The sequence below is a fragment of the Pseudoalteromonas sp. L1 genome, assembly GCF_021728095.1.
Taxonomy (GTDB): domain Bacteria; phylum Pseudomonadota; class Gammaproteobacteria; order Enterobacterales; family Alteromonadaceae; genus Pseudoalteromonas.
The window spans coordinates 230,686-288,356 of the sequence record NZ_JAKKCT010000005.1; the positions used below are offsets into that span (position 1 = coordinate 230,686).

56 protein-coding genes and 1 other RNA gene (2 of these 57 only partly in view) are annotated in these 57,671 nt (G+C 41.9%); 23 read left to right on the plus strand and 34 right to left on the minus strand.

What is annotated here, in order from left to right:
- On the minus strand, nt 1-159 hold the start of the coding sequence (locus tag L3V38_RS16160) for a pirin family protein (protein WP_237120020.1). The gene continues 684 nt to the left of window position 1, outside the view; the window shows 159 of its 843 coding nt (coding positions 1-159); its start codon is at nt 157-159; its stop codon lies beyond the left edge, outside the window.
- An 82-nt stretch (nt 160-241) separates the two neighbouring features.
- The gene (locus L3V38_RS16165) at nt 242-1,210 is read right to left on the minus strand and encodes a YihY/virulence factor BrkB family protein (RefSeq protein ID WP_130149387.1); all 969 of its coding nucleotides are present in this window, start codon (nt 1,208-1,210) and stop codon (nt 242-244) included.
- A gap of 124 nt (nt 1,211-1,334) precedes the next feature.
- Between L3V38_RS16165 and L3V38_RS16170 the strand changes: the two genes are divergently transcribed.
- Nucleotides 1,335-2,414, plus strand: coding sequence for a mechanosensitive ion channel family protein (locus L3V38_RS16170; protein ID WP_237120021.1), 1,080 nt, complete (start codon nt 1,335-1,337; stop codon nt 2,412-2,414).
- A gap of 12 nt (nt 2,415-2,426) precedes the next feature.
- On the opposite strand, the gene tatA is transcribed toward L3V38_RS16170, so the two are convergent.
- From tatA to agaR, 3 genes are all read right to left on the minus strand, one after another.
- A complete protein-coding gene (gene tatA, locus L3V38_RS16175) occupies nt 2,427-2,582 on the minus strand; it encodes a twin-arginine translocase TatA/TatE family subunit (RefSeq protein WP_082401550.1) in 156 nt (51 codons plus the stop codon).
- Nucleotides 2,583-2,653: 71 nt separating this feature from the next.
- Nucleotides 2,654-5,470: a TonB-dependent receptor gene (locus L3V38_RS16180; RefSeq protein ID WP_237120022.1), complete on the minus strand. Its 2,817-nt coding sequence runs from the start codon at nt 5,468-5,470 to the stop codon at nt 2,654-2,656.
- Between the two features lie 314 nt (nt 5,471-5,784).
- Complete coding sequence (agaR, locus tag L3V38_RS16185) at nt 5,785-6,549, minus strand: transcriptional repressor AgaR (RefSeq protein WP_054561067.1); 765 nt, start codon at nt 6,547-6,549, stop codon at nt 5,785-5,787.
- Between the two features lie 160 nt (nt 6,550-6,709).
- Here agaR and L3V38_RS16190 point away from each other — a divergent pair, with 160 nt between their 5' ends.
- Nucleotides 6,710-8,041, plus strand: a complete 1,332-nt coding sequence (locus tag L3V38_RS16190; protein ID WP_237120023.1) for a sugar MFS transporter — start codon at nt 6,710-6,712, stop codon at nt 8,039-8,041.
- Nucleotides 8,042-8,071: 30 nt separating this feature from the next.
- Here L3V38_RS16190 and L3V38_RS16195 read toward each other — a convergent pair whose 3' ends face one another.
- From L3V38_RS16195 to L3V38_RS16220, 6 genes are read right to left on the minus strand one after another with little or no spacing between them, the layout of a single operon-like run.
- Entirely contained in the window at nt 8,072-8,584 is a 513-nt protein-coding gene (locus L3V38_RS16195) for a hypothetical protein (protein WP_237120024.1), read from the minus strand.
- Nucleotides 8,577-10,271 carry a GMC family oxidoreductase gene (locus tag L3V38_RS16200; protein ID WP_237120025.1) on the minus strand — a complete coding sequence of 565 codons (1,695 nt, stop codon included), beginning with the start codon at nt 10,269-10,271 and terminating at the stop codon, nt 8,577-8,579. The genes L3V38_RS16195 and L3V38_RS16200 overlap by 8 nt, the downstream gene beginning before the upstream one ends.
- 13 nt (nt 10,272-10,284) lie before the next feature.
- A complete protein-coding gene (gene nagA / locus L3V38_RS16205; protein WP_237120026.1) occupies nt 10,285-11,448 on the minus strand; it encodes an N-acetylglucosamine-6-phosphate deacetylase in 1,164 nt (387 codons plus the stop codon).
- The gene (locus L3V38_RS16210; RefSeq protein WP_237120027.1) at nt 11,426-12,349 is read right to left on the minus strand and encodes an ROK family protein; all 924 of its coding nucleotides are present in this window, start codon (nt 12,347-12,349) and stop codon (nt 11,426-11,428) included. The genes nagA and L3V38_RS16210 overlap by 23 nt, the downstream gene beginning before the upstream one ends.
- A 17-nt stretch (nt 12,350-12,366) precedes the next feature.
- Nucleotides 12,367-13,485 (minus strand): SIS domain-containing protein, encoded by a 1,119-nt coding sequence (locus tag L3V38_RS16215; RefSeq protein ID WP_130149379.1) that lies wholly within the window; start codon nt 13,483-13,485, stop codon nt 12,367-12,369.
- 23 nt (nt 13,486-13,508) lie between these two features.
- Nucleotides 13,509-14,774 carry a D-tagatose-bisphosphate aldolase, class II, non-catalytic subunit gene (locus L3V38_RS16220; RefSeq protein WP_237120028.1) on the minus strand — a complete coding sequence of 422 codons (1,266 nt, stop codon included), beginning with the start codon at nt 14,772-14,774 and terminating at the stop codon, nt 13,509-13,511.
- Between the two features lie 274 nt (nt 14,775-15,048).
- Here L3V38_RS16220 and L3V38_RS16225 point away from each other — a divergent pair, with 274 nt between their 5' ends.
- Nucleotides 15,049-16,509 (plus strand): Gfo/Idh/MocA family oxidoreductase, encoded by a 1,461-nt coding sequence (locus tag L3V38_RS16225; protein WP_237120029.1) that lies wholly within the window; start codon nt 15,049-15,051, stop codon nt 16,507-16,509.
- Nucleotides 16,510-16,570: 61 nt separating this feature from the next.
- Here L3V38_RS16225 and L3V38_RS16230 read toward each other — a convergent pair whose 3' ends face one another.
- From L3V38_RS16230 to L3V38_RS16245, 4 genes are all read right to left on the minus strand, one after another.
- The gene (locus tag L3V38_RS16230) at nt 16,571-17,491 is read right to left on the minus strand and encodes an NPP1 family protein (RefSeq protein WP_237120030.1); all 921 of its coding nucleotides are present in this window, start codon (nt 17,489-17,491) and stop codon (nt 16,571-16,573) included.
- 99 nt (nt 17,492-17,590) lie between these two features.
- The gene (locus tag L3V38_RS16235) at nt 17,591-20,455 is read right to left on the minus strand and encodes a TonB-dependent receptor (protein WP_237120031.1); all 2,865 of its coding nucleotides are present in this window, start codon (nt 20,453-20,455) and stop codon (nt 17,591-17,593) included.
- A 71-nt stretch (nt 20,456-20,526) separates the two neighbouring features.
- A complete protein-coding gene (locus tag L3V38_RS16240; RefSeq protein ID WP_237120032.1) occupies nt 20,527-21,408 on the minus strand; it encodes a FecR domain-containing protein in 882 nt (293 codons plus the stop codon).
- Between the two features lie 45 nt (nt 21,409-21,453).
- Nucleotides 21,454-21,981, minus strand: coding sequence for a sigma-70 family RNA polymerase sigma factor (locus L3V38_RS16245; protein WP_237120033.1), 528 nt, complete (start codon nt 21,979-21,981; stop codon nt 21,454-21,456).
- A 245-nt stretch (nt 21,982-22,226) separates the two neighbouring features.
- Here L3V38_RS16245 and L3V38_RS16250 point away from each other — a divergent pair, with 245 nt between their 5' ends.
- Entirely contained in the window at nt 22,227-24,983 is a 2,757-nt protein-coding gene (locus L3V38_RS16250) for a TonB-dependent receptor (RefSeq protein ID WP_237120034.1), read from the plus strand.
- Between the two features lie 49 nt (nt 24,984-25,032).
- Nucleotides 25,033-26,877, plus strand: coding sequence for a metallophosphoesterase (locus L3V38_RS16255; RefSeq protein ID WP_237120035.1), 1,845 nt, complete (start codon nt 25,033-25,035; stop codon nt 26,875-26,877).
- Between the two features lie 29 nt (nt 26,878-26,906).
- On the opposite strand, the gene L3V38_RS16260 is transcribed toward L3V38_RS16255, so the two are convergent.
- From L3V38_RS16260 to rsmI, 4 genes are all read right to left on the minus strand, one after another.
- Entirely contained in the window at nt 26,907-29,591 is a 2,685-nt protein-coding gene (locus L3V38_RS16260) for a M14 family metallopeptidase (protein WP_237120036.1), read from the minus strand.
- A 169-nt stretch (nt 29,592-29,760) separates the two neighbouring features.
- A complete protein-coding gene (locus tag L3V38_RS16265; protein ID WP_237120037.1) occupies nt 29,761-30,003 on the minus strand; it encodes a DUF465 domain-containing protein in 243 nt (80 codons plus the stop codon).
- 355 nt (nt 30,004-30,358) lie between these two features.
- Nucleotides 30,359-30,724: RNase P RNA component class A (gene rnpB, locus L3V38_RS16270), an RNA gene on the minus strand.
- Between the two features lie 42 nt (nt 30,725-30,766).
- Nucleotides 30,767-31,624, minus strand: a complete 858-nt coding sequence (gene rsmI / locus L3V38_RS16275; protein ID WP_237120038.1) for a 16S rRNA (cytidine(1402)-2'-O)-methyltransferase — start codon at nt 31,622-31,624, stop codon at nt 30,767-30,769.
- 61 nt (nt 31,625-31,685) lie between these two features.
- Here rsmI and L3V38_RS16280 point away from each other — a divergent pair, with 61 nt between their 5' ends.
- Genes L3V38_RS16280 through dolP form a run of 4 tightly spaced genes read left to right on the plus strand, consistent with a single transcriptional unit; the run spans nt 31,686 to nt 35,144 of the window.
- Nucleotides 31,686-33,563 (plus strand): penicillin-binding protein activator, encoded by a 1,878-nt coding sequence (locus L3V38_RS16280; RefSeq protein WP_237120039.1) that lies wholly within the window; start codon nt 31,686-31,688, stop codon nt 33,561-33,563.
- Between the two features lie 24 nt (nt 33,564-33,587).
- The gene (locus tag L3V38_RS16285; RefSeq protein WP_237120040.1) at nt 33,588-33,959 is read left to right on the plus strand and encodes a YraN family protein; all 372 of its coding nucleotides are present in this window, start codon (nt 33,588-33,590) and stop codon (nt 33,957-33,959) included.
- Nucleotides 33,960-33,991: 32 nt separating this feature from the next.
- Nucleotides 33,992-34,585 carry an SIS domain-containing protein gene (locus L3V38_RS16290; protein WP_130149371.1) on the plus strand — a complete coding sequence of 198 codons (594 nt, stop codon included), beginning with the start codon at nt 33,992-33,994 and terminating at the stop codon, nt 34,583-34,585.
- Nucleotides 34,578-35,144, plus strand: coding sequence for a division/outer membrane stress-associated lipid-binding lipoprotein (gene dolP, locus L3V38_RS16295; RefSeq protein WP_062568580.1), 567 nt, complete (start codon nt 34,578-34,580; stop codon nt 35,142-35,144). The genes L3V38_RS16290 and dolP overlap by 8 nt, the downstream gene beginning before the upstream one ends.
- A gap of 59 nt (nt 35,145-35,203) precedes the next feature.
- Here the strand turns inward: dolP and L3V38_RS16300 are convergent, their stop codons facing one another.
- From L3V38_RS16300 to zapE, 8 genes are all read right to left on the minus strand, one after another.
- Nucleotides 35,204-35,644 carry a ClpXP protease specificity-enhancing factor gene (locus L3V38_RS16300; protein WP_062568579.1) on the minus strand — a complete coding sequence of 147 codons (441 nt, stop codon included), beginning with the start codon at nt 35,642-35,644 and terminating at the stop codon, nt 35,204-35,206.
- Nucleotides 35,644-36,270: a stringent starvation protein SspA gene (sspA, locus tag L3V38_RS16305; protein WP_062568578.1), complete on the minus strand. Its 627-nt coding sequence runs from the start codon at nt 36,268-36,270 to the stop codon at nt 35,644-35,646. The genes L3V38_RS16300 and sspA overlap by 1 nt, the downstream gene beginning before the upstream one ends.
- A 79-nt stretch (nt 36,271-36,349) precedes the next feature.
- Nucleotides 36,350-37,087: a cytochrome c1 gene (locus tag L3V38_RS16310; RefSeq protein ID WP_062568577.1), complete on the minus strand. Its 738-nt coding sequence runs from the start codon at nt 37,085-37,087 to the stop codon at nt 36,350-36,352.
- The gene (locus L3V38_RS16315) at nt 37,084-38,349 is read right to left on the minus strand and encodes a cytochrome b N-terminal domain-containing protein (protein WP_062568576.1); all 1,266 of its coding nucleotides are present in this window, start codon (nt 38,347-38,349) and stop codon (nt 37,084-37,086) included. The genes L3V38_RS16310 and L3V38_RS16315 overlap by 4 nt, the downstream gene beginning before the upstream one ends.
- Complete coding sequence (petA, locus tag L3V38_RS16320; protein WP_062568575.1) at nt 38,349-38,939, minus strand: ubiquinol-cytochrome c reductase iron-sulfur subunit; 591 nt, start codon at nt 38,937-38,939, stop codon at nt 38,349-38,351. Before petA ends, L3V38_RS16315 begins: the two co-directional genes overlap by 1 nt.
- Nucleotides 38,940-39,562: 623 nt before the next feature.
- Complete coding sequence (rpsI, locus tag L3V38_RS16325; protein ID WP_095209788.1) at nt 39,563-39,955, minus strand: 30S ribosomal protein S9; 393 nt, start codon at nt 39,953-39,955, stop codon at nt 39,563-39,565.
- An 8-nt stretch (nt 39,956-39,963) separates the two neighbouring features.
- Complete coding sequence (gene rplM / locus L3V38_RS16330) at nt 39,964-40,392, minus strand: 50S ribosomal protein L13 (RefSeq protein WP_062568574.1); 429 nt, start codon at nt 40,390-40,392, stop codon at nt 39,964-39,966.
- 276 nt (nt 40,393-40,668) lie between these two features.
- Nucleotides 40,669-41,757 carry a cell division protein ZapE gene (gene zapE, locus L3V38_RS16335; protein ID WP_130149370.1) on the minus strand — a complete coding sequence of 363 codons (1,089 nt, stop codon included), beginning with the start codon at nt 41,755-41,757 and terminating at the stop codon, nt 40,669-40,671.
- Nucleotides 41,758-41,934: 177 nt separating this feature from the next.
- Here zapE and L3V38_RS16340 point away from each other — a divergent pair, with 177 nt between their 5' ends.
- From L3V38_RS16340 to L3V38_RS16350, 3 genes are all read left to right on the plus strand, one after another.
- Entirely contained in the window at nt 41,935-42,378 is a 444-nt protein-coding gene (locus L3V38_RS16340; protein ID WP_062568572.1) for a YhcB family protein, read from the plus strand.
- Between the two features lie 165 nt (nt 42,379-42,543).
- The gene (locus L3V38_RS16345) at nt 42,544-43,896 is read left to right on the plus strand and encodes a Do family serine endopeptidase (protein WP_062568571.1); all 1,353 of its coding nucleotides are present in this window, start codon (nt 42,544-42,546) and stop codon (nt 43,894-43,896) included.
- A 98-nt stretch (nt 43,897-43,994) separates the two neighbouring features.
- Complete coding sequence (locus L3V38_RS16350) at nt 43,995-45,077, plus strand: trypsin-like peptidase domain-containing protein (protein ID WP_130149369.1); 1,083 nt, start codon at nt 43,995-43,997, stop codon at nt 45,075-45,077.
- A gap of 55 nt (nt 45,078-45,132) precedes the next feature.
- On the opposite strand, the gene murA is transcribed toward L3V38_RS16350, so the two are convergent.
- From murA to L3V38_RS16385, 7 genes are read right to left on the minus strand one after another with little or no spacing between them, the layout of a single operon-like run.
- Nucleotides 45,133-46,392, minus strand: a complete 1,260-nt coding sequence (gene murA / locus L3V38_RS16355) for a UDP-N-acetylglucosamine 1-carboxyvinyltransferase (RefSeq protein WP_062568569.1) — start codon at nt 46,390-46,392, stop codon at nt 45,133-45,135.
- A 15-nt stretch (nt 46,393-46,407) separates the two neighbouring features.
- Nucleotides 46,408-46,665 (minus strand): BolA family protein, encoded by a 258-nt coding sequence (locus L3V38_RS16360; protein WP_062568568.1) that lies wholly within the window; start codon nt 46,663-46,665, stop codon nt 46,408-46,410.
- A 5-nt stretch (nt 46,666-46,670) separates the two neighbouring features.
- The gene (locus L3V38_RS16365; protein ID WP_130149368.1) at nt 46,671-46,964 is read right to left on the minus strand and encodes an STAS domain-containing protein; all 294 of its coding nucleotides are present in this window, start codon (nt 46,962-46,964) and stop codon (nt 46,671-46,673) included.
- Nucleotides 46,957-47,634 carry an ABC transporter substrate-binding protein gene (locus L3V38_RS16370; protein ID WP_237120041.1) on the minus strand — a complete coding sequence of 226 codons (678 nt, stop codon included), beginning with the start codon at nt 47,632-47,634 and terminating at the stop codon, nt 46,957-46,959. Before L3V38_RS16370 ends, L3V38_RS16365 begins: the two co-directional genes overlap by 8 nt.
- Nucleotides 47,635-47,636: 2 nt before the next feature.
- Nucleotides 47,637-48,185, minus strand: coding sequence for an outer membrane lipid asymmetry maintenance protein MlaD (gene mlaD / locus L3V38_RS16375; protein ID WP_130149366.1), 549 nt, complete (start codon nt 48,183-48,185; stop codon nt 47,637-47,639).
- Between the two features lie 13 nt (nt 48,186-48,198).
- Nucleotides 48,199-48,978: a lipid asymmetry maintenance ABC transporter permease subunit MlaE gene (gene mlaE / locus L3V38_RS16380; protein ID WP_062568564.1), complete on the minus strand. Its 780-nt coding sequence runs from the start codon at nt 48,976-48,978 to the stop codon at nt 48,199-48,201.
- Nucleotides 48,971-49,789, minus strand: a complete 819-nt coding sequence (locus L3V38_RS16385; RefSeq protein ID WP_130149631.1) for an ATP-binding cassette domain-containing protein — start codon at nt 49,787-49,789, stop codon at nt 48,971-48,973. Before L3V38_RS16385 ends, mlaE begins: the two co-directional genes overlap by 8 nt.
- 246 nt (nt 49,790-50,035) lie before the next feature.
- On the opposite strand from L3V38_RS16385, the gene L3V38_RS16390 reads away from it, so the two are divergent.
- The 11 genes from L3V38_RS16390 to L3V38_RS16440 all read left to right on the plus strand — a co-directional run.
- Nucleotides 50,036-51,007 (plus strand): calcium/sodium antiporter, encoded by a 972-nt coding sequence (locus tag L3V38_RS16390; protein ID WP_237120042.1) that lies wholly within the window; start codon nt 50,036-50,038, stop codon nt 51,005-51,007.
- A 3-nt stretch (nt 51,008-51,010) separates the two neighbouring features.
- Nucleotides 51,011-51,982, plus strand: coding sequence for a KpsF/GutQ family sugar-phosphate isomerase (locus tag L3V38_RS16395; protein ID WP_062568561.1), 972 nt, complete (start codon nt 51,011-51,013; stop codon nt 51,980-51,982).
- 2 nt (nt 51,983-51,984) lie between these two features.
- Nucleotides 51,985-52,536 (plus strand): 3-deoxy-manno-octulosonate-8-phosphatase KdsC, encoded by a 552-nt coding sequence (gene kdsC, locus L3V38_RS16400; RefSeq protein ID WP_130149364.1) that lies wholly within the window; start codon nt 51,985-51,987, stop codon nt 52,534-52,536.
- Complete coding sequence (lptC, locus tag L3V38_RS16405; RefSeq protein WP_062568559.1) at nt 52,533-53,087, plus strand: LPS export ABC transporter periplasmic protein LptC; 555 nt, start codon at nt 52,533-52,535, stop codon at nt 53,085-53,087. Before kdsC ends, lptC begins: the two co-directional genes overlap by 4 nt.
- On the plus strand, nt 53,077-53,598 hold the full coding sequence (gene lptA, locus L3V38_RS16410; protein ID WP_062568558.1) for a lipopolysaccharide transport periplasmic protein LptA: 522 nt from the start codon (nt 53,077-53,079) through the stop codon (nt 53,596-53,598). The genes lptC and lptA overlap by 11 nt, the downstream gene beginning before the upstream one ends.
- Nucleotides 53,595-54,320, plus strand: coding sequence for an LPS export ABC transporter ATP-binding protein (gene lptB / locus L3V38_RS16415; protein WP_062568557.1), 726 nt, complete (start codon nt 53,595-53,597; stop codon nt 54,318-54,320). The genes lptA and lptB overlap by 4 nt, the downstream gene beginning before the upstream one ends.
- 108 nt (nt 54,321-54,428) lie before the next feature.
- Nucleotides 54,429-55,925 (plus strand): RNA polymerase factor sigma-54, encoded by a 1,497-nt coding sequence (locus tag L3V38_RS16420; RefSeq protein ID WP_130149363.1) that lies wholly within the window; start codon nt 54,429-54,431, stop codon nt 55,923-55,925.
- A 26-nt stretch (nt 55,926-55,951) separates the two neighbouring features.
- Entirely contained in the window at nt 55,952-56,239 is a 288-nt protein-coding gene (hpf, locus tag L3V38_RS16425) for a ribosome hibernation promoting factor (protein WP_062568555.1), read from the plus strand.
- A 3-nt stretch (nt 56,240-56,242) separates the two neighbouring features.
- Nucleotides 56,243-56,695 carry a PTS IIA-like nitrogen regulatory protein PtsN gene (gene ptsN, locus L3V38_RS16430; RefSeq protein ID WP_062568554.1) on the plus strand — a complete coding sequence of 151 codons (453 nt, stop codon included), beginning with the start codon at nt 56,243-56,245 and terminating at the stop codon, nt 56,693-56,695.
- On the plus strand, nt 56,696-57,541 hold the full coding sequence (gene rapZ / locus L3V38_RS16435) for an RNase adapter RapZ (RefSeq protein ID WP_130149362.1): 846 nt from the start codon (nt 56,696-56,698) through the stop codon (nt 57,539-57,541).
- A gap of 13 nt (nt 57,542-57,554) precedes the next feature.
- Nucleotides 57,555-57,671, plus strand: the 5' end (the start) of a protein-coding gene (locus L3V38_RS16440; protein ID WP_062568552.1) for an HPr family phosphocarrier protein. The gene runs 156 nt beyond the window's last position; 117 of the gene's 273 nt are visible here — the first part of the coding sequence; it begins with the start codon at nt 57,555-57,557; its stop codon lies beyond the right edge, outside the window.

Here is a 57,671-nt window from a genome sequence, read left to right on the forward strand (position 1 = left end):
GGGAAACCCACCCATAAAATCACTGTGATCATCTGACTTAAGTTCATCGATCATTAAAAAAGGATCTAAATACTTGCCATCAAAGCCCGGAATACGGCTGATGTTTACACCATCACCATCTTGTGTGGCATGGCTATTTAACTGTTGAATCACTTTCATAACTTTACTCCCGTAAATTGTATGAAATGATTGTAGGCGCTAATTTAACTAACAACCATGCGTAAAAGTCGCGCCAATCATTCTATTTATGAGAATGCTCATTTTGCTGCTTAGTTAACCTATCAGCTACAGTTGCTCCGCGCTCGCCAACTTCTTTTACTGGCCCTACAGTACTATCAATCAGTGTTTGTTGCTCTGTACTGGCATTAATCGCCGCCCCAAAAATAATGATATAAGCACTGATATAAAGCCACATCAGCATGATCACTACACCACCTAACGAGCCATACGTCTCGTTGTAGCTTGCAAATTGTGAGACATAATATGAAAAGCCAATGGATGCGACGATCCACAGTAACGTGGCAAGTATTGAGCCTGGGGTGATCCAACGCCATTTTGCAGGAGTGCGATGAGGTGCGTACCGATATAAAAATGCTAAAGCGCAGTTAAAAATAATGGCTAATAGTGGCCAAGTAATAAGCTTAATCATTAAATCAATAAGCTCTGTTAGACCAACTAAGTTTAGTACTATGGGTAAAATACCAATGATCAACAACGCCACCAGCGCAACAACAATCGCGCCCAGTGAAAATAGAAAACGTACCAGTAACGCCACAAAGAACTGTCGTTTGTTATATTGATGATAGGTAATGTTACAAGCGGTAATGAGTGCTTGGCAGCCTTTACTACTACTCCAAACAGTCAATAACAAAGTACCTATCGCACTCATACTTAATACTTTTTGCGACTGCTGTGTCACCTCACTGACTTGCATCAGAATAATATCGCGACTACTGGTTGGTAAGATGGCAATCACTTTATCAAGTTGATCATGAATGTCGGTTGGTGAAGCAAAATAAGCATAAACAGACACTATCGCAGCCAAAGCGGGAAAAATAGCCAATAGCGCATAAAATGCAACACCAGCCGCCACAAAAGATAAATTATCTTGTGATAAATTATGGTAAACCCGCTTGCTAATATCCCACCAACCTCGCATTGGAATTTCCACCGGCGAGTGAGCCTGAAAACCGCGATTGTCTTTAGTCATATGTGACCTAAAAAATTGCTTCGATAACTGCATAAAGGTGCAAACAACTTGCCAGTCGTAATGGCGCCTAATTTGCATTGAACTAAGCTTATAAGAGTAAAGCAATTATCCATGGAGCGGTGCAATGAGCTATTATTTAATTATTAAAAATCAATTAGCTAACTTGCTGGTATCGAACACATCTGTAGTACCAAAGGCGGTCAACGATAGTTTATCTTGGCAAGATTTAAACTCACAAGTTACGCAGTTTTTACACACTGCATGGCAAATGTTACCTGCTCTGACACTCGGTATTATAGCGATTATTATCTGCTACTTATTAGCTCGCCCTTTATCGTATTTATTAATAAAACCACTTGGTTTTGTAAGTGAAAGCAAGCTATTACATGTGGTAACACGGCGTTTTTTTAGCATCATTATCATCTTATTTGGTGTGTACTTATTTTTGCGTCTTGCAGGGCTCACCAGTTTTGCCGTGGCGATTATGAGTGGAACTGGCTTAGTCGGACTTATTTTAGGTTTTGCTTTTCGAGATATTGCCGAAAACTTTATCTCAAGTATGCTGCTCAGTGTGCAGCGCCCGTTTCGTATTGATGATGTTATCGAAGTGGATGGTCGCTTAGGGGTAGTTAAAAAGGTTACGGCTCGCGCTACTACTTTGGTTGATTTTGATGGCAATCACATTCAAATTCCCAATGCAACCGTGTATAAAAACGTGATTAAAAACCTCACTGCCAACCCCAAAATGCGAGGCCATTTTACAGTTGGCATTGGTTACGATAATGACATTCGCTATGCCCAACAATTAGCAATGAAGGTGGTTAATCAAAACCCTGCTGTTATTAATGATCCACCAAGTCAGGTCTTAATTGAATCGCTTGGCTCTGCCACTCTCAACTTAACAATATATTTTTGGGTGAACAGCAGCGAACATAGCACTGTCAAAGTCGCCTCACAATTAATGCGAGAATTGGTCAATACCTATTTAGCAGAGCAAATCAGCATGCCTGATGATGCTCGCGAGCGAATTATTTTAAATAGCGAGAACGATACCGAGCAGCTAAACAATAATGTAAGCGCAGAGCCAAAAACAACAAAATCACTCGACGACCACAGCCTTGATGACGTTAGCAGTGATGCCGATGATATTCGCGAACAGGCAGATCAATCTCGCGACCCTGAACAGGGGAGTAATATAATTTAAAGTACTTGAGAACTAAGCTTCATCATTGGGTTTATCTTGCATAGCGCGTTTAAACCCTTTGACTGACGTCCCTAAATCTCCACCTATTCGAGATAGTTTTTTTGTGCCAAATAAAAGCACCACAATTGCGGCAATAATGGCTAATTGCCAAACACTAATTCCTGCCATAACAACCTCTTTTTAAATTAAAAGCGCCCATGACAGGCGCTTGTACAACACTAACATTAGGAATAATAAAATTAGAAACTAGCTCGAACCCCCAAGGCAACTTGAGTACCGAAACGCTCAAGATAACTAACTTGGTCAGTACGCTTGGTGTAACCCCAATAACGCTCATTCGTTAAGTTCGTTGCTTCGGCAAACACAGTGAATTGATCACTGATGTTATAGCTCATGCTGGCATCTAACTGACCATAATCAGAGATCCAATATGGACCACCCCATGCATCAGGATCCGACAAGAATTTGCTGCGCCAGTTATACGCTAAACGCGCTTGGAAACCATATTGTTCATAGTAAACCACGGCGTTATATGAATTTTTCGACATGCCTCTAAATGGTAAGCCTGACTCTTTCAGCTCTGGCTCATCATAGCTACTGTCAACATAGGTGTAATTAAGCTGAAAACCTAAGCCATTGAAAGGTTCTGGTAATAAGTTTTCAAGCGATTGCTGATAAGCAAACTCAGCCCCTTTGATAGTTGCACCGTACTTACTCTTACCAGGGTAAGATGCAAAGTAACGTACACCTTCAATTTCAACAGGGCTTTCTACGTAATCGATAAATGACTTCAGGTCTTTTACGAACACCCCACCACTTAACGAGCTACTGTCTTCAAAGTACCACTCCAAGGTCATATCGGCTTGATTTGCTTCTTCTGGTGTTAACGATGAATCGCCCATAGAAAGTTGTGGTAAACCTTCGCGATACGTATCGAAGTTTGGCGCAAGCCATGGGCGTAAATAGCCTAACGATGGGCGGCTAATTACTTGTGCCGCAGAAAAACGGTAAATCAAATCATCGGTAATACTAAGCTTAAAGTTCATACTTGGTAAAATGTTGCTATAGTCTCCTTTAAATGATTGCTCAACGGTTTCGCGCCAACCATTTTCAAGTGGTTTACCATCCACTTGTAACTCAATTAACGAAAGGTCATACACTGACCCTTTAGAGCTCACTTCTGTTTGCGAACCACGAATACCGACGTTTAACATATACGGCATTTTTGCAAGGGCGCTTTCGAGCGTCACTTGCGCATACGCGGTAAGAACTTCTTCGGTTACCTCATAAGTGCCCGATGAATTAAGTGATGCAACAATGCTCTTATCGGTCGCTTCAGCATTAATTGAACGATAATAAGCAAGTAACTTATCGTAATCGAAACTTGGCCATGGCTCAGGCGTAATGCTACTTTCACCTTCTAAGAAGTTATCGAAGTTCGCCTCAACAAACACATCGCTTGGGATTTCAAAGAGGTTAAAGTCACCAACATTCACCACGGTGCTGTCATCAAATTCATAACCATCACGCTCTAAATATTGACCACCATTACTAAATTGGCTGGCATTTTTTGATGCATATTCAAGTTGACTCTTAGTTTGTTCAAGGTAAGTTAAACCAAAATCAACACGGGTAACTAAATCACTTTCCGGCACAAACGTACCGGTAAATTTAAAGTCATTAACCGTGTCTTCAACCCCTGTACCTGTGTTACGGCTATAGTGAGCACCGTAAGATTGATCCGCAGTTAAGCCTGGCGATAAGGTCACATCTGGTAGCATATTACCTGTGGTGTAATCAATCCCAATTGAGTCAATAAAACCACGCGCAACAATAAAGCGGTTATCACCCCCGTTTTCATTTTTCGCTTTTGAATGTGCAACATCCACAGCCAAGGTTAGACCATCCATTGGATACCATTTGGTATTAAGGGCAAACTGATAAGTATCGGTTTTACGAGGGTTGGTTAAGTTAAGTAGCTCCACCATTGTGTTACCGGTTTGCGTCATTGATACTACACGGCCTGTGTCATCAAATTCTGCATCAGTAAACACTGGCGTGCCTGGCGTCCAGCTTTCATCATAGTTAACAAAACCAATTTGATAGCGATGACCGTCAGTATTGTAACGTGAATAAAGAGCATCAAAGTTAATATCTAGGGTATCTGTTGGACGCCATTGCATTGCTAACGTCGCACCGACGCGTTCACGCACATCCTGCGCGTTCGCAAAATACATGTAGCTCGGGATTTTTGAGGCAAATATTTCACTTTGCCCATCAATTTCTCCGTTACCGTTCATGTCGACTGGCACACCTGCGCTGTCTGCTCCCCAACCTTCTTCTTCGTCAAAAAAGCCGCTTGCTGAGTATGTGTCTGCACGTAAGGTTTTCTTAGAATACGCACCCGAGAAAAGCACACCAAAGGTATCATCATTAAAGTTGTCACCGATGATGAATGAAGCATGTGGATGTACATCGCCTGTTCGCGATTCATAAATCCCCTTTGCTGAAGCGCTCAAGGTAAAGCCATCTTGGTCTAGTGGTTTACGCGTTTCGATATCAACAACAGCACCAATGCCCCCTTCAATTAAGCGTGCTTCTGGTGACTTATACACTTGAAGTGCTCCGACTAATTCTGAGGCAATTGTATCAAAGTTAAAGTCGCGGCCTGAGTTTTCAGACGCCAGCTTACGACCATTCAACGTGGTAATGTTGTAGCCGCCACCTAAACCACGCACTAAAATATTTTGCCCTTCACCGCCATTACGGGTAATGGTGATGCCCGGAATACGCTGCAATGCTTCGGCTAAATTTTCATCTGGGAACTTACCGATGTCATCAGCGACAACGACGTCAACGACTGTCGTTGCTTCTTTCTTTCGAAAGTTTGATTCTTTAATACTGCTACGGATCCCTGTAACTTCAATAACCTCAACATCCTCTTCGGCCTTACTATCGTCTTCTTGTTGTTGAGCCGTCGCAGCAAAACTGACTGATGAGGCCAGAATCGAGCTTATCAACACGCTCAAATATGTTTTTCTAGTTGTTGTTGCCATGATGATTTCCTGTTTTTAATGTTCAGTTTTTTTCACCATTAAAATGGTAATGAGTAAGGCCTTATATTTAATCTATAACAAAATGAAACAATCTAGCAACAATAAATTACCTTGTGAAACTTTCGATAGTTACGAAATGAGTTTTATATATGAATAAAATGGCTTCAAATGCCTTTAAATATGGGAATTTAATTTCGAAAGTTACGATAATGATTTTTTTTAAAGATTTTCTTTCGGTGGGCTGGCACGATCTATTTTGGATAATAAAAAAGGCGGCAAAAGCCACCTTTCATCAATCCTATTTAACTAGAGAGTTAAACAGTAATCACTTCGATACCTAAGCTCGTTAATGATTCAACGAACTCTGCTGGCATATTTTTATCGGTGACCAGCACATCGATTGATTTAAGCGGCAATACATTATACAAAGCACGCTTACCAAATTTACTTGAATCTGTGACTGCAATGACTTTATCTGCGCGGGTGCACATGGTGCGATTCAACATTGCCTCGGGCTCATAATGGGTGGTGATCCCCGCTTCTGAGTCGATACCATCAACCCCTAAAATAACCTTTTTAAAGTTATATTTGCTAAGTGCTTGCTCGACTTCATTTGAGTAGAAAGACATTGATTTCTTTCGCAATTGCCCACCCAGCATAAACACATTTGCATCTTCAATATCAGCCAGTACATGGGCAATATTAAGGCCGTTTGTCATCACTGTGAGGCCCTGCTTATTGGTTAATGCTTTGGCAACTTCTTCTGTGGTGGTGCCAGAATCAATAATTAATGAATCGCCATCATCAACCAAACTTGCCACAGCTTTCGCTAATAACACTTTCACAGCGTAGTTTTCGTTATGCTTATCTTTTACCGAAAGCTCTTTAGCCAATTTATCGCAGGCAATTGCCCCACCACGTGAACGGACAACTAAGCCTCGTTTACCGAGCTCGTTAAGATCATGGCGAATGCTAACCTCCGAAATATCAAAGGTTTTAGCAAGATCTTTAACATTTACTTTGCCATTTTCCTCGGTCATCAGGACGATTTTTTGTCTTCTTTCTATTGTGGTTAGCATAGCTGGCCTGTTGTTTTAATAGCTGCTTTCAAATTTGTAGTTCAATATTACACAATTTACAGTTTCAAAGCCAAATTTAGTTTCGAAATAAAATAAAACTTTCAAAACTTACGAATTTTGTTTTATGATTATTTCACAACAATCTTCTTTGGTGACAAAAATGACAACACAAAGCTCACTGTTAGAGCAAACAGAACACACCAATCGCACGCAATTACTGCCTATGATGATCATAGGCGGGTTGTTTTTCTTATTTGGTTTTATAACTTGGCTTAACGGCTCCTTGATCCCATTTTTACAAATGGTCTGCGATCTCAACCATATTGAAGCTTATATGGTGACACTGGTGTTTTATATCGCCTATACCTTGATGGCACTGCCAAGCGCTAAGATTTTGCAAATATTCAGTTATAAACATGGAATGTCGTTTGGTTTAGGCACCATGGCATTTGGTGCACTGTTGTTTATTCCTGCGGCACAAATTCAAGCGTATTGGTTATTTTTGGTTGCCTTATTTACGTTAGGTAGCGGCCTCACCTTATTACAAACCGCTGCGAATCCTTACATCGTGCTAATAGGCTCTAAAGACACGGCAGCCGTGCGCATTAGCATTATGGGTATTCTCAATAAGAGTGCTGGTGTGGTTGCTCCATTGCTCTTCTCAGCGATTGTATTTAGCGACATTGCCAGCTTTAGCCCAGAGGCTTTGGACCAATTAAACAGTATTCAAAAACAATTGCAGTTACAAGAACTGGCTAATCGTTTAATTACTCCTTACTTTATAATGGCAATCGCATTAGCGATATTAGCGGCATTAATTATGCTGGCCCCGCTACCTGATATTGAGCAACCAAAAACCAGCAATAACAGCGAGAGTAAATCAGTCCTGCAATTTCCACACTTAGTTTTAGGCGTAATAGCTCTATTCTTTTACATAGGTGCAGAAGTCATTGCTGGCGACACTATTGGCCTTTACGGCAAAGAACAAGGGGTATTGCAGTTCGCAGAACTCACCTCTTACACCATGGGCTTTATGGTGCTAGGTTATGTTTTAGGTATCGTATTAATTCCTCGCTTTTTTAGTCAGCAACAGGCGCTGATATTTTCCGCCTTAAGTGGTTGTGTGTTTTCACTTGGTATCATTTTGATTGATCCGCAACAAACTGCGATTTCGAATTTAGTGCTCTTTTGGCTTGCTGATAACAGTTTTCCTGATACCGTGTTATTTGTTGCGTTACTTGGCTTATCGAATGCGTTGGTATGGCCGACCATTTGGCCTATGGCCCTTGCAAATCTTGGCGATAAAACTCAAACCGGTGCGGCATTACTGATTATGGGGATTTCTGGTGGCGCTCTATTGCCTTTGGTATACGGTATATTTGCAGAATATACAGGCAATGCACAACAAGCTTACACTCTGTTGATCCCTTGCTATGCGTTTATTCTTTATTACGCACTGATTGGTCACAAACTAACAAGTTGGCGTAAGTAACGACATGGGCAGGCTTAGTTGTTTTACTATTTAACTAGCCTGCAATTTTTCTGATGTGAAATAGCCCAGTAGCAAAAATTCACGCACGGTAAAAATACACTTATAAATTAAGTACTCGTCACGCTTATCAGGGCTCACTTCTGAAAGCGGTAAGGCTTGCTGCGCTATTATGCGCTGTTGCTTCTGCAAAGAGATAGTAAATAAACCTGTGAGTTTGTCTGCTAATTGCGACGATGAAAGAGCACCTTCTGCAATCAGCTCAGCGCCTTTTAAGCATGCCGTACGCTCAGTAATACTAAGTGTATTTGCTAGCATTAAATCTGTGAAAGCGACTAAATTAAAGTACAGCTGCTCATTTGGCTCTAGCTCTAAAATAACCGCCTGCATTTGCGTGACCACATCCCGATGCGCCGCTGTTTTAAGCACCTCAAAATGATTGCCATCCACTTTATCAAATAGCTGAGTCGCAGCCACTGGCGTAATAGCCGCACCGAATAATGCTGCTAAATATTTAATGGCATTTCGCCTTTGTAGATCAGCCATTGAATACCCCATTTTGATAATGTCGTGCAGCATGATCGGCGGCTCTTGCAGTAAATGCCATATAGGTTAACGAAGGGTTCTGATAACCCGACGAGCACATAAACGAGCCGTCAGTGACATAGACGTTACGCACACTATGAATTTGGTTGTAACGATTAAGCACTGAGGTTGTAGCATCATGTCCCATGCGCGCAGTTCCCATTTCGTGGATAGCTTGCCCCGGCGCTGAGCCTTTATCGTACGCTTGCACATTTTGATAACCAGCTTTGCTGAGCATCTCGACGGCTTGCTCTTTCATATCTTCGCGCATGCGCTGCTCGTTTTCAGCAAATTGGCAATCAAAATTAACTAAAGGTAATCCCCATTGATCTTTTAATACCGGATCTAAGCTCATTTTATTACGATGATAAGGCAGGCATTCACCAAAGCCAATTAATGCAACTTGCCAAGGCCCAGGTTTGGCAAGCTCTTCTCGAAAAGCCTTACCAAAGCTAAGTTCTTTAAAGCCCCGTCGCCAATCTTTGCGTGTTGCGTATCCTTGATAGCCATAGCCGCGAATAAAGCTATGCTGCTCGCTATCATCAAGGTTTCGAAAACGCGGGATATGAAAACCAACGGGTCTGTCGCCATCATTAAAGTCATCAGCAAAACCTTTTGGTTCACCCGTTGCGCCAACCCTAAAATGGTGATCCATGAGGTTATGACCAAGCTCTCCACTATCGTTCCCTAAGCCATTAGGAAAACGTGCAGAGGTTGAATTTAATAACAAGGCTGTTGTTGCCACCGTTGATGCGCAGCAAAAGATGATGTTCGCTTGCGCGATACGCTCTTTTTTAGATTCAGCATCAATTACTTTCACACCTGTGGCTTGCCCGCTTTCTGGATTGTAAATAATCTCTTTAGCAATGGAGTGAGTCTGAATAGTGAGTCGCCCAGTACGCATCGCTGCAGGTAAGGTCGAGGCTAAACTACTAAAATAACTACCGGTTGGACAACCTCGCATACAGCGGTTGCGTTTGCTGCATGGAGCACGACCTTGCTCAGGCTTGGCCTTAGTTAAATGCGCTACTCGCCCGATGGTGAGGTGCCGATTAGTGTAGTGAGTTAATAAACTTTGTTTAAGCTGCTGCTCTACAGCATTAAGCGCAAAAGGAGGTAAGTAAGGTCCATCTGGTAGCTGAGGTAAGTTCAGCGCTTCGCCAATAACCCCGATGTAGGCTTCAACTTTATCGTACCAAGGCGCAATATCTTGATAGCGAACAGGCCAATCAACGCCATGACCATCTTGTTTGTTGGCTGCAAAATCTATATTACTGAGGCGCAAGCATTGCCGCCCCCAAGTTAATGAGCGCCCACCAAGATGATACCCTCTGATCCAATCAAAACGCTGAGATTCTTGATAAGGGTGCTGCAAATCATTCACAAACCAGTGTTTTATTGATTGCTTGGTGGCATAGCCAGTGCGTGCTTGTTTAGCTTGATTCTGTTTTTCTAGTAAGCTGGGCCTGTCGCGAAATGGCAGTTGCCAATCATCTTTAAAGGCAGTGATATAGTCAGTACCGTGCACAACCTGCCTACCACGTTCCAGTAGCAGTACATTGAGCCCTTTTTCGGTCAGTTCTTTAGCAGCCCAGCCGCCAGTAATGCCACTGCCAATAACAATGGCATCGAATACTTTTGCCTGCATTCTCACTTAACTTTTAAAAGATTTGCTTACCCGCACAGATCGTTGCTTGCACAGAAAAGTCTTTATCGAGCAGGGCAAAATTAGCTTGTTTACCTACCGCAATACTGCCTATTTGCTCCGCTTTATTTAAAAACTCAGCGGGTACTAAACTGGCCATGTTAGTTGCTTCAACTAGGCTTGCGTCGGTTAGGTTATAAAAACGCTCAACGCCAACTTCCATGGTTAATGTACTGCCCGCTAAAGAACCGCTCTCAGTTCGTGCAACGCCTTGCTCAACCACAATAGGAAGCTCACCTAAACGGTAGCGACCATCTTGTAAACCTCCAGCGCTCACGCAGTCTGTGATCAGAGCAATTTTATCTGCCCCTTTTAAACGGTAAACCATATTCATGATGCTCGGGTGCAAATGAATACCATCAGGAATAAGCTCAACCATGGCATCCTTGTCCATCAACAGTGCGCCCGTACAACCAGGGTCACGATGATGAATACCGCGCATACCATTAAAAATATGCACTCCACCGCAAGCACCATGGGCAAGAGCTTGTGTTGTTTGCTCAAAATTAGCATCTGTATGACCCAGCATCACACGCACACCTTTATCGGTGATATAGCGGATCATGTCGGGGGATTTAAGTAGTTCTGGCGCCAACGCAAATGAGCTTAAGCAACCTTCACATGCGGCATAAATTTCATCAAATCGCTGTTTAGTAAGCTCTAAAAAAAATGACTCGTTATGCGCGCCTTTATGCGCTTCTGCAAAGAATAAACCTTCGTTATAAGCCCCTAGCAACTGCGCCCCAGCCAAGCCTTTTTGATAGGCTCTCGCCATATTTTTATAAGCTTGAATTGAGACATCCCAGTCTGCAGTCACCGTTGTGCCAACAAAACCCGTTACGCCGTGCTTTGCTAAAGAACGAGAAATAGTCTCTAGTGATTCTGGGGTGCCGTCCATAATATCGCAGCCTTCACGGCCATGAATATGTAAATCGATAAAGCCCGGAAATAAACTGTGCTCACCTAAATCTATTACCTCGATCTCGGGCGCTATTTGCGTGGTAATGGCAGTAATTTTACCTTGCTCGACCAAGACCACATGATCGAGTAAAACCGCATCAGCAGTCACCACTTTTGCGGCTTTTAAGTAATAGCGATTAAGATGCGTTGGAATTAGCATGAACACTTCCTATTATTGCAGCGCCTCTTACGCCGCTAGAATCACCAAATTTTGCGCGCTTCACGTCGGGCACGGCAAAACCTGAAAATAAATGAGTTTGAATTGCGTCAGGGAGCTTTTCTACAATTGCATCAATGAGCGACAAACCGCCCCCAAGTACGATAACTTCTGGGTGTAAACTTTTACTAATAGCAGCAAAGGTTTCGCCAAGAATATCTAAGTAACAAGCGAGCACCTTTAAGGCTTGCTCATCCGAGCGCTTGATATCGTTTGCCCATTCAATCGCAGATTTAGGAGATTGCGTAATATGTTGATACAAGGTTTGTACACCAGGCCCCGCAATATAACTTTCGACACAGCCATTTAAACCACAGCCACATTTTAAAACCGGCAGCTGGTATTTTTGCTGCAAATACGCAGACAGCGGTAAATGACCGTACTCCCCCGACATACCCAAGCCTTGGTTAAACAAGGTTCCATCAATGCACATACCACCCGCCGCACCAGTGCCAACAATAGCACCAAATACGCGGCTGTAACCTTCACCAGCTCCGCCATTAGCTTCTGATAAGGCGAAACATCGGGTGTCATTTAATATCGCAACAGGGCGTTTTAATAATGCTTGAAGATCGTTGGCAATCAATTTGCCTGTGGCACACGGCACATTAGCCGACAGCACTTTACCTTCATCATTAACGATACCTGGCATACCGATGCCCACCGCACCTTGGCAACCTGTCAGCTCATCGGCTTTAATTACCTGCTGATAAATTGCGTGCAAAAATTGCTGATAGTCATCCGTTGGCGTAGTAATACGCCAACTTTGCTGTTGCTCTAAATTATCATTAAAAATGGCGGTCTCTATTTTTGTACCACCAATATCGAGTCCGTAAACAGCCATACTTTACCCAACACTACTTAGCGAGAAGTTAATGGGTAAATAGTTACCCCTTTTACAACACGGTTAACTTCGCCCGTCGGACAAGGATTATCAGGTGTTAAACCGAGTGACATTGATTTATAAAATGCAAAAATCTGACAATAGACAATATAATACAAGCCTTGCCAAACATCATCTAGCTCGACCAGTTCAGTATTTAACGCCAGTTTTTTAACCGCTAAACATTGTTGGTCATTTAATAGTTCATTATGTAAATCAGCATCATACAAACTACTATAAAAATCACTTGAGGCCATTAACAACACTGCGGTTTTATCATTAATGATTGTTTTAGGACCATGACGAAAGCCAAGCGGGGTTTCAAAGTAACTAATTAAATCCCCATTGGTCAGCTCTAAGCACTTTAAAGCCGCTTCTTTAGCATAGCCAAGTAACGAGCCAGCCCCTAAAAACACCAAACGTTCAATGTCAGTTTGCGCGAATTGCTTAATGTCATCAAGTTGGGTTTCGAGCAGCAGATCTGTTTGCCTTGCAACTTCTGCGAGCTGATTAGCATCAGGGGTAAAAATACATAAGGTTGAAAGTAACATCGAAGTGAAGCTACTGGTCATTGCAAAGCTTTCATCCAGAGTTTCTTTTGGCATTAGTACACTAAAGCTGTTTCTTTTAGCTGCCGCCCTTTTCGCTAATTCACCATTTTCATTACAGGTAATAACCAAGTGAAAGCATTTTTCAACAACTTGCTCTACGATATCGACCGCAGCAACACTTTCAGGACTGTTACCTGAACGCGCATAAGAAATAAGTAAAGTGGGTGTGCTCTTTTGTAAAAACCCATGTGGGTTAGACACAATGTCCGTGGTGCTAACTGCACGCACATTTAAATCAGTTTTAGCTGTTAAGTGTGGTGCTAATGCTTCACCCACATAGGCTGATGTGCCAGCCCCTGTTAATACGATTTGTAATTCTTTTAATGCCAAAATTGGCACTAAAAAGTCATTAATTTCAGCGCGATCATTATTAACCAGTTTTGCCGTATTACGCCATGAACTTGGCTGTTGTGAAATTTCTTTTGCTGTCCAATAAGCGCTTTGCTGCTTAAGCTCTGTTTCGTTTAATGATAGATACTGCGTCATAATTAATTCTCTCTCAACACCACTTATTGATTACAAGCACGCGAATAGGTATTCGTGACTTCCATTATTTTATTAAGTACTAACTCACGCGGTGATGAGTTAATTTTGCCATTGTTCAATGCCTTGTATTGCGCTGGCATAAATTGGCTAAGCAAAGTCTGTGGAATAGTTTGCCCTTCTAAGTTGGCAAATAAAGTTTCTACTGTTTGTTTTATTTCATCTTCAGGCCAGTAGTAACGAATACGGTCGCTATAACTATAAGCTCTAAACAGCTTAGCTTCAGCACCTTGTGTTGGGTAAAACTTATTCCAGTAATGTGGCTTTTCTAGCATGATGCGCTCACATACATCACGTAAATTTGAACGCTTAGCCGCTTCGACTAATTGATCTTCAATATAAGATAACGCAAACAACCCTTCGCGTAGTGCATAGGTTAGCTGTGGACCCACTTTTAATATGGCAAAGTGATCTTGCACCAACTCGTGATAGCAATGATCTGGCTGATAGTCGGTAGAGTGAGCTTCATAAACAAGATTATCGACAGTGGTGATAAACTCTTTCAGTTTTTGCGCTTCATTACGTTGGTAATCAAAAACTTGATGGTTATCAAACTCCACTCCCGGCTGCACAACAACAGCAATAACGCGTGACCACACATCGCTTATGTTTAAGTTAGCAAATGCAGCCTGATGTAATTCGATTGTTTGCTGCACTCCCTCAACATGCGATACCTCAATAATTTCATGCTCTTGTGTTGCGCCACCCGGAGGAGGGACCTCAGTGCCCACTACATACAGAATATCGTTATCTTTTGCTGATGACTCAACGGCTTGGCACATCAACGCGGCACGCTTGGCAATTTCGGCATCAGCTAAACGCTCTCCATCGTCAGCGCATGGCATACTGGCATCTAAATGAATTTTCTTAAAACCCGCACTTGCATAGGCTTTTACTAGTTCAACAGCTTTAACCATCGCAACGTCTGCAGGCTCATTTACCCAACACACTGGGCCTAAATGATCACCACCTAAAATAATGCGCTGGGTATCTAACCCTACTTTTTCCGCTATTGCATGAACAAACTCAACGAAGTCATGGGGCTTCATTCCTGTGTAACCACCAAACTGATTAACTTGATTCGCTGTAGCTTCAATTAAAATTTCGGTGTCATCATTTAGAGCTTGCAACATTGCTGCTTCGATAACGAGCGGGTGTGCACAACACACAGAATAAATGCCCTGCGCTTGCCCTACTCGATTGTTATTTATAATCGTTTTTAATGCATTCATGGTTTCCTCCAAGCAGCTTACGCCTATGGTTAGATACGTGATTTGAAATTACACTAGCACAGCGCGAAACACTCCGCAATAAAACGAAAGGCAATGAAAGATAAAAGATAAGTTAAAAACACACTAATAACGGTATTTTATAAGAATAAAAATGATAAACCCCAAAACTACGAAAGAATTTGAAAGCATTTAATTGTAATTGACTTTGAGTTGCGATATAACAGAAACAACTGAAACACACTATTAAAATAATCTCAGTGATTTAGGTATCGTTATGACAATAGATAGACGTAGTTTTTTAAAATCTGCCGCAGCCATTACCGCCGCGACAGTCGTGACTGGCTGTGCGAAAAGCCAACAAGGTGATAATCAAAGCACACCACTTGCCGCACAAGGTAAAAGCGTTATGGGCTTAGCTGTGCCAGCAATGGATGTGGTACGTGTTGGCTTTATTGGGGTTGGTCAACGTGGTAGCGGCCATGTAAAACACCTTTGCCATATTGAGGGTGTTGAAATTAAAGCTATTTGCGATACAGATCAGCTAATGCTTGATAAGTCTGTTAACTATGTTGTTGAAAAAGGCTTACCTAAACCAACTGCTTATACGGGTTCTGATAAAGCCTATTTAGACATGCTTGCTCGCGATGACATCGACATTGTGATCATTTCAACGCCTTGGAAATGGCACACACCAATGAGTGTCGAGACCATGGAAAGTGGTAAACATGCCTTTGTTGAAGTACCCGCAGCAACCACGATGGAAGAGTGTTGGCAACTAGTAAATACCGCAGAGCGCACGCAAAAGAACTGCATGATGATGGAAAACGTTAACTACGGTCGTGACGAGTTAATGGTTTTAAACATGGTTCGTAAAGGCGTATTTGGTGAGTTACTACACGGTGAAGCCGCTTATATTCATGACCTGCGTTGGCAAATGAAAGAAATTGACCGCAGTACTGGCTCGTGGCGTACTTATTGGCATACAAAAGTAAACGGTAACTTATACCCAACCCATGGTTTAGGCCCTGTATCTCAGTATATGAATATCAACCGAGGGGATCGCTTTGACTTTGTTACATCAGTCAGTTCACCAGCACTTGGACGCGCCGCCTATGCAGAGCGTGAATTCCCTGCAGGCCACGAACGTCGTTCACTTAAATTTACTGCTGGCGACATGAACACCAGCATCATTAAAACAGTGAAAGGTCGTAGCATCATGGTTCAGCACGACACCACAAGCCCACGTCCGTACAGCCGCCATAACCTAATTCAAGGTACTAATGGCACATTTGCCGGTTTCCCCAATCGTATTGCCCTTGAAGATGTGCCACCAGCGATTGCAAAAATTTATCAACAGCAATATGAAGCTGAGCTCGCAGCGTGGGAAAAAGCGGGTTCGCAAGGTCGTAAGCCACATTTACAAAACTTCCATAGCTGGGATCAAGATATGGAAAAATGGCGTGCTGAATTTGATCATCCACTGTGGAAACGCATGGGTGAAGAAGCGGTTCGTAACGGCGGCCACGGCGGTATGGACTTCATTATGCTTTGGCGCATGATCTACTGCTTACGCAATAATGAGCCACTCGATCAAGATGTATACGATGCCGCAGCATGGTCATCAATCTTCCCGCAAAGTATGGCATCGGTAGCAGATAGAAGTAACAGCAAAACAATTCCAGACTTTACCCGTGGCGCTTGGCAAACAGGCAAGCCTTTGGGGATTGTGTCTTAATACACCTTTCCTAAAATATAAAGCCCGCAGCGTATGCTGCGAGCTTTCTTAACCAAGATAATTATTCGTTAATTTGCGACGCAATATCAGCATAGTTTGCTTGAAACTCAGCTTGGCGAGTTTGCGCTGCATCAAATGCATTGAAAGTGACTTGTTGCCATCCACCTGAGTTTGGTTTTGCTTTATTTGCTTGATCTATCAGCACATTTTCTTGACGTGTTTTAAAACTTGCTGAACCAAAATCGCTGTCCTCAAGTGTTTCACGGTAAGCTCTATTTGCCCAATAGCGATCCCAACTGTCGCTATAAAATGTATCAGTACCACGGTAATGACTAATAATCACTGGCGTATAGAACACCCCCCAGTTACCTAAGAATTCGACTATGTCTTTGTCTTGCTGATTTGCATAGCGAAATGCATGAGTACCAATACCATCTTTATGGTAAACAACCATAGGATGACCGTTTTGCTGGAGCACTTCATTAAACGCTCGCGTATCATAATTACCATGGGCACTGGTGCTTACGTGACTAATATACTCATTACCACTTTCTTTCACAGTCCAAACGATCACCGTTTCAACGTCATGACGATGTCCACCCGCAAATGACCAGTGAACTGATTGATCCTTTTCAAAATAGAGCTCATAAAAGTGTGCACAATACTGGTCTTGGTTATCTGTTTGATGGCATAACTGACGATGCACAGTGTTAGCAAATAACTCCCACCCTGTATCTCGACATCCTCCCCAAGGCGTTTTCCATGCCGCATCTTCGCCTTTGTTTTGCGCCAAATTATTATTTCTATCAAAAGGTGTGGCTGGATAACAGCCGTCCGAGTCAAAATCAAATACCGGTGCAAAATTACGTACTGCTGCTTGATTATACCAAGTCACAGCTTCATCTAAACGAGGCAATTCTTGTCCAAAAGCAGTATTCGTTATTAAAAGGCTTGCCGTTGTTAATGCCATTAATTTATCCATATTATGTTCCTTATTCTCTGTTGATGAGTGACACTTGAGTGCCACTATTTAGACGAAACATTTCCCATTTAGTGGACAAGAAATCCAATGAAAGTTTTCTTACAGAGTTAATGAAAGGCTAAGTACAAAACGGCGACCAAATTGCTCAACCTTCATAAGAGATGAAGCATCGTTTGTTTGCACCTCTCGAACAAGATTTTTGTCTGTGGCATTAAAAATATCAAAACGCAATGCTACCGCATCAGAGAAAAACCAGCTGTAGCTGAGATCAACACTGGTAAAATCATCAATATATACATCAGCATTATTCGATAAGTCTCGTTGCTCTAAAAACTCGCTTCGATAATTAACATTAACAGCACTTTGCCATCTCTTAGCATTAATCACGAAACGCAGATTTGCTGTTAGTTCAGAGACCCCTTCAATCTCAGGGTTGTAAATTTGCTTAGCCGTTAATTTAGCGTCCAGCAACTGACTTACACTCGTTATCATACGACTTTGTAAAAAAGAGTTTGATAGCACAGGCAGACTCAAATCAGCACTTAATTGCAGCCCATTTATTGTTGCTTGCCCATCATTGGTTGCCTGTAAAGCTGGGTACTGTTGCTGTTGATAAGTAACGGTTTTGATTTGTTCAACGATAAAATTATCGAGTTGATGATTAAATGCCATGAGTTGCATGTTATTCTCTTTAGCTAACCAATTAAGCGAAAAACTTGTGGTGTTAGCAACGACAGGCTCTAAAGTTGGGTTTCCTAATTCGGCATAAGGTAGCCCACCTGAATTAACATGAAGCTTTGGGTTTAATTCTGAATAATTAGGCCGATTCAATGAACGGCTATAACCTAATCGACCAAGCCAATGCTCAGACAATTGCCATCTAACATTGAATGAAGGTAACCACATAGAGAATTTAACTTGCTCATAAAGCTCTTCTAATTGGTTATTCTCATTAAGCTGATACCCTAATGTTTCACTTCTTGTATCACTATACCTAAGTCCAAAAGCAGCCGTTAAGCCTTCTAGATCTGATATCTGCCATAGACTATGGATATAGCTTTCATAGGCAGTAAATTTAGTTTCATAACTATTTAAATAATCATTAGCTTGTCGCTCAGCAAATGGCAATTCAATATCATAAAGCTGCAAAAGATCACGTTTTGGGATCAACCAAGCTTGCATTGGCTGAGATAGAAAATCAGCTTTAAATGGCTTATTCAAAGGCTCCAACCAACGGCCATCAAGATCAGGTAAAGCAGCTAATTGTGCCTTAGATAAATTAATATCTTGGCGTAGGTATTGATGAGACTGTGCTGACTTTACGGCGCCAAACTGTACACTCGACAACCCCCAACTAGATGAAACTTGCCACGTGCTATCCACTCCCCATTCTGTTACTTCATCATTCACCTCTATCATGCGGCGACTTAACTGCGATAACTGCGAGTAACTATCAACAAGTGATAAATTTGCAGCAAACTCATATTCGGTCAGTTCATGTCCCAAAATAGAGACATTCGCTGGTACAGGCTTTAAATCCACATGAGTTCGCGTAATGGGTGCTTTGGTTGCACTAAGTGATTCACTATGGCTATAAAACGGGCTTATTCGCCAACTTATTTCATCCTCTGAATACCATGTGGGCATAACTTGTAATGTCTGATTGTGGTAATAAAGCCCCGACTCTTCTCGTGAGGATTTACTTTGTGCAGCATCAAACTGCACATTTTGAACACTATTGTTTTTTTCATCTAAAGTAGCTTTAGCCTGTTTACTTAACGGGTTAATCGACAAGCGATGTTCATCGTAAGTAAAATCTGTATCTGAACGAAGCCATAGCATATCTAACTCAAACTGCGGGTGTGGTTGCCATGCTATATTTGCATAATAACTCGTTCGTGTTCTATCTTCATTTTCGATGGTCAGTGCTAGCGTGTCAGTGGGTACTAAGCTATTACTCTCTACCCCCTGCCAATAATAAGCTGCGGGGGCTCCCTCATTATTCCCCCAGTGCCACGTTTCAAATTGAAATTGCCTTTGTAATCGGTTCTCGTAATTAAATTTAACAACAGCAGCTAACTCCTCATCAGCTGAAATAGTATTCGCTGTTAAGCCAAAGCTTGGTTGGAAATTACGCTCTCCCGCAAGTGCAGCACTGGTCAAGGTTGCTTTAAAATGATCATTATCAAATGAGAACGGATCATCACTCATTAAGTTAACTGTTGCTCCTGCCGCTCCGCTGGGTAATCTCGCATCGGCCAGTTTATACACTGCAATATTGGAAAATAGCTCAGCACTGAAAGTATCAAAACGATATTGCTGACCATATTGATTAGAGTTACGAACGTTTTCGGTATTCGCTAACCGGTGACCATTCAATAACGTTGATTGATACTCTGGTCCAAGTCCCATTGCATTGATATTAAGTGCTTCGCCGCGATCTCGGGAAATACTCATACCTGGAATTGCTTGCAGTGCTTCGGCTAAATTTTCTGCGGGTAATAGCGACAGCATTGCGCCATTAGCAAAATCAGCTTCACCTATGTAATTTTGCTTTTGCTGTTGCGCATAGTCTGCACTTTGTTGGTAGTTTAGGTCATAAAGACGCGTATAGGCTTGGTTATGTTTATCGCCAGTCACTGTTACTTCTTCCATTACAAACTGTGACTGGGTTTTACTTTGTATTTGAGCTGGCTTTGAAACCACAATTCCCGATGGGGTTTGTTGCCAAATAAAGCCATTATTTAATAATAGTGTATCTAAGAGAGTCTCAATGCTGTTAGCTTCAGGAACTTCAGCTGACGGCAAAACCACGTCACTCACTAACTTATCTGGGTAAATGATTGCAACTTGGTACTGCTCAGCCAGTGCATTAAGTGCTGTTTTTAGGGTGCTTTGTGCAGCATATAGCTGCTTGGCATACACACCAAACAGCATCAAAGCAAAGCAGAAAATACGCCCCATTAACTTGCATCCTCATTACTAGAGGAAAACATTGTGTCTATTTTCGATGAAAGGTTTATGACAAAATCATGTCAGTTTTCAGCCTTTTTACTTAACTCAATACTATCAGGATACTGCTTGACATCGAGTGTATTTAGCTGAGCAATTAGCTTTGCAGACCCAAGTATATCGTTAACCGCAAAACGCCCACTCACTTGTATGTCAGTCGGTACACTCTTTAATACTATCGGTTTGTCGCTATAACGATTTAACTGAAATAAAGCATCATTGATAGACACGTTATCTAAGTCCAACCAGCCTTGCTGCCAATCAGGTTGTAAAGCATTAAATTGCGATACTTGTATTACAGAATCGCTCACTCGGGCACGCTGCCCTTTCACTAATTCAACGTGCTGCGTTCCATCTAAACTGGTTACTGAAACTTTGCCATGAAAAACCTCGACTAAGGTTTCACGCAATGTTTTATCGACATTAAAAGCCGTACCAAGCACTTCAATCGTGGCATTGCCTGCATCTATAGTGAATGGGCGCGATTCATCACGGTGCACAGAAAAGTATGCTTCGCCTTTACTTAAGATTGCTTTTCGAGTTCGCCTATTTTCAGTAAATTCAAGTTGAGCATGTACATTCATTGCAACCTGTGTGCCGTCAGACAAGCTGACTTGCTGTGCTTTATCACTACTAAATTGCTGCACAGCTACAAGATTAGAGGCTGGTATCGAGCGCTGTTCATTTAGTGGCATTAAAGTCCACATGAAAATAGCAAAGCACGCTGCTACAGCACCGCTGCCCCAAGAGTATTGCATTAAACGACGCCGCTTTTTAGCTTGCTCAAGTTGTCCATTCTGTTGCGTATCCACCAGCTCAAGTGCGGCTAATAATGCAGGGTCATTCCAAATCGCTTTTTCTAATGCATTATCCGATTCGTAATCATGTTGGTGTGAAGAGTTCATCGTTATCTCAATTACTCGTAATACTAATGTGACGGATTAATCGCCCTAACGGGGACACTCATGCACTAAAAAATACCCAGTCATAGCGTTTTTTAGCATATCCATTGCCCGCGAAATATGTTTCTTAACCGCTTCTTCGGAGATCCCCAAACTGCTTGCAATCTCAGAACGAGTTTGACCTTTAATCCGACGCCGAATAAACACGTCTCTACGCAGTGCTGGCATTTGTGACAAAATGCGCTGATATAGTGCAATACGCTGCTCATACTCAAGCGCGGACTCAAGCGATAGCGCCTCACAATGCGGCTCATGCTCTAAGCTTTCTGGTATTCTCTTTTGCTCACGATGATGATCAATAACCAAGTGCTGGGCCATTCGATAACCATATGCCAGTGGATTATCTATCGGATCTAAATGCTCAGAGTTAAGTGCTTTTAGCAGTAACTTTTGAAATAAATCGTCCGCATCCGCACGCTCTGCTACGGCCTTGCAAAAAAAACCTTTAAGCGCGTCTTGATTGGCTATAAAGCACTGCAATAAGGTTCTGCTATGCGCTGTAACTGTATTATTCAAACCGTTAGTCATTGAAGGTAAAGACATAATTTAGTGGTGAAGGCTAGCTTATTTATCTAGGTATGACGCAAATGCTAGCCTAAAGGGGACAACAGTTTGATGATCATTTGGTTACAGTTTTAAGTAATTATCGACTTAAAAATGTCACGAAAGCTTCACGAAAAAAGGCGTCCCCTTCTTTGTTATTGCAGCGTCTTTACAGGCGAATTTAAACCAAATATTGCATTTAACAGGAATTAACTCACATGACGTACCGTGCATTTTCATTATCACCTTTAGCACTTGCTGTTGGCTCATTATTAATCACTCCCGCTTACGCAGAAGAAAACCAAGAACCGATTGAAGAAATTGTTGTCACTGGCAGCTACATAAAAAGTTTAGAAAAAGCGATTGATTTAAAACGCACAAATATTGGCTTCTCAGATTCAATAGTGGCATCTGATATTGCGGACTTCCCAGAGCAAAATTTAGCGGAAGCTTTACAGCGTATGCCAGGTGTTACTATTGAACGTAATAAAGGGCTAGGTCAAAAAGTCAATGTACGAAGCTTACCGTCTGAGTTTACATTTGTTTCTATTAATAATCTTGCCACAGCCTCTGGCAGTGGTGGCCGTGATGTTGAATTTGATATGTTCGCTTCAGAGATAATTCAAAGTGTCACTGTAAAAAAATCACCAACAGCAGCAGACGAAGAAGGTGGCATTGCCGGTTCTGTAGCTATTACCACTGCGCGCCCATTTGATTATGATGGACGCCAAATTGTGGCATCTGTTGAAGGCGCTTATAATGATATTTCAGAGCAAAGCGACCCCAAATTTTCATTCTTAGCGAGTAACACTTTTGGCGACTGGGGTGCACTTGCCTCGTTTGCATATTCTGAGCGCACCAACCGAACTGACAGTAATTCAGGAATCAACTTTCGTCCGTTGTCTCGTTGGCTAGAAAAATCGGGATCATCACAATGGCAATCTGACCAAGCGGCTGATGTTTTAGAGCGTGATACAGGCATCACTATAAATGATCGCTTTGATAAAGATGAAACAAGCCGCGTTGTTTTTCTTGATAAAGTAGGAGACCGCGCTTACTTAACAGAACAAGAAAAATGGGGAGCCACTTTATCATTACAATATAAACCTAGCAGCGAATTTAGCCTCACGTTTGATGCATTACTTGGTAACTTTGATAACCATGAAGATGAATATGATGCAGCAGCTTATTCCGCTTCTAGCATCAGCTCATTAGAAAAAATAAACAGTTACGATAATACAACTTTAGCTAATTATGGCATCACCGTACTTACTGATGTTAATTATGCAGCAACTCAACATGAATTTTTGAGTAAAGAAAATAGCAGCGATACAGATTACCAACAATTCAGCTTAACCCTTGATTGGATGCTAGGCGATTGGGAAGTGTACGGGGTCGTTGGTTATAGTGGTGCAGATAAACTGGCAGAAACTACCAACCTAAAGCACACAGCCTACCGTCCAACTCGTAGCCGATACACATCAACTGGTGGCGAAACGATTGCCAGTGATAATCCAGATACATTTGACATGTATAATTCACCACAAGCTTATACGTTTGATTATTATGAGGTGAATCTAGAAGATATCTCAGACGACAAATATGCGGCTCAGCTCGATTTTAGTCGTCATTTTCAACTAGACTTCTTCCCTGCATTATCAAAAGTACAATTTGGTGCTCGCTATACGGATAAGTCAAAGCAACGTAATTATGGTAGCAACCGTATAACAGGACCTTCTGCGGGCGACTCTTCATGGGTAGGCACCCGTACTCTAGCTGATAGCGAGCTAACCGCTATATCAGATTTAGTATCGGGCGGTGAGTATTTATCTGATGTTTCTTCAAAACAAGATTGGAGTCAAATTTCAAATAACTACGCGCGTAATGAGTTACGTTACGATGGCTTTGGTGTCGACTACGCACCTGATCAATTCTACGAAGTAACTGAAAAAACCACCGCTATTTACGCTATGGCTGATTTTGTATTTGATATTGGCACATTACCAGCTACTTTAAACGCGGGTGTCCGTTATATCGATACCGATGTTAATTCTTCTGGGTATCACCAAGTACAAAGTGATGACGGTAGTACTGGCTATACACCAGCACCTATTTCAAAAGAAGGTAACTACAAAGAGACCCTACCAAGCATTAACTTTAGTTTAGAGCTTACAGACAACCTATTATTCCGCGCAGCTGCATCAGAAACATTTATTCGCCCAGCATTAACCGATATTGCCTACAAACGTACAGTTAGCTTAAGTGAATTTAAATATCGTGACGGTAACCCTGATCTTAAACCTACTTACGCAGACCAATGGGAAACCGGTCTAGAGTGGTACTTAGAAGAAGGTGGTTTACTTGCAGTGTCTTACTTCGAAAAAGAAATTGAAGGTGTAGTACGTGAATCCCTAACAGGTGTTGTAAATGACGTAACTAAATATAACGACAATGGCACTGTCGATGGTGTGTATGATTTTGACGTTTATCAAAAAGTAAATGCGGATGGTTCGTACGATGTGAGTGGTATCGAGTTTATTGCACAAATTCCATTTGCTCGCTTTCACCCTATGTTACAAGGATTTGGTGTTAATGCTAACTACACGACGCTTGATAACTCACTCACTGGCGCGTCTGATTTAGCGATACCAACACCACCAGAAGGCTTAGCTGACGAAACCTATAACCTTACCTTTTATTTTGAGAATGACAGCTTTGATGCACGTATTTCTTACAACTACAAAGATAAATATGTTGAATACATAGAACGCGATATGTATCCAGTTTACCGCGATGCTTACGGTCAAACAGATGTTTCATTTGGCTATAAAATAAACGACACATTTAAAGTTACCCTTGAGGGCATCAATATTACAGATGAAGAAACAACAGGCTACACAATAGCCCCCGTTTTCCCAACTATGTATGAGTTCTCGGGTCGTCGCTTCTCATTAGGCTTACGCGGCAGTTTCTAAGCGGATCATCGGGGCGGTGCGCCCCGATTTTTTCAGTAAGGCTATACTAATGCGATTATTTGCACTACTTTCACTGCTTTTTGCGACGCTTCAACTCTATGCCAAAGAGCTAAACACGCAAATTGCTTTTATACCAGATATACATTTTCACGATATTTACGCTGACTTTAGCCAAGCTGGCTTCGCTGGCATTAAGCTCGATAACCAATCGAAGCCTGTTTTTATTCGCAGCATGAAATCTCAGCTTCACTCAACTCGATTATTTAATGAAAACTACTTTGCTCTGATAGCAGCGCTAGATGATATTGCCGCACGCGGCGTGAAATTAGTGGCATTACCAGGGGATTTTACCGACGATGGACAACCTGTTCACCTAAAGGGATTAAAAACTCTTTTAAGTGATTACAGCAAACGCTATGGAATGCGCTTTTTTGCTATTCCAGGCAATCATGATCCTGTTAAGCCAATAAGAAGTGCTGCTGGTAAATCAGACTTTTTAGATAAGCAAGGCCGTGAGGTGGCAATTTTTAGTAACGACCACGCTATGTGTAAAGCCCCTCATACTGATTTCTTGTTTTGCGATGATGCTATTAGCCACGGTGGCTATCAAGAAATCATGGACGCGATGTCTGAATTTGGTTTAAAGCCACAGAGCCAAGACTTGCTATGGCAAACACCTTTTTTAAATAATCACGCTTCTTTATCCGAGCGGCAGTACCAACAGTGCACTAATGATAATAAGCACTGTGTAATGCTCCCTGATACGAGTTACCTTGTTGAACCTGTTGCAGGATTATGGCTTTTAGCTATCGACGCCAATGTTTATTTACCTGAGTTTAAGAATAACCAACTTACTTTCAAGGGATCAGGCAATGCAGGATACAACAAGGTCTTAACGGAAAAGCCGTACTTATTAAGTTGGATAAAACAGCTTGTTACCGCAGCAAAAGAACAGCACAAAACACTGATTGCATTTAGTCACTTTCCAATGGGAGAGTTTTACGATCAGCAAAGTGAATCAATCAAAGACTTGTTCGGCGACAACGCTTTTCAACTAACTCGAAAACCCACAAATCAGACGCAAAGTGCGTTAGCTGAAACTGGGCTACGTTTGCATATTGGCGGCCATATGCATATGAATGACACCAATATAATTCGAGCAAGAAAAAACACGCTTTATAATATTCAAGCTCCATCCATAAGCGCTTATCGCCCTGCTTACAAGCTTGTCAATATTACAGGGAGAGAAGCGAAAGTAGATACGGTTTTACTTGATTCTATTGCTAACTTTGATACGTTATTTCCAGCTTATGAAAAGGAATACAGTTACTTAGCTGAACATAATCCAGATGAGAAATGGCTTGCGGATATTCTAGGCAGCGAAAACTATCAGCAATTTACTTTGCAACACCTAGCCGGACTCGCAAAATGGCGATTTATACCTAAAGAGTGGCCTGACAGTTTTAAAACCCAGCTACTCTCATATAGCTTCCAGGAGCTATTAACACTTTACGATAGCCCTACACCCCCTCCAATAACGCAAGCTTCAGATGCTTTGTTGAGTAAAGTCACTTTATTTGATTTTATTCGTGACTTTTACCTACTACGGAATGCAGGTTCATTAGCATTTGAAGATATTTCAAAAGAACACTTCAAAACTTATAAGCTGATAACACAGCAGTTAAATGCTATGGGGCAATGCTTACCAAGGCAAATGAGTAAAATAGCGCAAACAGTTGATGTTTGTACTCTACAAGTGGGCCTTAGCAAAGCGCTTACTATTTTTGAAAAACTAGCAGCAGGTGAAAATGACCGCTGCTTGGTCATTGATCTGAATCTAAAAACTAATAAGCCAGCAAAAAGCTGTGATTCCATAAATAAAAGCGGCACCTAAGTCGATGCCGTTTTTATTATTTTTTGCGATTACTGAGCATGTGCTGCAGCACGGAAAATTGTGTTAGTTAGCAGTACATTCATACCTTCAAGGTAAGCACGGTAGGTTGGTGATTGTGTAAAGCCAATCACCATGCCTTTACCTTGCGGTTGATGAACTAATAATGGCTTATACGCAAGCTGTGCTTTATTTTGCTGCCACAGATAACCACTCGCCAAAACATCGTCTTTCCCTGTAAACCACGCTAGGTTTTTACCTGAGTTCAGTTTTATTGGTGTGTAAATATCGTTACCGTAAGCCACCGCAACGAGAGCTTTATTAACACCTGCAGTTAACCAATGCTCTTGGTCTACTTCAACATTAGCAAGTACACCGGCTACATAGTCTGGTGATGTGTGAGGCTCGATGCTTGCTGCTTTTAAATCATCACGAGATGTGAACAGCTGCCCTGCCACTTTACTGCTTTTATCATCGCTGCTGTCGGCTTTATCTTCACGGTAAGCTTGCTCACGCTTAACCTCTAATAAGCCGTAATCAGCATTACTAGTAAAGCGGTTTGCATTACCAAGGGCAATCAACACGCCGCCTGCTTCAACCCAGCTTTTTAAATTAGCCGCACCTGATTTACCGAGCACTTGCTCGTAATCGCCTTCCGGTAAAATAAGCACTTGGTAATCACTTAAATCAGCCCATGCAAGCATTGGCGTACGAATCGCCGTAACGGGGTAACCTAGCTGCCTTTCGATAACAAAACGGGTGTTACCGGCACTTAGCTCACTGATGGGTGCATCCCATGCCATCGCCACTTTTGGCGCCACCATGGGCACTGTTTTGTTACTACCAAAGCTTGGACCTTCAATCACCCAGCTAGAATTGACACCATCAACAATTGCCCCTGTTTGCTCCGCGATTTTGCTAATTTTAGCAACTAGTTCTTTGTCGTTTAAACGCTTTTCGATTACTAAACTACCCGCTGGGTACTTAGTTTTATCGCCTAATATAAATGCTTGGTCAGCACTTTTCAGTTTAATGCCGGCTTGCAATGCTGCTGTTAAAAAGCGTGCTGCAGCAGTATCGCCCCAGGCAACGATATAAGCCACAGAGGCTTCGGGGTTATTTACTTTGCCAAGTAGTGTGTCGTCGGCCTGAACCGCTTTGCTTTCTGCGCTAACAGTGCGATCACAACTATCGCTATCAACATTAAACATCATCGGCAGTGACCAACCTGTGACATCGTATATTTCATCGTCAAGGTTACGAGCACGGCGTCTTTCTTGCTCTTTTACGAATGCCTCAGCCATATCAACTTGGTCTGTAAACGTGGTGCGCACAAATATACCACGCGGCTGTGCGGTATCAATAAAATAGCTACCCGCTTTATACTTAACGCCACATACTTTGAAGTCTTCAATTGCTTGTTTAACTTCAACACCATGTTCAGCCATTAACGTTGCTAGTCTGTGAGCGCCTTCACGGTTACTTTGTTTAGGTAAAATATAAACACGCTCTTTGCTATCTTTACCCGAATCAATCGCATCAACTTGATATTGATAAAAATCGCTCAGTAATTTTTCACGTTGATTGGCAGCCCCTTCGGCGGTTGAAATTGACGCTACAAACTGACGTTTTACGGTATTAAAATAACTGAGTAGTTCACCGGTGTTTTTCTCAAACACATGACCACGAGCTGAGCCTACTTCATATGTTGATGCAGACGCCCCATAAAATACTGGCCAGCTATCGCCGTAGCCTGGGTAAAAGGCATCAAAAATTTCACGGGTAAAATAATCAAAACCAAACTCATCAAAATACTTTGCATGATTTTGGCCAATCGCATCCATGTTGGCGATTTGTGTTTTTGTCATATGTGGGTTAAATGGCTGAGCAGCTGGTGCAAAGTAGTAAGATTGATCGCCGCCCATTTCATGAATATCAACCACCACTTGTGGTTTATATTTATTGATTGCTGCCACTCTTCCCTTTGTTTCAGGCTGAGTAAGTGCCAACCAATCACGGTTCATATCAAACAAATAATGGTTTGTTCGCCCTCTTGGCCACGGCTCATTATGCTCTGCACTTAAGCGATCGGCACTATGCTCAAGACCGACAGTTGCATAGTAACGAGTAACAAATCGCTCACGACCATCTGGGTTTTGTAATGGGTCGATAAAGACCACTGTATTGTCTAAAATTTTGCTGTTAACAGCATCATTAGGAGCTGCTAATAAATGATACGCTGTAAATAATGCGGCATCGGTTGAGCTAATTTCATTCCCATGTACCGCATACTGAAGCCACACTGATGTCGGTAAGTTTTTAATGAGCGACTTAGCTTCTTTTTCAGAAGTAATTCGCGGATCAGCCAAGGCTTGTGTGTTATTCGAAAGGGTTTCTAATGAACTAATATGCTCAGCGGTGCCAACCACCGCATAAACCAGTTCACGCCCTTCCCAGCTATTTGCGTACTTAAACACTTTAATACGATTAGGTGCCGCCTTTTCAAGGGCACTGAGGTAACGGCGCATATCGTTGTAATTAGTAATACGCTCACCTACATCATAACCAAGAACCTGCTTAAACGTAGGTATATCAGTATTGTAAACAGTACCAGGCCACATCACTTCGGTATTGTTAATACTTGCAGTGGCACTAAAGCTGACAGACATTGCCATCATGCACATTGAAACTGCTTTGATTGCTCCCTTTGCTAACATATGAATTCCACCCATTAAAAAAACGTAAATAAACTAGTTACCAACATATAAAACTATTGAAAATAAGGGAATTAAAAGCGTTAGAAAGGCCTAAATTAGGGTTAACTGGAAATAACACCCCTTGTCAGCGAGAGTCATAAGTGCAAGGGGCATTAGGTGTGATTTGATTTTATGCTTTGGTCTTCAAGAAATCATACAGCTCATCTTTCAGCGCCGCTCTTTGATGTTTCTTGTCATGCATTTCACTGTCATCGATCGGAGAACTATTGAGCTCAAGTTCTCTAATTTCTTTATCCATATCATCATATCGCTGCATGGTATTTTTAAAGTGCGCATCACTTTTAGCAAGGGTGTGGATTAATTCATTAAACTCTGGGAATTCATTCAATAACGAGTGTTTTTCGCCTAGCATGGGCAACTCCTTTGACTAGAATTAGATTTCAAATTCACTGTAACATTGTGCAAAATAGAGTCAACGTCGCAACCTTGTTCGAGATCAATAATAGTGGCGATTAGGGAATGATAGTACCTGGTTAAAAATTGCTTGTGATTTAGAAAGCTAAAAACCTCGACATATACCGAGGCTCTTGTGTTAGTTAATGAGTCAGCAAGTGGCATTAAAAAAGCAAAAAGCCAGTAGCATTCACTACGGGCTTTAATCTAATTTGGAGAGTCAGCCAATAAGCCGCTGTTTTGTATGCGCGGAGTGGATTTTCTCCCCCCAAAAAAACAAAAAGCCCCGCATCGCTGCGGGGCTTTAATCTAATTTGGTGAGTCAGCCAATAAGCCGGGTTCTGTCGTGGATAATCATTCGTCTAGGCCATAAATTGCTCTATGGCTCAAGCAACCTACCCGGTTCTCACGTGGGCCACGCGTTCATTATTTAAAATGATAGAACCCTATTTGGTCTTGCTCCGGGTGGAGTTTACCTTGCAACCAACTGTTACCAGTGGTCCGGTGCGCTCTTACCGCACCCTTTCACCCTTACCAACCGAAGTTGGCGGTCTCCTCTCTGCTGCACTTGTCGTAGGCTCGCGCCCCCCAGCCGTTAGCTGGCACCCTGCCCTGTGGAGCCCGGACTTTCCTCCCCCTGCGCATTTTCGTTGCAGGCAGCGATTATCTCGGCTGACTCGGCGCGCAGTATACCTGAGCACGCACGTCTATGCAGTAAAGAATTAGTCTTTTTCGTCAATAATTGCTTTATAAAGTGCGTTTTTCTTCAAACCAAAATACTCAGCTACAACACCACAAGCTTTTTTCAGTGGCATTTCGGCTTCGAGTAAACCAAGCATACGGCGCGCATCTTCTGGAATATCATCACTTTGCTTTACCTTACCTGGGAGCATAAGCACAATTTCGCCGCGCTGCTTAGTTGGATCATCGGTTAAAAACTGCTTTAGCTCAGCAACGCTGCCATTAAAGAAGGTTTCAAAGGTTTTTGTTAGCTCTTTCGCAAACACCACAGGCTGCTCTGAGCCGAGCGCCTCTTCTAAATCATCAAGGCTTGCCATAATGCGGTGAGTGCTTTCATACATGATGCTGGTTATACCTGAGTTTACCGCTTCAATAAAAAAAGTTTGTCTGGCTTTACTTTTTGCTGGCGTAAAACCAATAAACTGAAAACGGTCAGTTGGTAAGCCTGAGCAGCATACCGCAGTGATCGCAGCACAGGCACCAGGCACAGGCGTTACATGTGCGCCTTGTTCACGACATAAATTAACAACCGCATAACCTGGGTCACTAATTAATGGTGTGCCGGCATCTGATACCAAGGCAATGTTCATTCCCTGCTCAAGCCAGTCAACTATTTGCTGCGCTTTTTGTTTTTCGTTGTGATCATGTAAAGCAAAGGTTTTTGCTTTGATATTAAAGTGACTTAACAACTTCCCCGTATGGCGAGTATCTTCAGCGGCTATTAAGTCAACCTCAGATAGGGTTTGAATGGCACGCTGGCTAATGTCATCAAAGTTACCAATAGGCGTGGCAACAATGTAAAGAGTGCCGATTTTATCTGAATTGTCCTCATTTAACATTGAGGTCTCCTGCGTCAGTCAGTAATATAAGCAAATCGCGTTAACGTATTGGGAAATCATTGTGCGACTTAAACTTGTTAGTCTATTAATTGTATTGTCAGGGTTATCGGCTTGTAGCACAACCGAAAAACCATCAAATAGTACAGAAAATCCATCGAGCCAATCGAGTAGTGCTCTGTCACAATTAACCGACGCACAATCTATGTATCAAACGGCACTTAATCGCCAAGGTGCTGATAAAATCCAACTACTTTATACAGCCCGAGATGCAGCTATTAGTGAAGAGCGTTGGTCTCTTTTAGAGAATATCTGTTTAGAGCTTGAAGCAACTCCCAGCGTAGACCAAATTCAAAACAAGCTTTACATTGCGTTAGCACAAGAGCAGCAAGGTAAAAGCGATCTTGCACTTGAGCAACTACGAGTACTTGAGCCTGAGCTGAATCTGCCTGAACATAAGGCTTGGCATCAGTATTTAACGGGTCGAGTTTACGCATCACAAGGTTTGCCAAAACAAGCCATGCCCTATTATTTTGCGGCTTCAACAATTAGTAATGATAACAACTTTAGCGTTGCAAATTTAAATCAGGATTTATGGCATAGCCTTACTCAGCTTTCATCGTATGCACTAGAGCGCTTTAACCGCGGTTCTGTTGTGCAACAAGGTTGGGTTAATTTAGCGCTTTATCATCAAGTATACTTAGGCGCGCCTGTCGAGCTGCATCAAGCAATGAATAATTGGATGAGACGCTACCCAGGGCACCCTGCTGCTGAGGTGCTGCCAAAAAAAGTGACCGAACTAATTGAAGTCGAGCCACTAACGGTTAATCGCCTTGCTGTACTCATTCCACAGTCAGGTGCGAATGAACGTTTAGGCGATGCACTCAAAGCAGGTGTACTCGCTGCACTTGATAACAATCCGCTAGAAGAAACCTTATTTATAGACGAATCGCTGTCAGCGGCAGAAATTGCCCTAAAACTCAGTGAATTTAAAGCCGATTTTGTTATTGGCCCTTTACTCAAAAGCAATATTGAAAAATTAAACACGGCGCAAACACTTATTGATTACCCTGTTATGCACCTAAATACGTTTGATGGTGAACGAGTTTCTCAACAGCACTTTTTCTTTGCTTTAAACCCTGAGCATGAAGTGCAACAAGCACTTGAGCGCTTTTTAACAGCGGGTTACCAAAAGCCAATGCTGCTGGCACCAAATAATAGTAATGGCCAACGCTTAGTTGAATACTTCAATACGCAGTGGCAACGCTATAGTGAGGTTAAACCACAAGTTGGCTTTTACGCTAGTAAAGATGATATGCCTAAAACTATTACAGGTTTATTAGAAGTAGACCAAAGTAAAGAGCGTATTAAAGTCGTTAAGTCATTATTTAGGCAAGAGGTTGAGAGCGAAACGCGATCGCGTAGCGATGTGGATGTTATCTACATTCTTGGAGATGCAACCGAGACACGCCTAATAAAGCCTTACTTGGATGTTAATGTCAGTACTTTTGCTGAACGTATTCCGCTTTACGCTAGTTCAAAAAGCCATAGTAAGCAAATAGATAGAACTGACAAAGGTGATCTAGACGGCCTTTATTTCACGGAACTCCCTTGGATGCTCGAAGGTCAAATAAAGCAACATAACTTGCGTCAGCAATATGAGAGCCTTTGGCCTGAAAATGCCGATATTAACCAGCGTTTATTTGCGATGACCTATGACGCAACCAGTATGCTAGGAAGCGTAAAACAATTGAGTATGGTTGCAGGCAAGCGCTTTAATGGCATCAGTGGCGAGTTGAGCATAGCCAGCAATGGCCATGTCACACGCTCTTTAGATTGGGCGCAATATAAGAATAAACAAATTATTGCTGTTGATTTAGCAACTGAGCAACCTATACCGTTATTCATGCAATCAGCTTCAGGAATTAGCTCTGCAGAATAGCCAATAAGATTCAAGGATGAGGTCATGTCGTGGTTCAAAGAGTTATGGCAAAATAGCCGCGAGAAAGGCTTATATTATGAAAAGCAAGCCGAAAGCTACCTGAAGCAGCACGGCTTAAAAACCATTGAGTGTAATTACTTATGCCAATATGGTGAGCTTGATCTCATTATGCGAGAAGGCAATACTCTCGTATTTGTCGAAGTGAAGTTTAGAAAGAACAAACTTCGTGGTGGCGCGAATTATGCGCTTAGCCAACAAAAGCAGCAACGGCTTAGGCGAACTATCGCCCATTACCTTGCAGATAAAAAATTACCCAACCAGAGTATGCGCATTGATTACGTCGCCATAACAGGTGAACAAGATAGTGAGATAAACTGGTTTAGAAATGTATATTAACATCAAAGGCTAACAAGCCTTATTGGTAGGTTATGCAAGAAACTATTAAAAAGATTTTTACCGAAAATATTCAAGTCCAAATAGCCGCTGGTGAAGTTTTGCCAAGTGCTCTTGAGTCTGCAGCATTTACCATTGCACAAAGTCTTATAAATGGAAATAAGTTACTTTGCTGCGGTACCGCTAACTGTCATATGCTTGCACAACATATGGCAGGCTTACTTATTAATTTTTATGAAACTGAACGCCCTTGCCTACCCGCTGTTGCGCTTGCGCAAGAGCAAGTTAACCTTGGCCAAAGCAATCATAACGATGAACATGAAGCTTTTGCGAGACAAATTCGCGCTTTTGCTCAAGAAGGTGACTTATTACTCGCTATTGCAGTGAATGGCAATGAGAAACAAATTATTTCTGCTGTAGAGGCTGCGCTAACCCGCGATATGAAAGTCATTGTATTAGTCGGTGACGATGGCGGAGAGTTAGTTGGTTTATTAGGCCCTAACGATGTAGAGATCCGCGTCCCTTCAAAACGCCCAAGTCGAATTGTTGAATCTCATCTCGTTAATTTACACTGCTTAGGTGAGCTTATTGATTTAACCTTATTCCCACAGGAAGAAAACAATGTTTAAACAGTCTCTTATTGTCATAAGTACCGTATTACTTCTACAGGGTTGCGCTGCAGCAGTCGTTGCTGGCACAGCAGGTGCTGTCACCTCAGCCAATGATCGCCGTACAATAGGCTCACAAATTGATGACAACAACATTGAAATTAAAAGCTCTATTGCTATAAGTGAAAATGAGCGCCTGCATAAATTTGCCAATGTAAATGTAATCAGTGTGAATGGCATTGTACTGATGATTGGGCAAGTTGCTAACCAAGAAATGAAAAACGAAGCACAACGTGCTATCGAAGGCGTGGATGGCATACGTAAAATTCATAACCAAATTCGTATAAGCTCAAATATTGGTATGAGCACGCAAACTCACGACTCATGGCTAACATCAAAAGTAAAAACGCAATTACTCACCACAGAGAACATCAGTAGCAATAATATAAAAGTGGTCACAGAGAATGGCGAAGTCTTTTTAATGGGCTTAGTGAGCAATACAGAAGCTAATTTAGCCGTTGAAGTGGCACGTAATGTTTCAGGTGTTGAACGAGTCATTAAAGTATTCGAATACCTATAACTTTTACCACTAATAATAAAAAACCCGCTTTGAAGCGGGTTTTTTGTAAGTCTGAAAGGTTATTTAATCACTCGTAAGTGAGACCCTTTTTTCTTCTCTGGTTTAGTCGGCGGCTCATCATCTGGCGTAATATCGTCAGGTGTTTCAACACTTTCTAATACCGGAGCAAACTCTTCTTCGTCCTCGATGAATTCTTCTGCAGTAAATACAGTCCCTTCACCATTCTCACGTGCGTAAATTGCGAGTACAGCGCCCATAGGTACGTATACTTGCATAGGCTGTCCACCAAAGCGTGCATTAAAGCTTAGCTGTTGGTTATCCATAGCAAAATTTGTAACTGCCGATGGGCTAATGTTTAAAACGATCTGGCCGTCTTGAACAAACTGTGTTGGTACTTGTACAGCAGGAAAATCAGCGTTCACAACTAAATGCGGTGTGCACTGATTATCAACAATCCAATCAAAGAAAGCGCGTAGTAAATAAGGACGATTAGGCGTCATTATAAACGGATCTCACGCTCAGCTTCAGTGAGTGAAGCTTGGAATGATTCACGCTCAAATAAACGCAACATGTATTCTTTAAGCTCTTTCGCGCCTGCACCAGTAAGCTCAATACCAAGTTCTGGTAAACGCCAAAGTAGTGGTGCTAAGTAACAATCAACTAGGCTGAACTCTTCACTCATGAAGTAAGGAGCTTCAGAGAAGATAGGAGCAATTGCAAGTAATGCTTCTGTCAGCTCTTTACGCGCTTGAGCTGCTTCACTGCTACCGCTTGAAATTTTGTTAGCTAAGCTATACCAGTCAGTATCAATGCGATGCATCATCAGACGACTACGGCCACGCATAACCGGATAAACTGGCATTAGTGGAGGATGAGGAAAACGTTCATCAAGGTATTCCATGATGATGTTTGCCTGATATAAACCAAGCTCACGATCGATCAGTGTGGGTACTGTACCGTAAGGGTTAATTTCATGAAGTGCTTCTGGCAGGTTATCCTTTTCAGCCAGGTGAATGTCAACACTTACACCTTTTTCAGCAAGTACAATACGTACTTGATGGCTATACATACAGTTAGCACCAGAAAACAGGGTCATTACAGGGCGCTTATTGGCAGCTACGGCCATGCCTACCTCCATTATATTACAAAAACAGTGATAGGGGCTTAAGCCCCTATCACAAAATTACCTTTCAACATGCCCAGGATTAGTGAACATCTCTCCAGTATTCTTTCTTCAGCATGAATGCCAAGATAAATAGAATCACTAGGAAACCAATTACCTTAAGACCTAACGCTTCTGACTCTAAACGTGACGGTTCGCCAACATAAGCCAAGAAGTTAGTTAAGTCACGAGCAGCACGGTCGTACTCATCGTCACTCATTTCACCGGTACCATCTGTTTCAGTGCCAACAACTTTAGTCACAGTATGACCATGTTCTTCGACTTCTTCAGTGATTGGTGTTGGTAAGCCCTGTAGCTCTTGAAGAACATGAGGCATACCTACCGATGGGAAAACAATATTATTTACGCCAAACGGACGTGATTCATCTTTATAGAACGACTTCAGATATGTATAAATCCAGTCAGTTCCACGAACACGTGCTACAAGTGTTAAGTCTGGTGGCGCAGCACCAAACCACTTAGCAGCATCTTCTTTACCGATCGCGTTTTTGATATGGCTACCTACTTTTGAACCGTCAAAAATAAGTTGTTCTTGACCAATTTCAGTAGGAATACCGATATCGCGGAACGTACGTTCATAACGCTGATACTGCATTTGGTGACAACCAAGACAGTAGTTCATGAACAATTTAGCACCACGTTGTAAAGACGCATTGTCTTTTAGGTCAATGTTCGCATCCATTAAAGGAACCGAAGGACCTGCTGCCATTGTCAACGATGGCAACAATGCGAATAAACCGATAATTAGCTTTTTCATCATTTCGTCAACCTCGTTGGTAATGGCTTAGTTTTCTCATTCTTGCTGTAAACAAATAACAATACGAAGAACATGAAGTATGTCACAGTCGTGATTTGTGATAACAGCGTTTTGAAATCAGTTTGTGGTGTTGCACCAACCCAACCCAAGATAATGAAAGTTACCACGAATTGAGCAATGTTTAACTTGTGTAAGCCACAACGATAACGAATAGAGCGAACCGAACCACGGTCAATCCAAGGTAGTAACGCAAGCACTACGATAGATGCACCCATCGCGATAACACCAATTAGTTTATCTGGGATAGCACGCAGAATCGCATAGAATGGCGTGAAGTACCAAACAGGGAAAATGTGCTCAGGTGTTTTCAGTGGGTTCGCAGCTTCGAAGTTTGGCGCTTCTAAGAAGAAACCATTCATCGCTGGCATAAAGAATACAACCCAACAGAATAAGATTAAGAAACCAACCACACCCACAATATCTTTCACTGTGTAGTAAGGGTGGAACGGGATTGCATCAACAATGTCTTTCTTGTTGGTGTAATACTCGTGGAATTTGAATTTAGGTTTATCTTCTTCAGCAACAGAACCTTTCTTACGCTTGATTTCAACACCATCTGGGTTGTTTGAACCCACTTCGTGAAGTGCAACAATGTGTAAGAATACTAAAATAACGATAACTAAAGGTAACGCAATTACGTGAAGTGCGAAGAAGCGGTTAAGCGTTGCACCAGAGATTACGTAGTCACCACGGATCCAAAGCGTTAAGTCATCACCAATAACCGGAATCGCACCGAATAGTGAAATGATTACCTGTGCCCCCCAGAAAGACATTTGTCCCCAAGGAAGTAAGTAACCCATGAAAGCTTCAGCCATAAGTGCTAAGAAGATGAACATACCGAATAACCACAGTAACTCACGTGGTTTTTGGTAAGAGCCGTAGATCATGCCACGGAACATGTGCAAATAAACAACGATAAAGAACGCTGATGCACCTGTTGAGTGAAGGTAACGAAGTAGCCAGCCGTATTCAACATCACGCATGATGTATTCTACCGATGCGAAAGCACCCTCAGCAGACGGTACGAAGTTCATTGTTAACCAGATACCCGTTACGATTTGGTTAACAAGTACTAACATGGCTAATGAGCCAAAGAAGTACCAGAAGTTAAAGTTTTTTGGTGCAGGATACTGTGCAATATGCATGTTCCAAACACGTGTCATTGGAATGCGATCGTCGATCCAGCCAATAATTTTTCCAAACATTATGCCACTCCTTCTTCTTCACCGACTAAGATAGTCGTATCATCAATGAAGGTATACGGAGGGATTTCTAAATTTAATGGCGCAGGTACAGATTGGAATACACGACCAGCCATATCAAATTTAGAACCGTGACACGGACAGAAGAAACCGTCATCTGTGCCCTCTACTTTTTCACCAAAGCCACCTTGTAAGAAGCTCGGAGAACAACCTAAGTGTGTACAAATACCAACAGCAACGAAAATCTCTGGTCGTTGTGAACGGTATTCATTGGTTGATGATTCAGGTTGTTGAGGCTCTTCAGATGCAGGATCACGAAGTTGACCTTCATGCTCTTTCATCTGTTCAAGCATTCTCGGGGTACGTGATATAACCCATACAGGCTTACCACGCCACTCGACACGTATTAATTGTCCTGACTCAAGCTTGCTGATATCTACTTCTACAGGCGCACCCGCAGATTTAGCTCGCTCACTTGGATTCCAAGACGCAATAAAAGGAACAGCAGCCCCAGCCGCACCAACACCACCAACAACAGAGGTAGCTATGGTTAAAAAGCGACGTCGGCCATTGTCTACAGGCGCATTGCTCATCCACTTATCTCCACTATGATTCCCAACACTTGCCATATTGAGAACATCAGTTACAGCAGGTTAATTTTTAGAAATTTCAAAATAGACGCGATCATAATTAAAAGCCTTGATTAAAACAAGGTTATTCACAGTCTCATGCTTGAATAAACCCGTTTTAATATCTTATTAATTTGGGTTAGCTCGAGTATGAAGCCGCTATTTATGATAACGCATATAAAAAAACAATATACTGACCAAGATCAACCTCACTAAGAGGAAACAGAATTCTGTATTAGCTGTTGTTGAACTCACTCACATTACTTGCCCCCCAATTGTAGCAAAAAAATTCATCAATTAACTGATGGATTTAAGCTAATTTTGCCAAATCATGAAGTTTTTTTACTGTAATACGTAGGAATTACTAAGAGCGGTTAAATATCGAGCGAAAAAAATGAAACATCTGTACGCAAAGCATGCTTGATTTTGTTCTTCTACATTACGAATTAAGAGTCAGCCATATCAAGTGAGGAATAAGAATATAGTTTGTGAGTTAACTGTGGCGGCTGAGTGAATCAATACGCTTTTGCACGAAAACAAAAAACCCAGCCGAAGCTGGGTTTTTGGTATTCTGATAAACGTAAATATTAACGTTTTGAGAATTGTGGACGCTTACGTGCTTTCTTAAGACCCACTTTCTTACGCTCAACTTTACGTGCATCACGTGTAACGAAACCTGCTTTACGAAGTGTAGGACGTAGTGACTCGTCAAACTCCATAAGTGCACGAGTGATACCGTGACGGATAGCACCAGCTTGACCAGTAGTACCACCACCTGAAACAGTGATGTGTAGGTCAAACTTTTCAGTCATTTCTACGTGCTCTAATGCTTGACGAACAACCATGCGAGCAGTCTCACGACCAAAGTACTCTTCTAGAGAGCGCTTGTTGATTACGATGTTACCAGTGCCTGGGCGTAAGAATACGCGAGCACTTGAACTTTTACGACGACCTGTACCGTAGTATTGATTTGCCATGATAGTGCTCCTTAAATGTCTAGAACCTGAGGCTGTTGTGCAGCATGGTTGTGCTCAGTACCCGCGTAAACTTTAAGTTTACGGTACATTGCGCGGCCTAAAGGACCACGTGGCAACATGCCTTTAACAGCTTTTTCGATAATCATTTCAGGCTTTGCAGCTTGAAGCTTGTCGAAAGTAGTAGACTTAAGACCACCTGGGAAACCAGTATGAGCGTGGTACATTTTGTCTTTTGCTTTATTACCAGTAACAGTAACTTTCTCTGCGTTGATAACGATGATGTAATCACCAGTATCTACGTGAGGAGTGTACTCAGCTTTATGCTTACCGCGTAGGCGACGAGCGATTTCAGTAGCGATGCGACCTAAAGTTTTACCTTCAGCGTCAACTACGTACCAGTCACGTTTTACTGTTTCTGGCTTAGCAACAAACGTTTTCATTTATTAAAATCCAATGTTTTCTTATTTAAAACCACAGGTAATTATCATTAATTACCGCTCTAAGTTGAATGCTTTAACCCCTTCGAGTTTAAGACTTTGAGCCATCAATTAGAGGCTAAACTAATATCAGGCAATAGAACGCAACGTGGCAGACGCGGGAGTATACCAGCACTTAAACCACATTGCTATATGATGGTCGTTTTTTATTCTAAAAAATAAAGCATAGCCGCTAGGCTTGTCAGGCACATTTCAATGACAGAAATTACGCCAACAGCTTTATGCCAAATGCTCTTTTGCTAAATATTCGAGCGATTGCATTTCTTGTAATCGGCTAATACAACGCTTAAATTCAAAATTTAAATTTCCGTCGCTATACAGCTCTGTAATTGGCTTTTCAGCGGAGATAATCAGCGTTACGTGACGCTCATAAAATTCATCCACTAGAGCGATAAAACGACGTGCTGCATCATCATTGGCTTGACCAAGTGCTTTTACGTTCGACAAAATCACCGTGTTATAAAGTCGGCTTATTTCCATATAATCGACTTGGCTACGAGCTGTTTCACACAGTTCACTAAACTCAAACATGGCAATACAATCTGAAACTTTGCGGGTTTTGATCATTCGCCCTTCAATTTCAATTGCCTTATCAAGCACACCTGGCTCAGGCGACAATTTATCGAAATATTCAAATAAATTTTCATCAGCCTGCTTATCAAGCGGGCTATGGAAAATCTCTGCTTGCTCTAGTGTACGTAATCGATAATCAATGCCAGAATCAACATTGACGATTTCAGTATTCGCTTTTACCAACTCAATCGCTGGTAAAAAACGCGCCCGTTGCAAACCGTTTCGATACAGCTCATCAGGCACAATATTTGACGTAGCAACGAGCACAATGCCACGTTCAAATAATGCTTCCATCAAACCACCGAGCAGCATTGCATCGGTAATATCCTGTACAAAGAATTCATCAAAACAGATAATGTCTGTTTCTGATTTAAAGATATCGGCAACCACATTTAATGGGTTACTGGTATTTTTTAACTTTTTCAGCTCATCATGCACGCGATGCATAAAACGGTGAAAGTGCACACGCATTTTACGTTCAGTGGGTAAAGCTTCGTAAAACGTATCAACTAAATAGGTCTTACCTCTGCCTACTCCGCCCCAAAAATACAGCCCTTTTATACTCACCGTGCTATCTTTAGAGAATAGTTTGGCAAACCAGCCCTTCGCGGCGGGTTTGTCTGCCGTTAGGTCATCATAGAGTCTTTGCAAATGGCGCACTGCATTTTCTTGCGCTGCATCATGTACAAAGTCTTCTCGCTGTAAATCTTGTTGGTATTTTTGCCAAGGAGTCATAGGTCGTTACAATAAAACACAGTTAAATTTGCACAGTATATTAACACGCATCGTATCTCAGGGTATATTAACCCGCAGTATGATTTCACAATCACATTAAGCTTTTTTTAATATAGATTGGACTATAAACGCTTCAACAGCATAGTTTTTTGTTATTTTTCCCAAAGGGGTAGATTTATGGGTACTATTACCTGGATAGGTATTTTAATCATCGTTGCAATCTCGGCATTCTTCATTGGCGCATTTGTAACTAAAAAGCAATTTAAGCAAGACGAATTAGAAGAGCAAGTTGAGCAAGCAAACAATGCACTTGAGCAATATCGCCAAGATGTTGCTGATCATCTTGCGAGCACAGGTAAGCTTGTATCGAAAATGAAGGATAACTACGACCAATTACTAAATCATGTTGAAGAAACAAATAAGTTATTACTTGCAGATAAGAAGCAGCACCCTGCAGAGCCTTTCTTTTCGAAAGAAACCACTGAGCAGTTACAAAACTCATTAAAAGATCGCAGCAGCGATCGCTCAAACGCCGAGGCTCAGCCAGCTGACTACGTTGTTGGTGAGAGTGGTTTGTTTGCAGGTGAAAATAAAGTTTCAGAACATTCTAAAGCCTCTTGATGAACTTTTTTTTGACCCCATAGTCTTTAGGTATAACAGCTTTATATCTAAACCGAGAAAAGGGCTGCTTACGCAGCCTTTTTCTTTTGGGCGAGTTAACATCAAAAATTAACACGCCTCATTTGCTTTAACTCTGAAATCTCTGAAGTGGAGTAAACCCAGACTATGAAAATGAAATTATCTGTTATTAGTGCTGCCCTTTTATCGTCAAGCTTGTTATTAAGCCCTGCGATTGCAACTGCAAAACTTCCTATTGCAGTTAATGGTCAACAGTTACCTACCTTAGCGCCTATGCTTGAACAGATCACCCCTGGGGTTGTCAGTATCCAAGTTTCTGGCTCAAAAGAAGTACGCCGCCGTGCAACACCCTTTGATGACTTTTTTGGTGTCCCCCGAGGTGGTAGCCAAAAACGCCAGTTTAGTGGTCTTGGGTCAGGTGTAATCATTGATGCGAAAGAGGGTTATGTTGTCACCAACAACCATGTGATTGAAGACGCAGAAAAAATGGTCGTCACGTTAGAGGACGGTCGTGAGTATGAAGCAACAAAAATCGGCAGTGATAAAGAGTCTGATGTCGCATTGCTGCAAATTGATGCCGAAGACTTAACAGCCCTAAAGATTGCCGATTCAGATAAACTTCGTGTGGGTGACTTTGCCGTTGCGATTGGTAACCCATTTGGTTTAAGTCACACAGTGACATCAGGTATCGTCAGTGCCCTTGGCCGCAGCGGTTTAAATATAGAAGGCTATGAAGACTTTATTCAAACCGATGCAGCTATAAACCAAGGTAACTCTGGCGGCGCCTTAGTTAACCTAAATGGTGAACTAATTGGTATCAATACGGCTATTTTAGGCGCCTCAGGCGGTAACGTAGGTATTGGCTTTGCTATTCCATCAACCATGATGAAAAACCTTGTTGATCAAATTATTGAACACGGCGAAGTGCGACGTGGCTCGTTAGGGATTTCAGGTCGCCCACTTGATGCAGGCCTTGCTAAAGCGCAAAAGCTCGATGTGAAACAAGGTGCTTATGTAATGCAAGTAATGGATGATACCGCAGCAAGTAAAGCAGGCATAAAGGCTGGTGATGTCATTATTAGTGTTGATGGCAGCGAGATCAGTGGTTTTCATGAACTGCGCAGTAAGATTGCCACTCTAGGTGAAGGTAAAAAAGTTAAACTGGGCATTTATCGTGATGGTAAAGTTAAAACAGTAAGCGTTACCTTAGATGGTGCTGCAAGCTCAGTGTCCGCTGGCGAAGAAACTCACCCAGCTTTCCAAGGCGCAACACTTGAAAACACGCAAAAAAGTGATGGCAAAGGCGTAGAGGTTACCTCGGTAGAAGCTCGCTCACCAGCAGCGCGAGTAGGCTTGGAAGAGGGAGATGTGATCATGCAAGTCAACCGACAACGCGTTGAGAATATCCGAGATATGCACAAGATTATTGAAAACACTCAAGGCAATATTGTCCTAGGCGTGAAACGTGGAAGAGAGCTTATTTTTGTTCTTATCCAATAAACTTAATTGATTAATCATGAAAAAATAACAGTGGTGCTTGCCGCTGTTATTTTTTTTGTGCCATCATTAAGGGATTGCTCACTGATAATAAGAATACTGTGCTTAAACTTTTAAAATTTATTCTTCCACCGCTTTTCACAGGCTTAGGCATTGCCTTTTTAGTCGTTTTGCTCAGTCCTACGATGCGCGCGGCGCTGTTTCCGAATGTCAGCCTACCGGATGCAATATCAACTCAACATATGAGTTTTGCGGATGCAGTCCATCGTGCTGCTCCTTCGGTAGTGACTATTTTTTCAGAAAGCATCAGTAATCAACCTCGTTATAAGCGACAAAATACCATTCAAGAGCTTGGCTCTGGTGTAATCATGTCGCAAGACGGGTATATTTTAACGAATTATCATGTCATTAATAATGCCGATCAAATCATTGTTATTTTAACTGATGGTCGTCGCTTTTATGATGTTCAGTTAATTGGCTTTGATACAATCACAGACTTGGCCTTATTAAAGATCAATTCTGATCATTTACCTGTTATCCCGATTAATGATGACTTCAAGCCTCGCGTTGGTGATGTTGTTTTAGCGATAGGTAACCCACTTAATTTAGGGCAAACAATTACTCAAGGTATTATCAGTGCAACAGGAAAACAAAAAATTACAGATAGTCCTTACAATAACTTGCTCCAGATGGACGCTGCAATAAACGTGGGTAACTCGGGTGGTGCATTAGTTAATTCTCGGGGTGATTTAGTTGGTATTACTTCTGCACAATTTAAAACCCGTGAAAATTTAGATATACAAGGTATTTTCTTTGCAGTGCCCTACTCACTGGCAAAGGATATTATGGACAAGCTGATTAAACATGGTCGTGTTGTCAGAGGCTATCTTGGCTTTACAGGTACGGCTGTTGATAGCACGGGTAAAGATGTGAGTGACAGCTACACACCCGTCACTGGAATGCGTATTAATAACCTCGATCCCCTAGGCCCTGCTTGGCAAGCGGGTATTAAAGAGCAAGATATTGTGATTAAGATCGCCGGCTTATCGGTTGCTAACCCACAGCAGGTTCTCGAAAAAATCGGGAACACCGAACCTGGCAAAGAAATTGAATTTGAGCTCTACCGTGATGGTAAAATATTGAAAATCATGGTGACAGTTGCTGAACTTGAAACCAAATTATAAGCACAAAAAAGGCCTAACTTAGTATTAGGCCTTTTTTACACTTAACGTTCTCTAACTAATTTGAGCGGCGCTTAATATTAGCGCCTAGCGCGCTAAGTTTATCCTCAATGCGCTGGTAACCACGATCAACGTGATAAATACGATCAACAATCGTCTCACCTTGCGCTACAATCCCCGTTAAGATAAGGCTCGCTGAAGCGCGTAGATCCGTTGCCATTACTTGTGCACCTGACAACTTATCGGTATCTCCACAAATCGCTGTATTTCCCTCTAAACGAATATTAGCCCCCATACGCTGCAACTCAGGCACGTGCATAAAACGGTTTTCGAAGATCGTTTCTGTAATTGTTGCACTGCCTTTTGCCACAACATTAAGTGCGGTAAATTGTGCTTGCATATCTGTTGGAAAACCTGGGTGTGGCATGGTTTTGATATTCACGGCTTTTAAATCACGGCCGCGCATATCTAGGTAAATACTGTTATCTGTCACTTCAACCAATGCATTAGTAGCACGTAGTTTTTCAATCACAGGATCAAGGCTATGGTAGTGGGTATTTTTACACAGTACCTCGCCACCGGCCATTGCCGCAGCAACCAAGAAAGTACCTGTCTCAATACGATCTGGCAATATGCTATATTCACAGCCAGAAAGCGACTCAACGCCTTCAATTTCGATTCGGCTCGTACCTGCCCCAGTGATCTTTGCGCCCATTGCGATTAAGCAATTAGCAAGGTCGGTAATTTCAGGCTCACGGGCTGCATTCTCAAGTACGGTTTTACCATCAGCCAGCGTTGCCGCCATTAATAAGTTTTCAGTAGCGCCGACACTGACCATTTCCATGAAAATCTCAGCACCTTTTAAGCGACCGTCAACTTTGGCATTTATATAACCGTTTTCAACCTTAATGGCCGCACCCATGCGCTCAAGACCCTGAATATGGATATCAACAGGACGAGCACCAATTGCACAGCCGCCAGGCAATGAAACTTGAGCTTCGCCAAAACGCGCAACCAGCGGCCCTAAAGCTAACACCGAGGCACGCATCTGCTTTACTAATTCATAAGGTGCAAGTGTCTTATTGACTGTTGCGCCATCAATTACAAGCTTATCTTGTTGCCACTCGACATTTGCGCCCAGCGTTTTTAACAAGGCTTCTGTGGTACCGATATCGCGCAAGCGAGGAACATTACTAAAGGTACTTTTGCCCTGTCCTAACAGTGCAGCAAAAAGGATTGGCAGAGCGGCATTTTTAGCGCCAGAGATAGTGACTTCACCAGCCAGTGATGTACCACCTTGAATAACAAATTGATCCATGAGGAGGTCCTGTGACTATTGTGGAAGTATAAATTTTTGTTCGCGTTTCCACTCTGTTGGTGTAAATGCTTTGATTGACACTGCGTGGATGGTACCGTCTGAGATAGTCGCCATTAATGGAGCATATACCAGTTGCTGCTTTTTAACGCGAGATAAACCATCAAAACACTCACCAACAGCAATCACTTCATAGTGGCTACCGTTTGCTTTAACAATTACTTCATCTAATTTTAATTCGTCGCGTAATAACGTTTCGACTTGGCTTGTTTCCATAAATCTCACTCAAAAAGGTTTGTGACCTGACCTAATTGCATTAATTTCTGCAGTTGATCAGGGCTGTTTTTCAGCTCAAGGCGCACACCTTGCTGCTTTAATTCTGCGAAAGAATGAATTAACCAAGCTAAGCCCGCCGTGTCAACCCTAGAGACCTCAGAAAGGTCAAAATACCATGTTTTATGCTTAGTTTGTGGCTTCATATTCAGAAGTCGTTCATGGCTGATAGAATTTCGAGTCAGTTCACCGCTGACTCGAAATTGGTCATCGTCGAGTTGAGTAATCGATACTTTACTCATTCCCACCTTCACCTCTAAATTGCACTGGCAGTTGGCTCTTTTGCTCTAGTAAGTCACTCACATGCTCAATACCTTGCTGACGTAAGATACCTTGAAACTCACTTTGCTTTGCATCCAGTAAACTGATCCCTTCTGCAATCATATCGTAAGCGCGCCAATCACCATCACGATCTTCACGTACTTTAAAATCAATTTTGATATCAGGTTTGCCCGACTCAACAATTTTTGTCTTAACTAAAACAACGTCTTGACCTTTAAAAGGCTGAGCAGGGCCAAACTCTACACTTTGATTGGTATATTGTGTGAATACACCTGCATACGTCGCAATTAAATACTTTTGAAACACGTCAATAAAGCGCTGTAACTCTTTAATTGCTTTTTCTTTTTCAGCCTTATCCTCGATTGCTCTTACTTTTGAAACATGATTACCCAAAACACGAAGCGCTGCGTATTTATAATCAATGTATGGCATCAACTCTTCTTCAACGATAACACGTAAGTGCTCTTTGTCTTTGGCAATTAATGGCTGATCTTTAGTAATACGTGCGAATGTATTGTCAGACACTTCACGCACCATTTTATATGGATCTTTTAAATCGACGGTTGGTTCAGCCGCGTTGGCACTTAGTGCACATACAGCACTTAAACATAACAAAAATTTCTTAAACATAATTACTCACCACCCTGGTTGAATAAGAACTGACCGATTAGCTCTTCAAGTACTAATGCTGATTTAGTATCAGTGATGTAATCACCATCAGCTAATGCTTTACTCTCGACACCAAATAGTTCATCTAAGCCTGCATCTTGCTCATCGGCAGTCACTTCACTTCCCATACAACGTTGCTCAGCTGACTGTGGCGCAATAACAGGATTAATACCTAAATATTGCTCACCCAAAATACCTGACGTTAAAATAGAGATTGATGTCGTGTCCGAAAACTTACATAAATAGTTCGCATCAATAGCCATGTTAACCACAGGAACAAACTCTTTAGGATGAATTGAGATAGACTCGACACGACCCACAACAACCCCCCCCACTTTTATTGGCGCACGCGCTTTTAAAGAGCCAATATTTTCAAACTTTGCATTAAGCTGGTAGGTCTCACCACTGCCGCTGATACCCGCATTGGCGACTTTAAATGCTAATAGCGCAAATGCAGCAATGCCAAGGGCTACAAAAAAGCCAACTAAAATTTCTAATTTCCGTGAATTCATCTTTATACCCTAATTAGCTGGTAAACATTACCGCTGTTAAAATAAAGTCAAAACCTAATACTGCCAGTGACGAGTGCACAACGGTTTCTGTTGTGGCTTTGCTTATCCCTTCTGAGGTTGGGATACAGTCATACCCTTTATAAAGAGCAATCCAAGTCACGATCATGGCAAAAACAAAACTTTTAATCATGCCGTTTACTATATCTTGTTGGAACGACACCTGCGATTGCATGATTGACCAGAAGCTCCCTGAGTCAACACCAAGCCAATCAACACCCACTAAATGAGCGCCTATAATAGCTACCGCAGAAAAGATAAGTGCCAATATGGGCATACTAATGAAACCAGCCCAGAATCGAGGCGCAATAATTCGCTTGAGCGGATCAATTGCCATCATCTCTAGACTCGATAGTTGCTCGGTTGCTTTCATTAAACCGATTTCCGCCGTTAAAGCACTTCCCGCTCGACCAGCAAAAAGCAGTGCTGTAACCACAGGCCCAAGCTCACGCAATAAACTAAGTGCAACCAATGGACCTAAACTGTCCTCAGCACCATAACCAACTAATACTGTGTAGCCTTGGAGCGCAAGTACCATACCTATAAATAAGCCTGACACCATAATAATAAGCAGCGATTGCGACCCCACCATATACAACTGGCGTATAAGTAAAGGTGTGCCCTTTTTAAAGTTCGGCTTGTTAACTAAGGCGCCAAATAACATTTGTGTAGAACGACCCAGAGCAGCAAAACGCCCTAAGGTTTTATGTCCTAGCTTTTGCAAAAGATCAAACATTGCGCACTCCTAATAACTCTTCACTGTATTCAGGAGCTGGGTAATGAAAAGGCACGGGGCCATCAGACAAACCTTTTAAGAATTGTTGTACTAATTCAGACTCGTGGTTCTGCATTTGCTCAGGGGAGCCTTCGCCTATCACCCCTTGTTCAGCAATTATAATAACATGGTCTGCAATGCTTAAAACTTCTGTGACATCATGTGTAACAATTAAAGAGGATAAACCGAGCACCTGATTAAGTGATTTTATGAGTTTCACTAACACCCCCATCGAAATAGGATCTTGGCCAGCAAAAGGCTCATCATACATAATGAGTTCAGGATCAAGTGCAATAGAGCGTGCCAGTGCAGCACGTCTTGCCATACCACCCGATAATTCAGATGGCATCAAATCTTGCGCACCACGTAAACCAACGGCTTGTAATTTCATTAACACGACAAGACGAATTAAGTCTTCACTGAGTTGCGTGTGTTCACGTAAAGGAAAAGCAATGTTATCAAATACAGTCATATCAGTGAACAAAGCGCCACTTTGAAATAACATGCTCATTTTTGTACGGGCAGCATAAAGTGCCTTGCGCGACATACTAGGGATACTCTGCCCTTCGAACAAAATGTCACCCGAGTCAGGCTTAAGTTGGCCACCGATTAAGCGTAACATGGTGGTTTTACCAATGCCGCTTGGTCCCATAATAGCGGTGATTTTGCCTTTCGGAATGTTAAAAGTCATATTTTTATATATGATTCTATCGCCCCGTGAAAAGGTTACATCCTTGATTTCTACTATTGATTGCGACAAGTCGCTCTCCATAACTTTTTTCACTAGTTTTGCCATTTTAAGGGTTTTTTAGTCAAGATGGAAAAAACAAATCGTAAAATTTTGTAATATTTTCTATCGAAATAATCTATGTTAGAAATGTCGAACTTAATACACGCTTAAATTTAGTTTCCAAAAAACACCCATTTAAAACATTCAGTCTATTCTTTTACTTATACTTTCAGGTTTGCTTTTGTTACTATTTGCAGTCATCTGTTTAAGTAATATTGGCGTATAAAAATGGTGACTTCTTTTGTCATTTTAATTATTGGTTTTGCCGCACTTGTATGGAGTGCAGACCGTTTTGTTTACGGGGCAGCGGCACTGGCAAAAAACATGGGGATCCCAACCCTAATCATTGGCCTTACGGTTGTTGCCATGGGTTCATCGGCACCAGAAATGATGGTATCAGCCTCAGCAGCCCTTGCAGGCAAAACAGATACCGCTGTAGGTAATGCTGTTGGCTCTAATATTACTAACATCCTACTAGTATTAGGCATTACAGCACTATTAAGGCCTTTATCTGTCTCTTCTACAACACTCAAACGTGAGATGCCGTTAGTACTCTTAGTGTCAGTTGCTTCTTGGTATATATTCTCTGATAACTTCTTTTCATTTGGTGAAGGTATTGCGCTATTTGTTGGCTTTATTGTTTTCCTTGTAGGCTTAGTTATTATTTCTTTAAGGGATAAAAACCAAGCGGATGACCCTTTCGTCTCTGAAGCATGTGAAGATATCCCGGATAATGTTTCTACAGGCTCAGCTTTGTTTTGGCTTGTTGTGGGTATGATCCTTCTTCCTATCAGTTCACACTTTCTGGTTGGCTCGGCAGTAGATATTGCAAAATACTTTGGCTTAAGCGACTTGGTGATTGGGTTAACCATCATTGCTATCGGCACCAGTTTACCTGAACTAGCAGCCTGTATTGCCGGTGTACTAAAGAATGAGGATGATTTAGCCTTAGGTAATATTGTTGGCTCGAACTTATTCAATCTGTTGGCAGTATTGCCCCTAGCAGGGATTATCAACCCATCAATCATCGACCCTTCAGCGGCAAACCGAGATGCTTTGATTATGATTGGAGCAACCATTGCTTTAATCGCCATGTCATTGAACTTAAGAGGTGCTCGTCGTATCAATAGAATCGAAGGTGGTTTATTGTTAATCGCATTTATTGCATACCAAGGCTATATTTTCAGCCAAATAGGATAACAAATGACGCAGCAAAGCTTTATTGCGCAAGGTAAGCGAGTTCTTGAAGTTGAAGCGCAAGCATTAAGAGAAATTGAACAGTATATCAATGCTGATTTTGAACATGCCTGCCAATTAATGTTTCATTGCACAGGGCGTATTATCGTCATAGGTATGGGTAAATCAGGCCATATTGGCAATAAAATAGCCGCAACATTAGCAAGTACTGGCACCCCTGCATTTTTTGTTCATCCGGGTGAAGCGAGTCATGGTGACTTAGGTATGATCACACGTGAAGATGTTGTGATGTGCATTTCAAATTCAGGTGAAACCAGTGAAGTGCTTGGTATTATCCCTGTTATTAAACGTATTGGCGCAAAAATGATATCTCTAACAGGTAACCCTAACTCAACTATGGGGAAGCTATCGGATGTCCATGTGTGCATCAAAGTTAGCCAAGAAGCGTGTCCATTGGGCCTCGCCCCTACTGCCAGCACCACTGCGACATTAGTTATGGGCGATGCGATAGCCGTTGCCCTACTCGAAGCGCGCGGTTTTACTGCCGATGACTTTGCTTTATCTCACCCTGGGGGGAGCCTAGGTAAGCGCTTATTACTGAGCCTTGAAGACGTCATGCATACCGGCAGTGCCACGCCTATCGTTACCGAATCCCAAAGTGTTAAAGATGCACTAATAGAAATGTCAGCCAAAGGCCTCGGTATGACAGCCATTGTCGATGAAAATAAAAAGCTTGCAGGTCTGTTTACTGACGGTGATTTACGCCGTATTTTAGAGCAACGCGTCGATATTCATAACACATCGATTAGCCAAGTAATGACACGCTCATGCACCACCGCACATGCAGATATGCTCGCTGCGGAAGCATTGAATATTATGGAGCGAAAACGCATTAACGGTTTAATAATAATAGATGAAAGTAATACACCGATTGGCGCACTTAATATGCAAGACCTTTTAAAAGCAGGGGTACTTTAAACATGACGTTTGCCGAGCTTTATCAGCCATTAAGCACAGATGTAAGCCAACGTGCTCAGAAAATAAAACTACTCATTTGCGATATTGATGGCGTTTTCTCTGATGGCCGTATTTACTTAGGAAATAACGGTGAAGAACTCAAAGCGTTTAATACCAAAGATGGCTTTGGTATCAAAGCATTAATAAATAGTGGCTTTGAGGTTGCGGTTATTACAGGGCGACATTCACAAATAGTTCAGCAACGCATGACTAGCCTAACAGTACAACACATCTATCAAGGTCAAGAAAACAAGCTTATTGCGTATCAAGAATTAAAAGACAAACTGGCTTTGACCGATGAGCAAATAGCTTATATCGGTGATGATGGCCCTGATTTACCCGTCATGGAAAAGGTAGGCTTTGCCGTTGCTGTAAACGATGCTCACCCACTTATAAAAAGACTCGCTCATTACACTACCATGTTACCCGGAGGGTTTGGTGCTGTGCGAGAGCTGACTGATTTATTAATGCTGGAAAACGCGAAAGCGTTAACAACTGATGGAACCAGCGCATGAATATAGCCCGTATTTTACTGAGTATTGTTTTTGTTTGTTGCATGATCTGGTTATGGTATCCGTACTTTAGCCAACCAACAGGCGCAATAAACAGTGAAGACGAGATAATCGCAACACCGGATTACACCGCCATTGCGCTAAAGCAAACTGCGTATGATGAGCAAGGTAACATCAGCCATAAAGTCGCTGCGGCTAAAATGGAGCTATACCAGCAATTAGGATTTACTTTTTTTGAACAGCCTATTTTTACCATTTATGGGGATCAACAGGTTTGGCAGGTAAAAGCAAAAGAGGCTACCTTGTACGAAAACGATCAACTCATTTTTGAAGGTGACGTTGTTGCAAAAAACCTAACTCATAATGGCATGATTGAAGATATCAACGCAGAAAATATCAATGTCGATATTGAAAAAATGACCATGTACTCAAAACAACCTGTTACATTAACAGGCCCAAACTTAAAGATTACCGGTAAAGGTTTAAAAGCCGATTTAAAAGCCGAAATCGTCGAGTTAACTAACCATACACGAACCATATACTATGACCAATAAACTTAAAAAATTACTTCTAATCCCAAGCTTATTGATTGCGTTTTCAAGCGCTGCTGCAGACCAAGCGGGTACTCCTATCAGCATTAGCTCAGATCGCCAAGTAGGTCAGTTAAAAAATGGTGTAGGGATTTTTGAAGAAAATGTAGAAATAACCCATGGTAATCGTCGTATTACCGCAGATCGCCTAGAAGCACATGCAGGTGAAGTTGATGGTACTGTTTCACTTATCATTGCCACAGGTAAGCCAGCCTACTTTGAAGAAAAACAAGAAGATGGCACGGTTATGAGCGCCAGCGCAGACGAAGTTCGTTACGATGTAGCAAAGCGTTTACTCACATTAGTTGGCGATGCGCAAGTGACACAAGCAGGGCAAAAAGTCAGCGCAAAAAGTATAACTTATGACATGGAACAACAGCTAATTAGTGCTGAAAAAGACGAAAACTCAACGGATCGTGTGCATACAATCTTAGTGCCTGTTGATAATAAAAAAGATGATAAAGGCCAGCCATGAGTACATTAAAAGCAGAGCTGCTAGCAAAGAGCTATAAAGGCCGCCAAGTTGTCAAAAATGTGGGACTAGAAGTCGAAGCAGGCAGTATTGTCGGCTTACTAGGTCCTAATGGTGCAGGTAAAACCACCACCTTTTATATGATTGTTGGGCTAGTGCCAAGCGACAAAGGTAAAATTAGCATTGATGACAACGACATCACTTTATTACCCATGCATAATCGTGCTCGATTAGGTATTGGCTATTTACCTCAAGAATCATCCATTTTTAGAAAGTTGACAGTCTACCAAAACCTGATGGCGATTCTTGAAACACGCAAAGATCTTAAAAAACAGCAACGAGAAGAAACACTCAATAACCTGCTTGATGAATTTAGTATTCAGCACATCCGAGATAGCCAAGGTATGGCGCTATCAGGAGGCGAGCGTCGCCGTGTTGAAATCGCGCGAGCATTAGCCGCAGATCCAAAATTTATTCTGCTAGATGAGCCTTTTGCTGGTGTTGATCCAATTTCAGTGTTAGATATAAAGAAAATTATAGAGCATTTGAAAAACCGTGGTATCGGTGTACTAATAACTGACCATAATGTTCGAGAAACCCTTGATGTTTGTGAAAAAGCCTACATTGTTTCTCATGGGGAGCTAATTGCATCAGGCACGCCTGAGCACGTATTAGCAGACCAAACGGTACGCGATGTCTATCTAGGCGAGCAATTCAGGTTGTAACCAATACACCACCGACTAGAGCATCTGCTAGACTTACAATAATGACAACATATTGATATTGACTCAAAGTAGTATCAATAAATGATTTAAAAGGATTGTTAGGGATACATGAGGCAATCATTACAGCTGCGCATGGGCCAGCAACTTACAATGACTCCACAACTGCAACAAGCCATTCGCTTATTGCAGCTTAGTACATTGGATCTCCAGCAAGAAATACAAGAAGCGCTTGATAGTAATCCTCTGCTTGAAGTGGAAGAAGCGGATTATAATGAAGAAGCGATCGGTAAAAACGAACAAAAATCTGACTCTGATGATTCACAAGTCGCAGCTACAGCAGAAGAAGCACCAAGTGAATACGAGCAAGAAAGCAGTGATGCACTCAATAAAGATACCGTCAGTGACGACCTAGCAATGGATGTCACGTGGGATGAGTACATGAGTGCAGCCCCTTCAACCTCGTCAGGGCCAATGCCAGAAGATGAGTCTATTTACCAAGGTGCGTCAACCGAAACTCTCCATGAATACCTGATGTGGCAACTACAGTTGACTCCATTTAGTCCGACCGACGAAGCAATTGCTGTTGCTATAGTCGAAGCTATCGATGACTCAGGTATTTTAACTGTGAGTTGTGAGGATATTGTTGAAAGCTTTAATCAAAATGATGATGAAGAAGAAATAGAACTTGATGAAGTCGAAGCGGTCTTAAAAAGAATACAGTTATTTGATCCTGTCGGCATTGGTGCTCGCAGCTTACAAGAGTGCCTATGTATACAACTTCGTCAATTCGATGCAGATACACCTTATTTGGCTGAAACTAAAATGGTTTTATCTGAGCACATCGAATTATTAGCAAGTCGCGACTATCGTACTTTGATGAAAAAGACTAAGCTTAAAGAAAACGAGCTTAAAGAAGTGATGACGCTTATCCATAGCTTGAACCCTAAGCCTGCAGATAGCATCGTACGTGAAGAGTCTGAATACGTCATACCTGATGTATCGGTAAAAAAAGTAAAAGGTCGTTGGGTGGTTGAGCTAAACCCTGACTGTATGCCAAAGATCAGAGTAAACAGCCAGTATGCGGCTATGTCACGCTCTGTAAAATCAAGCAGTGACAGCCAGTTTATTCGCTCTCATCTGCAAGAAGCTAAGTGGTTTATTAAAAGCTTAGAGAGCCGGAATGATACTTTATTAAAAGTAACGAACTGTATTGTTCAACAACAACAAGCTTTCTTTGAACACGGCCCAGAAGCGATGAAGCCGATGGTGCTAAATGATGTCGCTGAAATGGTCGAAATGCATGAATCGACGATTTCACGGGTAACAACGCAAAAATATATGCATACCCCAAGGGGTATTTTTGAGTTGAAATATTTCTTCTCAAGCCACGTCAGCACAGAAAATGGTGGCGAGTGTTCATCAACGGCAATACGCGCTTTAATCAAAAAGCTTATTGCCGCAGAAAACTCAGCGAAGCCATTGAGTGACAGTAAGATTGCAGATATATTGGCTGAGCAAGGAATTAAAGTAGCTAGACGTACAATTGCAAAATACCGAGAGTCTCTAGCAATACCGCCGTCTAATCAGCGTAAAAGCTTGATTTAGACGTTTTACATAGAAGGAAAATGCTTATGCAACTAAACCTAACTGGTCGTCATGTAGAAATCACAGATTCATTAAAAGACTATGTAAACACCAAGTTTGCGAAACTAGAAAGGCATTTTGATCATATTAATAATGTTCATGTCATTCTAGATGTAGAAAAATTAAGTCAAAAAGCAGAAGCAACTTTACATGTAAACGGAGGCGAACTGTTTGCCTCTACAGAGCATCAAGATATGTACGCGGCCATCGACTCGCTAATTGATAAGCTTGATCGCCAAGTTATTAAACACAAAGAGAAATTAGCTCGACACTAAATTATGAAACTTAGTTCACTTACTAGCCAGGACTGCAGCAAAGCTGCGGTCCTTTTTAATAGCAAAAAAAGAATTCTCGAATTTATCAGCGAACTCGCTCATGAGCAGCTTCCTCATCTATCGCAGCAAGATATTCTTAATGCTTTACTCAATCGAGAAAAGTTGGGGAGTACAGGAATTGGTAGAGGCATTGCTATTCCGCATGGCCGTATGTCGGGTGCTGATAAACCACATGCGTTTATTATAGTGAGCGAATCGCCAATTAACTTTGATGCAATTGACAACCGCCCTGTTGATATTTTTGTTGCACTCATCGTACCTGATGGAGACTGCCAACTTCATTTAAAGACCTTATCAACAATTGCTGATAGACTAAAAGATAAAGAATTTTGTAAACAGTTACGCAGCGCAAAAACCGATCAGGAACTGTTTCAAGTTATTGCATCAGAGGCATAAATGGAATTAATTATTATCAGTGGCCGTTCTGGCTCAGGTAAATCAGTCGCTTTACGAGTCCTTGAGGACCTTGGTTATTATTGCGTTGATAATATTCCTGTAAACCTATTACCTTCGCTAGTGCGTAGTGTCTCTGATAATTACGACAAAATAGCGGTCAGTATCGATGTGCGTAACCTGCCAAAAGAGCAACAAGAATTTAATGATATTCTTGAATACTTGCCAGGTTTCGCCAATCCAACATTATTTTACCTTGATAGTGATGATCAAACACTCATTAAACGTTTCTCTGAGACAAGACGTTTACACCCGCTTTCTTTAGATTCTTTACCGCTCGATTTAGCAATTAAGCAAGAAAAAATACTGCTTGATGTCCTAATTACCCGCGCTGATTTTATGATCGACACAACGGATTTAAGTGTACATCAGCTAGCAGAGTCAATTCGTGAGAAGATTCTTGGTAAAAAAGATAAAAAGCTCATTATTACCTTTATGTCATTTGGCTTTAAGCATGGTATCCCGAAAGAAGCTGACTATGTATTTGATGCACGCTTTTTACCAAACCCGCACTGGGAGCCAGATCTTAAGCCACTTACGGGGCTCGACCAACCAGTTAAAGATTACCTTGCAAGCCATAGCATAGTGCAAAAATTTACTTGGCAGATTCAAACCTTTGTGCAAACGTGGTTACCACACCTTGAACGCAATAACCGCAGTTATTTAACTATCGCAATTGGCTGCACGGGTGGACAGCATCGCTCTGTTTACTTAGCACAGACGATTGGTGAAAGTTTCGCGAAAAGCCATGCGAATGTAAAAATTCGCCATCGTGAGCAAGACTTATAACAAGGGCTTTAACATGTATGCTGAAAATACGTTTTTAATTCAAAACAAACTTGGCTTACACGCGCGCGCAGCAACTGTACTTGCACAACTTGCACTGCAATTTGATGCTAAAATTATGTTATATCAAGAT

What these genes read in the sequence shown, in the direction of transcription:
- L3V38_RS16165 (WP_130149387.1), bottom strand. Translation starts at nt 1,210, where the DNA reads ATGACTAAAGACAATCGCGGTTTTCAGGCTCACTCGCCGGTGGAAATT.
- L3V38_RS16170 (WP_237120021.1), top strand. Translation starts at nt 1,335, where the DNA reads ATGAGCTATTATTTAATTATTAAAAATCAATTAGCTAACTTGCTGGTA.
- tatA (WP_082401550.1), bottom strand. Translation starts at nt 2,582, where the DNA reads ATGGCAGGAATTAGTGTTTGGCAATTAGCCATTATTGCCGCAATTGTG.
- L3V38_RS16180 (WP_237120022.1), bottom strand. Translation starts at nt 5,470, where the DNA reads ATGGCAACAACAACTAGAAAAACATATTTGAGCGTGTTGATAAGCTCG.
- agaR (WP_054561067.1), bottom strand. Translation starts at nt 6,549, where the DNA reads ATGCTAACCACAATAGAAAGAAGACAAAAAATCGTCCTGATGACCGAG.
- L3V38_RS16190 (WP_237120023.1), top strand. Translation starts at nt 6,710, where the DNA reads ATGACAACACAAAGCTCACTGTTAGAGCAAACAGAACACACCAATCGC.
- L3V38_RS16195 (WP_237120024.1), bottom strand. Translation starts at nt 8,584, where the DNA reads ATGGCTGATCTACAAAGGCGAAATGCCATTAAATATTTAGCAGCATTA.
- L3V38_RS16200 (WP_237120025.1), bottom strand. Translation starts at nt 10,271, where the DNA reads ATGCAGGCAAAAGTATTCGATGCCATTGTTATTGGCAGTGGCATTACT.
- nagA (WP_237120026.1), bottom strand. Translation starts at nt 11,448, where the DNA reads ATGCTAATTCCAACGCATCTTAATCGCTATTACTTAAAAGCCGCAAAA.
- L3V38_RS16210 (WP_237120027.1), bottom strand. Translation starts at nt 12,349, where the DNA reads ATGGCTGTTTACGGACTCGATATTGGTGGTACAAAAATAGAGACCGCC.
- L3V38_RS16215 (WP_130149379.1), bottom strand. Translation starts at nt 13,485, where the DNA reads ATGACGCAGTATCTATCATTAAACGAAACAGAGCTTAAGCAGCAAAGC.
- L3V38_RS16220 (WP_237120028.1), bottom strand. Translation starts at nt 14,774, where the DNA reads ATGAATGCATTAAAAACGATTATAAATAACAATCGAGTAGGGCAAGCG.
- L3V38_RS16225 (WP_237120029.1), top strand. Translation starts at nt 15,049, where the DNA reads ATGACAATAGATAGACGTAGTTTTTTAAAATCTGCCGCAGCCATTACC.
- L3V38_RS16230 (WP_237120030.1), bottom strand. Translation starts at nt 17,491, where the DNA reads ATGGATAAATTAATGGCATTAACAACGGCAAGCCTTTTAATAACGAAT.
- L3V38_RS16235 (WP_237120031.1), bottom strand. Translation starts at nt 20,455, where the DNA reads ATGGGGCGTATTTTCTGCTTTGCTTTGATGCTGTTTGGTGTGTATGCC.
- L3V38_RS16240 (WP_237120032.1), bottom strand. Translation starts at nt 21,408, where the DNA reads ATGAACTCTTCACACCAACATGATTACGAATCGGATAATGCATTAGAA.
- L3V38_RS16250 (WP_237120034.1), top strand. Translation starts at nt 22,227, where the DNA reads ATGACGTACCGTGCATTTTCATTATCACCTTTAGCACTTGCTGTTGGC.
- L3V38_RS16255 (WP_237120035.1), top strand. Translation starts at nt 25,033, where the DNA reads ATGCGATTATTTGCACTACTTTCACTGCTTTTTGCGACGCTTCAACTC.
- L3V38_RS16260 (WP_237120036.1), bottom strand. Translation starts at nt 29,591, where the DNA reads ATGTTAGCAAAGGGAGCAATCAAAGCAGTTTCAATGTGCATGATGGCA.
- L3V38_RS16265 (WP_237120037.1), bottom strand. Translation starts at nt 30,003, where the DNA reads ATGCTAGGCGAAAAACACTCGTTATTGAATGAATTCCCAGAGTTTAAT.
- rsmI (WP_237120038.1), bottom strand. Translation starts at nt 31,624, where the DNA reads ATGTTAAATGAGGACAATTCAGATAAAATCGGCACTCTTTACATTGTT.
- L3V38_RS16285 (WP_237120040.1), top strand. Translation starts at nt 33,588, where the DNA reads ATGTCGTGGTTCAAAGAGTTATGGCAAAATAGCCGCGAGAAAGGCTTA.
- L3V38_RS16290 (WP_130149371.1), top strand. Translation starts at nt 33,992, where the DNA reads ATGCAAGAAACTATTAAAAAGATTTTTACCGAAAATATTCAAGTCCAA.
- dolP (WP_062568580.1), top strand. Translation starts at nt 34,578, where the DNA reads ATGTTTAAACAGTCTCTTATTGTCATAAGTACCGTATTACTTCTACAG.
- L3V38_RS16300 (WP_062568579.1), bottom strand. Translation starts at nt 35,644, where the DNA reads ATGACGCCTAATCGTCCTTATTTACTACGCGCTTTCTTTGATTGGATT.
- sspA (WP_062568578.1), bottom strand. Translation starts at nt 36,270, where the DNA reads ATGGCCGTAGCTGCCAATAAGCGCCCTGTAATGACCCTGTTTTCTGGT.
- L3V38_RS16310 (WP_062568577.1), bottom strand. Translation starts at nt 37,087, where the DNA reads ATGATGAAAAAGCTAATTATCGGTTTATTCGCATTGTTGCCATCGTTG.
- L3V38_RS16315 (WP_062568576.1), bottom strand. Translation starts at nt 38,349, where the DNA reads ATGTTTGGAAAAATTATTGGCTGGATCGACGATCGCATTCCAATGACA.
- petA (WP_062568575.1), bottom strand. Translation starts at nt 38,939, where the DNA reads ATGAGCAATGCGCCTGTAGACAATGGCCGACGTCGCTTTTTAACCATA.
- rplM (WP_062568574.1), bottom strand. Translation starts at nt 40,392, where the DNA reads ATGAAAACGTTTGTTGCTAAGCCAGAAACAGTAAAACGTGACTGGTAC.
- zapE (WP_130149370.1), bottom strand. Translation starts at nt 41,757, where the DNA reads ATGACTCCTTGGCAAAAATACCAACAAGATTTACAGCGAGAAGACTTT.
- L3V38_RS16340 (WP_062568572.1), top strand. Translation starts at nt 41,935, where the DNA reads ATGGGTACTATTACCTGGATAGGTATTTTAATCATCGTTGCAATCTCG.
- L3V38_RS16345 (WP_062568571.1), top strand. Translation starts at nt 42,544, where the DNA reads ATGAAAATGAAATTATCTGTTATTAGTGCTGCCCTTTTATCGTCAAGC.
- murA (WP_062568569.1), bottom strand. Translation starts at nt 46,392, where the DNA reads ATGGATCAATTTGTTATTCAAGGTGGTACATCACTGGCTGGTGAAGTC.
- L3V38_RS16360 (WP_062568568.1), bottom strand. Translation starts at nt 46,665, where the DNA reads ATGGAAACAAGCCAAGTCGAAACGTTATTACGCGACGAATTAAAATTA.
- L3V38_RS16365 (WP_130149368.1), bottom strand. Translation starts at nt 46,964, where the DNA reads ATGAGTAAAGTATCGATTACTCAACTCGACGATGACCAATTTCGAGTC.
- L3V38_RS16370 (WP_237120041.1), bottom strand. Translation starts at nt 47,634, where the DNA reads ATGTTTAAGAAATTTTTGTTATGTTTAAGTGCTGTATGTGCACTAAGT.
- mlaD (WP_130149366.1), bottom strand. Translation starts at nt 48,185, where the DNA reads ATGAATTCACGGAAATTAGAAATTTTAGTTGGCTTTTTTGTAGCCCTT.
- mlaE (WP_062568564.1), bottom strand. Translation starts at nt 48,978, where the DNA reads ATGTTTGATCTTTTGCAAAAGCTAGGACATAAAACCTTAGGGCGTTTT.
- L3V38_RS16385 (WP_130149631.1), bottom strand. Translation starts at nt 49,789, where the DNA reads ATGGAGAGCGACTTGTCGCAATCAATAGTAGAAATCAAGGATGTAACC.
- L3V38_RS16390 (WP_237120042.1), top strand. Translation starts at nt 50,036, where the DNA reads ATGGTGACTTCTTTTGTCATTTTAATTATTGGTTTTGCCGCACTTGTA.
- L3V38_RS16395 (WP_062568561.1), top strand. Translation starts at nt 51,011, where the DNA reads ATGACGCAGCAAAGCTTTATTGCGCAAGGTAAGCGAGTTCTTGAAGTT.
- kdsC (WP_130149364.1), top strand. Translation starts at nt 51,985, where the DNA reads ATGACGTTTGCCGAGCTTTATCAGCCATTAAGCACAGATGTAAGCCAA.
- lptC (WP_062568559.1), top strand. Translation starts at nt 52,533, where the DNA reads ATGAATATAGCCCGTATTTTACTGAGTATTGTTTTTGTTTGTTGCATG.
- lptA (WP_062568558.1), top strand. Translation starts at nt 53,077, where the DNA reads ATGACCAATAAACTTAAAAAATTACTTCTAATCCCAAGCTTATTGATT.
- lptB (WP_062568557.1), top strand. Translation starts at nt 53,595, where the DNA reads ATGAGTACATTAAAAGCAGAGCTGCTAGCAAAGAGCTATAAAGGCCGC.
- L3V38_RS16420 (WP_130149363.1), top strand. Translation starts at nt 54,429, where the DNA reads ATGAGGCAATCATTACAGCTGCGCATGGGCCAGCAACTTACAATGACT.
- hpf (WP_062568555.1), top strand. Translation starts at nt 55,952, where the DNA reads ATGCAACTAAACCTAACTGGTCGTCATGTAGAAATCACAGATTCATTA.
- ptsN (WP_062568554.1), top strand. Translation starts at nt 56,243, where the DNA reads ATGAAACTTAGTTCACTTACTAGCCAGGACTGCAGCAAAGCTGCGGTC.
- rapZ (WP_130149362.1), top strand. Translation starts at nt 56,696, where the DNA reads ATGGAATTAATTATTATCAGTGGCCGTTCTGGCTCAGGTAAATCAGTC.